Source organism: Aquamicrobium lusatiense, assembly GCF_014201615.1.
Lineage (GTDB): Bacteria > Pseudomonadota > Alphaproteobacteria > Rhizobiales > Rhizobiaceae > Mesorhizobium > Mesorhizobium lusatiense.
Genome location: NZ_JACHEU010000007.1, coordinates 1 through 57671, shown reverse-complemented (window position 1 = coordinate 57671; position 57671 = coordinate 1). Strand labels below are relative to the sequence as shown.

Genomic DNA, 57671 nt, shown 5'->3' with positions numbered 1-57671 from the left:
TCATTCATACCACCAATTTCCCGGGGCTCGACATCGTGCCTGCAAATCTCGAATTGCAGGAATTCGAGTACGATACGCCGCTGGCGATGGCCGACCGCAGTTCCAATGCCGGTAAGGCCTTTTTCACGCGCATCGCGCGATCTCTGGAAGAGGTGGAGAACCGCTACGATGTTGTGGTCGTCGACTGTCCGCCACATCTCGGCTATCTGACGATTGCCGCTTTGACAGCCGCCACGTCGGTGCTGATTACCATTCATCCGCAGATGCTGGATGTGATGTCGATGGGCCAGTTCCTGTTGATGCTGGGCAACATCCTGGAGCCGATCCGCAGCGCTGGCGCAGAGGTCAATCTGGAATGGTATCGCTATCTGATCACGCGCTATGAGCCGATGGACCAGCCGCAGGCGCAGATGGTGGCTTTCCTGCAAACGCTGTTTGGCGAATTCATCCTCAGAAACCAGATGCTCAAGTCCACGGCCATATCCGATGCCGGCATCACCAAGCAGACTTTGTACGAGGTGGAAAAGAACACCATGACCCGTTCGACCTATGAGCGGGCGATGGAATCTCTGGATGGTGTGAACTCGGAAATAGCCGGACTTATTCACGAAGCGTGGGGGAGGTGATCTTGTCAGCCGACAAAAACACGTCTTCGCCGTTGTGTTTCAACGAATTAGGCAACAACAGGAGAGGTTGAATGGCCCGTAAGAACCTGCTGTCAGGCCTTATGGAGACAAATGAGGAAGGGCAGGGCGCTTCGAATGCGCCAGCCTATCCCATGCGTGGCGCGTCCAAGTCGATGATCCGCTCGGTCAGCGAGCTGGCGCGGCAGGCCGATGCCTATCTCGAAGGCGAGCAGGTGGTGGATCTCGACCCCGAGATGATCGATGGCTCGTTTGTTGCCGACCGTCTCTCCGAAGATCAGGAACATCATCAGGAACTTCTCGAAGCCATTAGAGAGAATGGCCAGAATTCGCCGATATTGGTGCGTCCTCATCCCGAGCGGGAAGGTCGTTACATGATCGTGTTCGGCCATCGTCGCGTCAGGGTGGCGAAAGAGCTCGGCCGCAAGGTCCGGGCCGTGGTGAAAGCGATTGATGACAAGGCGCATGTCATCGCCCAGGGGCAGGAGAATTCTGCCCGGGCGAATTTGAGCTTTATCGAGAAGGCCGCATTCGCAAAGCGCCTCGAGGATCTTGGTTACACCCGCGACATCATCTGTTCGGCTCTGGCCTCTAACGAAGCGGCTGTGTCGAAGATGATCACGACAGTAACCCGTGTCCCCGAAGATATCATCAAGGCAATCGGCCCGGCGCCGGCTATCGGCCGGGAGAGGTGGGTGGAGCTCTCCCTTCTGGTACCTCGCCGGCTGGAAATGGCAGGCTCCGTCGCCGCAACACCCGAGTTCAGCCAACTCGACAGCAACGCCCGCTTTGAAGCTTTGCACGCCGCTTTGGCTGCCGGGAGCAAGCCTGCTCGCAAGGCTGTCACGAAGTCTGCGGACACAGCCTGGCTACCCCAGGACAAGAAGGTCAGCGTACGGCTGAAAAAGGCAGGTAAGACGGCAACTCTTGCAATTGGAGCAGCCGACGGACCCAGATTTGCCGAGTGGATTTCGAGTAATCTGAGCAGCCTTTATGAGGCATTCAGAAAGTCGGAGAAAACCGAACAGGAGCATTGAAGCCGCAAAAGAAAAAGGCCCCCGAACGACTGTCGTCGCGGAAGCCCTTCTCGTATCTGGACAATCCGAGAATCGCATTTCCGTGAATCTGTGTCAAGCGTTGAAACTGTCGTTTTGACGGGCGGGTTTCTTTTGCCTGATTGAAGGTGGAAGGACATGGATACGCATATTGCAGCGACGCCTTTTGGGCGGCGGCCGATGTCGCTTGCCATGCTGGCAGTGCAGCAGGAAGCAGCTGCTATCCCGGAAGGGGCGACAGCGGGCAAGTGGCAGGTCTACAGGGATTTGTGTGAAGGAAAGACGATCATAGGCGTGGGCGACCGGGCGCTGGCCATCCTCGCGGCATTGCTGTCGTTTTATCCGCATGAGGAGCTATCCGAGGAACATGGCCTTGTCGTGTTTCCGTCGAACCGCCAGCTCGCCCTGCGGGCGCATGGCATGTCGGAAGTGACCTTGCGGCGCCATCTGGCGGCCCTGGTGGATGGCGGATTGATTGTTCGCCGCGACAGTCCCAATGGCAAGCGCTATGCGCGCAGAAGCAGGGAAGGGGAGCCTGGCGAGGCATTCGGCTTCTCGCTTGCGCCTTTGCTGGTGCGGGCGGGTGAGTTTGGGGCGGCGGCCGAGCAGGTACGGGCCGAGGCCCAGGCGCTGAAGCTGATGCGTGAGCGCATCACGCTGCACCGCCGCGATATCAGCAAGCTGATCGAGGCCGCTATGGGGGAGCAGGCTGTGGGCGACTGGACGAGCCTTTGGCAGCGTTTCCGCGCTGTTGTTGAGGCCATTCCCCGCCGCGCTTCACTTGCGGATATGGAACTTGTCGTCAGCGACCTTGAACAGGTTCGCGCGGATATCGATAAGTTGCTGGAAATGCATATGAATACTGAATTTATGAACGGCAATGACCAACAAAATGAACGGCAACAATCTAATTCAAATACAAACGCTTATTCTGAATTTGAACCTGCTTCAAAAAAAGACAGGGTCGAGACCGAGCCAGCTTCCCAACCCTTCGATCTGCCAAAAGCCTATCCGCTTGGTTTGGTTTTGCGTGCCTGCCCAGATATCCGCGACTATGCTGTTGATGGCATCGATAGCTGGCGTGATTTCATGGCAACCGCAGCACAGGTACGCGGCTACCTGGGCATATCGCCATCCGCCTATGCCGATGCGCTGGAGGTGATGGGGCAGGAAAGCACTGCCATCGTCATAGCCTGCATTCTTCAGCGATCGCAGCATATCCATTCAGCCGGAGGTTATCTGCGGGCCCTCACCGAAAAGGCAGGCAGCGGCAACTTCTCCGTCGGCCCGATGCTGATGGCAGCGCTGAAAACTGGTGGGGCTGAGGTGGCGATGACAGCATGACGGAAGCTGTTCTGGCACAGAGGGGGACCGTAGCAAGCTGCTGAAGAGCTTCTTAACACAAGAGAAGGGGCTGGGGTGCGACTGAACTTTCTTTATGCGGTTCAGAAAAGAGGGGAGGGGTTTTGTGGTCTGTTTCGATGGGATTGTAAACAGAAGCTTGTTTCGCACGAGAACCATTCATACGGCTCAGGATTGTTCATGGTGGAGGATGTTGTCGGTACGGTCTTATATCGGAAGAGGATTGAGGCCTGAGTGGATAGGCACAATCACCAGGCCTCGGACAGGCGTTTCCCGAAATGCTGGCTCAGGCTTCCCCTGTCATTCGTGACCGCTGCATCAGCTCCGTCGACCGCAAACGGCTTAGGTTGCGGTCGACGAAGGAACATGACCTCTCCAGGACGCTCTGCAACCGTTGAAGGCGCCGAGGCGAAAAGGGCATCTTCCCGCGGATGATAAAAGATCTGGCCATGCCTAAGATTCCAGATCGCAAGACGATTATGACTGATGAGACCTATCTCAAGGCATACCGCACGGCTTCCAGCCTGCGGGTAAAAGGAGGCGCAGTACGCCTGATCGGCCGCACGAAAGGTGGTATGAGCACCAAGGCTTCATGCCGCAACGGATCAGAATAATCGCCCCGTTCATCTTGGTCATAACGGCGGGGCAGGACAGCGAATACACTGGTGCTGCCGCCGTGCCTGATGAGCTTCCCATGGCCAAATGGCTGCTGACCAACCAATGGCTTGCCGACTGTTTTTGGAATTGCTTTGCGGGCAATGGGATCACTAGCTGCATCCCGGATAGACGTTCACAGAACAAGACTGTTAAACACGATACGCACCGCTCCGAACGCTGCAAGCACATCGGGGGACCGCGTTCGGGCGTCTCAAGCACTGGCAGGACGTCGCTACACGCTACGACAGGTGTCAGACTGCATTCTTCTCCGCAATCGTGCTCGCCGGAACCGTCATCTTCTGAATCTGCTCGATGAGCCCGGACGCTGGATTTCATGGCGTTCAAACAACGCATTTTTCCAGAACAGGCAGGGAAATTCACGCGGAGCTTTGCTTAAACAAGACGCGCTGAAAGTAGCTGGTTCACCGATATTCCTTAACGTCCGCCCTTGGTGCCCAAAAAATCTGTATGACGCCGATAACACTGGCTGTGATGTCGCGCTGAGGCTGGCAAGCCCGCATTGTCGTGCTTCTGCCCGCCGGGAACGCCGTTTGAGCATCCTGCAGCACAACGAACGATAAGGCAACATTATCGGACATTTTATAGTTACGACTGGACGTGCGGTTTAGTGCTTTAAAGAATATATATCCGCTCGTATGGGTTCCCCGTTCCCCACAGCCGGGACGAGTGGCCTCCCGCATGCAAACGCCCATGCCGAAGCCTTTACGATGTCGCGCCCGTCGCACAGGTTGCGCGGGTGCACGACGGAGACGCACCGGGCACTGCATCAGAGGCGGGCGCGTGAAGCAGGGGCCGTAAGCACGAAGGTGGAACAGCCATTAACCCCGCGTCCTGCGACCAAACCGGAACCCGGGAAGAGCCGGAGAACTACACCTACGCCGTAACTCTTCAAAAGCCCTCCCAATCCTCATCTCGTGAAGGATGAGAAATGCAGCCAGCCACAGGAGCAGGTGGAGGCGATCATGAAATCTGGCGTGCAGTTTCAAAACAGGTTGAGCTGCTGCGTCTGCCTGCTTTTTCGTCCGCTTGCACTCTCGCTGACTATCAGGTCCCCGGCGATCTGTCCGAGGAAAGGCGAAGGCGGCAGCGCGCGCACCGCGCCGTGCCAGAACCGCTCTTTGGCACGGGTGAGGAACAGCCTGTCCTTTGCGCGGGTCATGGCGACGTAGAACAGACGCCGCTCCTCGGCCTGCGTCGCCTCCTCCTGAGGTGTTTCGGCTCCCCATGAAAACGGCACGATCCCATCTTCCATGCCCACCACGAACACGACAGGAAATTCCAAACCCTTGGCCGCGTGCATCGTCATGAGGGTGACGCGGGCCGCGCGCGCATCGCGGAAATCGGCCTCGGTGGAAAGCGCCGTCGCTTCGCCAAGCCGTAGTAACGGATCGCCGGTCACCTGATCCGAGTTGGCAAGCGCGATAAGCCAGCCTCTCGCCTCCGCGAGCGCCGCGGCATCAGCCTTCCGCGCCCTGCGGGCGTCTTCCGCCGCCTGCCCAATGCGCGCAGCAAGCTCCTGCCCCTCCACCCCGTCCAGTCCGTCGAGGATCGCGGTCACGCCGGGATGGCCGGCGATGGGAGCGGGCGAGCTTTTCATGAACGGAATGCCGGCGCGGTCGAAGGCGGTCCGCAGTGCCCCCGCCTGCGCATCGGTGCGGTAGAGCACCGCGCAATCGGCAAAGCCGAGGGGCCTGCCGGTGGGCATTCCGCCACCCTTGCGATTGGCGGCGAGCAGGTCATGACCGCCGAGCAGGCTTTCGATTGCTCCGGCGACGAACTCCGCTTCTGCGGCTTCGTTCGCTGCCGCATGGGCCACGATCGGCTCGCCCATGGGGCGTGTCGGGCCTGACGAGGGTGCCTCGATGAAGCCGGACGCCGCCTTCACGATGATGCCGGTCGAGCGGTAGTTGCGTGAAAGCCTAAGGGTTTTGGCCGCGGGAAAGTCCCGGCCGAAGCGCGCGAAGCAGGCGGCATCCGCCCCTCGGAAGCCGTAGATCGCCTGATCGGGATCGCCGATGACGCAGAGATTGCCGCTGTCCCCGTTCATCAGCCGCAGCAGGCGATATTGCTGCTCGTCCACATCCTGAAACTCGTCGGCGACGATGTGCGGGAAACGGGCCTGCCATGCGGCGGCGATCGCCGCATCCTCCTCCAGAAGATCGGCCGACAAGAGGATAAGATCGTCGAAATCGACCCATCCTTGCGCCCGGCCGATCCGGTCGAGGACAGCGCGGGCCTCTGCTTCCTCATTCGTGCCTTTCGCGCCGCTGCGCTTGAGCACGGAGACCGCCTTGATGAGGCGGGCGGCGCGCGTATCGCTGACGCCGAGCGTTTCTGCCAGCGCCGCCTTGCGCTCCGCCTCGCTGGCGATGCGAAAGTCTGCCCCGAGACCGGCGCGGCCGGCATGCGCGTGCAGGATCGCGAGGCCCAGCGAATGGAAGCTGTGCACCGCCACGGCCTCCGCCTGCTCGCCGAGAAGCCCCGCAAGGCGGGTGCGCAATTCCTCCGTCGCCTTGCGTGTAAAGGTGACGGCGATGCACGAACCAGCCGGCACGCCGCATTCCAGCACCAGATGGGCGATGCGGTGGGTGAGCATGCGCGTCTTGCCGGAGCCGGGGCCGGCGATCACCATCAGCGATCCGTCTACGGCCTCTGCTGCGCGCGCCTGGTCAGGGTCCAGCCCGGCCAGAATGCCGCTGCGACCCGATGGTTGCATCGCCGGCGTGGCTTCTGGAAATAGCGGAGCATCGTCCGGTGCCGTATCCTTCGCTTTGGGTTTCACCCGGCGTGCGCGGCTGAACAGCGGCCCATTGAACAGAAACTGGTTTCCAGCGAGGCGATCCAACTCGCCGTCGTGAAACAGGCGGATGACGCCATATTCTCCGTCATAGCCGGCCTGCCGGATGACCTCGCCGGAGCGCAGCCGCGTCACGGCCTCACCGAGCAGCGGATCGAGCCTGGCGATATCCTCGACCGGCATTTCCTGCAGCAGGGCAAGCTCTGGCCCGAGCGCGGCAATCGTGCGGTCATAAGTGTAGGTGGTAGCCTTCGAGGCGACGCCGCTGCCGACGATCTCCGAGAGGATCTCGGGCAGCGGCACAAGGCTCGATACCGCACCTGCGGTAGGTGGCGGCGCAGCCTCGGCTTCGCTGCGGTCGGCGAGCGCTTCGACGCGATGCGCCACGCCGACCGTGACTGGCCGCCCGCAGACCGGGCAACGGCCGCCGAGCTCGATCGTCTCTTTCGGGTCGAGCCGCACGCCGCAGGCGTGGTGCCCGTCCATGTGATATTTGCCTTCCTCGGGGAAGAACTCGACCGTGCCGACATAGCCATCCCCGGTCTCCAGCGCGCGGCGAATGGCGAAATAGTCCGGCTCACAGGAAAAGCGGGTGGCCTCGCGACCGAGCTTGCCGGGCGAATGGGCGTCGGAATTGGAGGTGAGGCGGAAGCGGTCGAGCGAGGATATGCGCCAGTTCATGGCGGGGTCGGACGAGAGGCCCGTCTCCACCGCGAAGATGTGCCCGGCAAGATCGCCATAGCACTCATCAATGGAATCGAAGCCCGATTGCGAGCCGAGCGCGGCAAACCATGGCGTCCAGATATGGGCAGGGACGAGATAGGAATCCGGCCCGGACTCCAGCGCGATCTCCAGCAAATCGCGCGAATTGAGGCCGAGGATCGGGCGGCCATCCGAGGCGATGTTGCCGATGCGCGCAAGGCTTGCCGCCAGCCGGTCGGTGGCGTCGAGATCGGCCGTATAGAGCAGGTGATGGATCTTCCGGGTCTTGTCGCCTTTCTTGTAGATGGTCGAAATCTCGGTGCAGATCATGAAGGAGACCGGCCGCCGGCAGACGGGCGGAAGCGTTTCCCACAGCGCCGCCTCGATTTCTGGTCTCAGGCGGAAGAGCCCGTTGCCCTCGGCCACCAGCTTGTCCTTGATCTCTGCGAGCCAGGCCGGATGCACACAGTCTCCGGTGCCCACGACCCGTACGCCCTTGCGCGCCGCCCACCAGAACAGGCGCTCCAGATCGAGATCCCGGCTGGTGGCCCGGGAGTATTTCGAGTGGATGTGCAGATCGGCATGGAAAGTCATGGTGCAACGTCACTCAACTTGCGGACGGGATGCGACGGCTCCTCCAGCCCTGCATTGCTTAGATAGCAGGCGGAAACGGGACAGATCACAAGGAAAGTACGCAAATCACAGCATTCGGACCGATATGCCGCTTTAATCCAGCCGACGCGGAAGAAAGCCGCCGAAGGGCGCAGCCGTGTCTTTCGATGTCCAGGCCGGAATCTTATCGATTTATTCCTTCCATCCGCTCCGCTGTTCCCGGGTAGGTCCCTGCCGACGACCCACATTGCGCGCTCTCACACGCACCGGCCTCCGGGCAGAGGCGGCGGCCGTCTTGCAGTGCTGGCGGATCGGACAATCGGGGCAGCGGGCGCGGTCATGCCGGCATATGGTCTGCCCCAGACTTTTCATCAGAATGTGAAGCTCGGCCAGTTCGGCCGCGCCCCATCGAGGCGAAGCCGCCATTACCGCATCACAGGCGGTCCGCGTGTCGGCCGTATTCCGGACGAAGCCGTATCGGCTCAATACTCGCAAGACATGCGTGTCCACCACGAATGCCGGCATCTCCAACGTACTGAAGTTGAGCGTTGAGGCCGAGATCTTGCGGCCGACGCCTGGCAGGCGCTCCAGCCAGGCGAGCGCCTCGGCAACACTCAGGCAGCCTAGGAAATCCAGGTTAAAGTCCGGATGACGAACTCCTATGACGCGAAGCGCATCGCCGAGATGCCGCGCCTTGACATCGGGAAAGGTAACGTTGCCGATCAGGGCCTCGACATCGCCGGTCGACGCCGCTGCGAGAGCCGGCCATTCCGGGTAAGCTTCGACGAGCCGCTGATAGGCGGCCAGAGAAACTTCGTCCAGCGTGCGGTTGCTGATAGACGACTTCACAAGCTGGCCGATCGGAGTCCGTGCGGGGACCCGGTCAGGGCGACCGAAAAAGAATTTCAGTTGCTCCCGCACCCACGCCATGTCCGCCGCGGCGCCAAAATCGAATGCCATTTGCATCCTATCATTTTATGAACAAAAAGGGAACATTTCAAGGCCGCAGCACGCTATAGGAGCGATCTGTGGCAGATGGCGGGAGGGAAACGAAGAAGGCGAGAACTACACCTACGCTATAGCCCTCCTTAATACCGATTCCGATGGGTAGTGGGCTTGAGGTCTGCCGAAGGCGTGGCTCTGATTTACGTGGACGCTTAGCGACGCTCTGGCCGACAATGTCGGAGCGCTGTTCAGAAACTTGGGAATAATACGCCAGATCAATATATTAGCGGCATAGGTGTATTTCCATTGCCTGCCATTCCAGCGATACGCTGTGAATGTCACAACCTCCGCATAAATCCCGATCCCCCTCGTCCACGAACTCTAACCAAGCGGCTTCAAGCCCAAACCGCCGCCGCCCGAAGCACGATGTGTCCACCTGGACCGTCACTGACGACTGGCCCGAAAAGGTGCCGATCACCGAGGCGGAAATCGAGATATTCGAGCGCTATTTCGGTGATGTCCTCGATGAACTTTTCGGTTCGATCGATCCCATCGACCGGTCGAAGCCATGACCGTTGCAAGTAGCGGCGAAGCGCTGCGGGTCGCGCTTTATCTGCGCGTTTCCACGGCTCGGCAGGCCGAGCACGACGTCTCCATTCCCGATCAGCACAGGCAGGGCGAAGCCTGGTGCGCCACACATGGCTATGAGCTTGTCGAGACCTTCGTGGATGCCGGCGTTTCGGCCACCAGCGATCGCCGACCCGAGTTCCAGCGCCTGATCGAAGCGGCGCGCGAACGGCCAGCCCCATTCGACATCATCCTCGTTCATTCCTTCAGCCGCTTCTTCCGCGACCATTTCGAGCTGGAGTTCCATATCCGGAAGCTGGCCCGCAATGGTGTGAAGCTGATCTCGATCACCCAGGAGGTCGGTGACGACCCCATGCAAGTCATGATGCGACGGGTCATGACCCTGTTCGATGAGTACCAGTCGCGGGAGAACGGCAAGCACACGCTCCGCGCTATGAAAGAGAACGCCCGCCAGGGCTTCTGGAACGGCTCGTTGCCGCCGATCGGATACCGCATTGTCGAGGCCGAACGGCGCGGAGCCAAGGTCAAGAAGACATTGGCCATCGATCCCATGCATGCCGACACTGTACGCCTGATCTATCGTCTGGCGCTATCAGGCGACGGAATCACCGGGCCGATGGGCGTGAAGGCGATCGTCGAATATCTCAATGACCGCAGGATATGCACCCGCGATGGCGGTCGCTGGGGCATCGGCCAAACCCACAAGATATTGACGCGCACGACCTATGTTGGCCGGCACAGGTTCAACATGCATGGCAAGGGTAAGACGCCAAAATCGGATGACGAGATCATTACGGTGGCCGTTCCACCGCTGATCGACCAAGCCACGTTCGATGCCGTTCAAGCGCATCTGCGCGCTCGCAATCCGAAAACCCTCGCACCGCGACTCGTCAACAGCCCGAACATGCTGACCGGCCTGCTGCACTGCGCGCAATGTGGAGGCCCCATGGTTATGCGCAACGGCAAGGCGGGGCGCTATCGCTACTATGTCTGCCAGAAGAAGGCGCGGACAGATACGTCCAGATGCACTGGTATGGCGCTTCCGATGGATGCGCTCGACACGCTGATCGCCAAGCATATGACGGCACGGCTGCTGGTTCCGAAGCGCCTCAAGATCATCCTGACGCAAATCTTCGAACGCCAACGGGAGCGGATAGCACGTGATGGAGGTGACCGGCTCGACGAATTGACCCGGCGCGGTGAGGAGGTGCGGTTGCGCCTGAAACGCCTCCTCAAGGCGATTGAGATGGGCGCGCTCAGCCTGGATGAACCAGCGTTGCAGGAGCGCTTAGCATACCTTCAGGCCTTGCAAACTCGAACGGGGGAAGAGATCAGAAGCCTTCTGGCTGAGCTTAACTATGCCGGGACACTGGCTATTTCACCTTCGTTGGTGCGCAGGGTCATAAAGGCGGCAGAGGAACGCCTGCTAGAGCGAGGGCATGGCTTTCGACGCAGCTACGTATCCGTCTTCGCCAAACAGATCGTTGCTGAGGCGGGAAAAGTGCAGATCGTGTATGCACGATAGTGGGCTTTCAAACCTCATCTTTAACTTGCTCAAAGCTGCCGCACCAAACAAACGGTTTTAGCTGACTCCCGCGTCGAAGCGAGCGATTGCCGCTGTGCGTGAAGTGCGGTCTAAAAAGATATGTCCTTCACACTGGCCAGCTTCGGATTCGACCTGAGCAATCGCGAGATTGCCGTCCTTGTTTATTTAGGCCTTCTACTGGCTGCTTTGCTGCTGTGGAAAAAGGGGCGGCCTCTCGCCTTTGATGTCGTGCGGGCCTTCTTTATGCCGAAGCTCGCACTGATCTGGCTGCTCATGTCCCTCTACGTGGTGGCCTGTCTCTGGCTGCTCGCATGGCTGAATCTATGGGACTGGCCCAATCTCAAATCGACCCTACTTTGGTGGTTGACGGTCGGTTTCACCAGCATCTTTGAAGCCCAGCGACTTAAGGAAAAACCGCATGCGCTACGTAAGCTGCTGCGCGATGCGTTCACTCTATCTGCCGTCATTCTGTTCATCGCCGAGCTGGTGAGCTTTCCACTTTGGGTAGAACTGCTCATGCTTCCGGCACTTGTGCTTCTCGCTCTCCTTATAGCGGTCGGCGAACATCAAACTGACAAACCCGGCGTCCCCCGAGTGCTCAGCCTGCTGCGCGGGCTCCAGATTCTGGCGGGTCTCACTATCCTCGGCTTTAGCTATTGGCTGGTTGCCGCTAGCATTTCCGAATTCTGGTCATTGAACACATTGCGCGAGTTCGGGCTACCCTTACTGCTCTGGCTAATGTTCATTCCATTCATTTTCCTACTCGCCGTATATATGACCTACGAGGAAGCCTTCATCCATTTACATTTGAGACCAAGACAGGCACCCATCGTACGCTATACGCGATGGCGCGCGCTGTTTGCGTTTGGCTGGAATATCGACGGAGTAAAGCGCCTCGCACGAGATATTCGTGGGCGCGATATCGCCAACAAGCAGGGCGTTAAAGAGGCCATCCAGGAAATCAGACGACTCATCAAAGTCGAAAAGAATCCGCCCACCGTTATGCGCACTGAAGGCTGGTCGCCCTATGCAGCACGGCTATTCCTTGAAGAATATGGCCTGGTCACCGACGACTATCACCGCTCGCAGTACGAGTGGTTCGCAGACATTTCGTCAGTGAAGCTGAACGACAAAGTGCTGGCCGATCGAATTTCCTATTACCTCACCGGCAACGAGCGCGCCGTGACGCGGCTGCGACTTGCACTCGATGGCTCGAATCAGAACGACACGAGGGAAGCGCAGCGCGCCTTCGATGAACGCGCGCTGACCCTGCTCACGAAGGCGTTCGACGCTGAACGAGCGACGACGATCTACGCCCGCGCTCATGACTCCGAACCGGAGACCTGGATAGTCAACGGAATACGGGTATCGCTGGACCGGTCAGATTGGGGAGACGCTCAGCTCGGCGGCTATGTCCGGAATTTGACTATTCAGCATCCCAAGCATCAAGAAGACAATTGGGCGCGTGACCCGCGCTGTCGGTGAAACCCACTCACCCAATGACTGCTTCTTCCGGCTCTTGATTGGGCGAAGCTTTTCGCTGACGGCCGCGTGACTTTACGCGCTCTGTTGACAAGCGCGGTTGAAGGTCGAGGCCCCGCGCCGTCAACCGTAGGCTACCTCCCATTTTCTGCTCAATCCGGTTGGCTTCTTCATTCAACATGTCGATGAGCCCGGCTAGGTCTAACGCCGCGCCGGTTTCGGGGTGGAGCCATGTACGGGGAGACTTAATGGTTATTAGCAGACAACCAGCACGGCTATTTTCCGCTGCCATGTATTTGGCGACGAGTTGGTCTTTGATTGTGGCTTTCAGATCGGCAGCGGAGCGGTCTTTCTCGCAGATCTTCAATTCGATAATCGCCTCATGCTCTGAACCGGTAGAGCGAAGGCGGATGTCGGTTTCTTTCTCATCTGCCGTCACCGCTTCCTGATCGACCGTGTAAGCGGCATTGGCGCTGGTGCGAAGCTCGCGTGCGATCTGCTGACGCATGATTTTCTCATCGTCGATGAGTGCCCAGGCCGCACGCGGTGAGTCGTCACGCAGCAGGGCGTCGTCGATGTCGTCCAGCCGGTCAGTCATAAGCACGAACATCTCATCGCGCGTCAGCGGCGGAAGTTCGCCATATCGGTCGAGCGCCACGATATCGGCCTCGGCGAAGGCAGTTGCATCCGCTTCTTCGGCCGCCCGCTCGCGGGCCATTGCCAACGCCCGGTCTTTGAAATCGGCAAAGAGCGGATCATCGGCCAATCTGAGTTTGATAGCCCAACCCTCGGGTCCGGTGGTCGATAGAAGCGCGTTGATAATATTGCTTCTGCCACGTTCTGCATGATCGCGTGCGTTGGGAGAAAAGCTACCTTCCTCACGGACCATATCGTCGCACCGACGGATATATTGATAAGCAAGGCGTGCGAGCCTCAGCAGCAATTCTGGGGTGAAGCCGGCCGCCGAGAGGTAGGTTTCACCATCGCCGTGCCGATCGCCGAAGAGAGAACTGAACCAATCCGTCGCTGGGCCGAATTTTGCCGGAGGATGCGGCTGTATGGTCCTCTCAAGTGCATCGATGCCGTCGTCCGGACCGAGACGCATCAATGCCGGGAGCCAGATGCTGCTTACTGCATCTTTCGCACCTTCTGCCAGTTCAGATTTCGCGAGCGCGTGTATATGCGCGATGGTGCTGGCGTCGCCATGTTGCACGAGGATTTGAACTACTTGGCGAAGCCGGTTCGCGCGGGCAGTCTCGTCCTCATTGTGGCCAAGCCGCCATTTACCCGTATCCAACCAGGCACGCAGGCGCGGTACGAAAAGGCGCGCTACGGTGGGGGTTCCATACAGAATATCTTGCAGCATGCCGGAATGGACGATGGCTGGTTCATCGAGCTCCGCTGTCAATTCCGCTCCTAGCACGGCGTCAACCGCTGCCGGATGCACGGCGGCAAATCCTTCAAGCCAGACCGGAAAGCCGTTCAACTCAACGGAAACGTAGCGGAGCGCTAGTTTCGCTTCTTCTTCACTGAGTTTTTCTGCCCATTGGGGATCCTCGGCCTCGGCGGCGATCCCCGCCAAGCCAAGCTGCCATCGGGTCAGATAAGTGCCTTTTTCTTCCTCCGGACGCTCGCTTCGCAAGGTCGGGCGATCCTTACGCCAAAACGCCATGACCGCGAGGCGCAACCGGTCGGCCACCTCCTTGCCAAAATGCCGCTCGATAAAACGTCGGTTCCAGCCTGACGCCCGGCTTTCCTCGCCGCTGCGTTCCATTGCCCGCCAAAGGTTCCAGGCGGTATTCTCGGAACGATCGGTGGCAAACACCGCTTCAGAATCATTAACGATTTCGCGCCAGAACATCACCCAACTCGCGTGGGCTTTCGCGTCGCGGCGTTCATCATGCTTCTTCCGTTTGGCATCCTCGCGCTGCCAGCGCAGTTCTTCGGGGCTGGGTTTTTGCGGCTGGGCAAGCTGGTCGAGGCGTTCAAGCAGTTCCGGCAGATCGGCAACACGCGGTTCCAACGCCGCCAGATGATCGGTCCATTCAACATTGTCGTCCCGGATGCGGATCGCCGCTTCGAGCATCATCGCGCGAGCGTCAGCGTGGCGGCGGCGATCGGCAAGCGATGCAAGCACCCAATCTGCATCAATGGCACCCAGATGCATTGCCGCCCCGTGAAACGCCAAGCGCGCATAGCGTTTGAAGGGGTCCGTCACCTGATGATGCGCTTGCAGGAATGCGTCTTCGGCCTCGAACATGAGGCATCGGGCATCTGGCGGCAAGCCAGGGAGTGCAGCAGTCAATTGTTTGGCGGGCTCGGTGTGGTGGTATTCGCGTTCTGCCAGTCGTAACGCAATCGCGGTTGAACGCATTACTTCCGGCGTGGTGACGCCATTTTGAATCTGACGGAGGCAGGTCGCGGCCAGAGCCGGTAAGAGAAATTGTCGCTTGCTGGCGAGATGGGGCCAGTGCTTTTCGTTCCAGGCGATGCCTTCCACCGCCAGTTCGGTAAGCCCATGACGCAATGCGTTGAGCATATCCGGTGATAAATCGACATGCTCGATCAAGCGCGGGAGATTCCATGAAATGTCACCGACCGAGCGCTTCTTTTCCGTGATTTGTGCGAGCGCTTTGCAAAGGAGTCCTACGGACAGGTGGACCGGGAACAGCCGCAGCAGTGCGGCACCTGCGAGGCGGTTCGGCCAAAGCGCCGCGTCATCAGCCAAGCTCGTGCTGATCGCAGCAAGGCGAGGATCGTCTAGTTGGATGAGCGCATCCAACGCATCAATCCGTTCGCCATAGAGGGCAGAAGCATCGACCGCGACGCTATAGGCAATATCTGCGCAATCGGCCATCTTCCCATGACCGATCAGATTCAAAAGAATTTCGCGGATTTCGTGATTCTCGATGCCGCCCTCCCACAGGCGCTTGACCTCTGGCCCCAAGTCGGCCGCTGCAAAGCGGTGAAGTTGGATGCTCGGCACGCGCAATCCACGCCATCCGCCCGTGCTATGACGCTCGACGTAGGCGCGTAGGGCTCGCCGCCGTTGCAGTGATGAAAGCGACTCGGGGTCACCAAAATTCAGGAGGACATCCGGCTCGCGCCGCAGCACTTCTTCGAAAATGGCATCGTCGCGCAGCGCCATCCAAGCAGCGACCGGACGCAGTGACGGCTTGACCACTGCTTCACCCTGCGCCGTTGTTGTAAACAAGATGCGCTTGATCGACCTGACCGGCATACCCTTCATGCGTAGCGCGAGAAGGTGCTCAGCCGCCAAATGCTCGATCACCGAGCGGTGGTGGAAGCGCACTCGGCCGTAGGAAGCAAAGCCGAAAAGCGACCGTTCCAACAGGGTGGTGCGTTCGCCTTGCGTCCAATCCTGAAGAATATTTGAAGGATCAAGCGGCGCTTCGGTCGGATCGCTATCGCGGTCAGCCTCGGCGCTATGGCGCAAGGTGAGCTTGCGGCTAAGGGTGGCCGCAAGCGCCAAGCGTCGGGCACCTTCCGATGCCTTTTCGGGAGACAAAGCCGTATTTTCCCGACCGTTCTCACGCGGCTTTAACTTCACGGCGATGTTACTCAACACCTGATCGCGATGCGAACGAACTCGACGATGTTCCCACCAATCAGCGCATAGCTCGATCAGGTCCTGTGGTCGGCGTACAAATTCCTCGGCGTTACGCTGCCGGATGTCGGCGAGCAGCGCATCTGGATCATCCACGCCTTCCTTGCTCGCCATTTGCCTAATTTGGGCACTAGACAAGGGCAGCAATGCGACGTTACGCCAATCCCGCGCAGTTTGTTCATCGGATGATTTCTGCGGTCGACGTGCCATCGCGATATTAGCGAACTCTTCGCTGGTTGCCACTTCATCGGCCTCATCCGGCACCGGTAAAATTTGGCGGAAGAGTTGCTCGTCAACGGGAATGGGTCGGGAAGTGATAATCACCCGAACCCGGCCGAGTTGTCCGGCTACCGCCTTCGCCAGGCGTTTCAGCGCCTGCTCGAACGAGCCAAGGTTGAGTTTCAGCTCATCGACGGAATCGAGAAAGAAGGTCGCAACATCGGATTGTGCAGTGCGCCATGAATCGAACCGAGTTTCTTCCTCATGTGACAGTAAATCGCGCAGATTACTGCGTGCGAGGTCAGCCAACTCTACATAAAAAGCGGGCTCACCCGCTGTCCATAGAGACTGCTGCTGCGCGCGGCACTCATAGGTTTTGCCTGCGCCTGCTTCAGAAATAATAAGAACGCGCCTCGACTTCAGCAGGTCATCCCAACTCAAGCCCTTATGCCAGCCTAAATCCATCAGGAAGGCGGTTTGCTCGGCCTCCGTGGTCTTGTCCTCAGGGATGTCCTGAAAGCTGCGCTCAATGTCGTTGGTATCAGGTGCTCTTGCCATGCAGTTCTTCTCTTCCTCAGCGAGAACATAATGACAACGCGGACCTCAGGCTATCCCATTTAGCCTCATCCGAGAGCAAGGATAGAAGAGCGGTGGCTTTACCCCTCGCGCCGAGGGTAAAGACCGAACGAACAGACTGCAATTTGCATCTGGATCCTGGGTCGACTGAAAGGGCTGGCCGAGAACCACGAAGCCATAGTCGGCAACATATGCCACATCTGGTCGGTATCGGTCGTGGCATACCCCAGGCAATGAAGAGCATCTACGCAGTCACGCGCAGAACCATTACAGGTATCATGCTAGGCTAGCAACGGACGACCGAGCCGCCTTTCGCGCCATAGCATATGATCGGCGGTCGTAGTGAAGGATATGCTGACTGGGAGGGCGTGCGAGAACCCCTGCTGTAGGGCAATCGCCCCCTAAGACGCTATCCCTTTGATAATTAAAGAGATAGTCGGCCAATTTGTGCGGTAATCGGCGGTGTTTGGCGGACCGAGTGGGATTCGAACATATATGTCGAAGTAATCCGTTGGCGGTTGGCTACACCATAAGAAATGTCTGCTTTCGGTTAAGTAGCAAGTGTTGGTCGAACGTCCGAAACGAGGGTGCGAAGCAGTCGGCCTCAGCGTAGATTATCGACCAGGAAATCCACGAAGACGCGAACGCGGGCCGGAATGTTGCCACCGCCAACAAAGACTGCGTGGATATGCTCGATATCACCGGGGTTGTACGCCTCAAGCAGCGGGACCAATCGGCCGTTTTCGATTTCGCCGACGACGCTGAAGCTGCCAACGCGGGTGATCCCGACCCCCTGCGCAGCGAGTTCACCCAGCGTCTCGCCATTGTTCGCTTCGATCGTGCCCTCCACCTTCAGCGAGAAATCCTGCCCGTCGCGGCGGAATGGCCAGATCGGCTCGACACGGCGGAAATTGAAATTGAGGCAGTTGTGATGATGCAGATCCTCAGGCACGTGCGGGGTGCCGGAACGCGCCAGATAGTCCGGCGATGCGACGATGACACGGCCTGTCTCGCCTAACTTGCGTGCCATGAGTCCGCTGTCGGCGAGCGGCCCGAAGCGGATCGCCACATCCGCTTCGCCACCTGCGACGTCGACCAGCGCGTCGGTCAAGGCGATGTCGACCAAAATATGCGGATAGAGCCGTACGAACTCGCCAAGCAACGGCACCACGCATAGACGGCCATGCGATTGCGCCGCGCTGACCCGCAGCCGCCCGCGCGGCGCGCCCTGATCCGCGATCTGCTGCTCGGCATCGTTCAGGTCGGCCAGAATGCGTCGCGCAGCCTGGAGATAGGAGCGTCCCTCCGCCGTCAGGGTCAGTGCGCGTGTCGAGCGCAGCAGCAACCGCACGCCGAGTCGTGTCTCGATCCGGTCGATCGTGCGGCTGACCGCGGAGGGGGTCAGGTCGAGTGCCCGGCCGGCCGCCGAGAAACTGCCAAGGTCGACCACTGCCGTGAATACTTCAAGGGCACGCGCACGATCGGCCCCGTCCATCGCTTTTGCGTGCATGGCAAAAATCCTTCGTTCCGCGACACGCTATTATCGTGCGGTCCCGGCGTCCATCTATGCGTTTGCATCGCAAACGGAAAGGTGGATCATGGAGTATAGGCAATTGGGAGCGTCCGGCCTGCGCGTGCCTGCGCTGAGTTTCGGCACCGGCACCTTCGGCGGCAAGGGGCCACTGTTCAGCGCATGGGGACAAAGCGACGCCGCCGAGGCGCGGCGACTGATCGACATCTGCCTGGACGCAGGCGTCACGCTTTTCGACACCGCAGACGTCTATTCGAATGGCGCGTCCGAGGAGGTGCTCGGCGAGGCTGTCAGGGGCCGGCGTGATGCGGTGCTCATTTCGACCAAGACCGGCCTGCCGATGGGCGAAGGCCCGCTCGACAGGGGTGTATCGCGCGCGCGGCTGATCCGTGCGGTCGAAGAATCCCTGCGACGGCTGGGCACCGATTACATCGACCTGCTCCAGCTTCACGCTTTCGACGCCTTTACCCCGGTGGAAGAACTGATGGGCACGCTCGATGGGCTGATCACTGCGGGCAAGCTGCGCTATGCCGGCGTTTCCAACTATCCCGGCTGGCAGATCATGAAGGCACAGGCGCACGCAGACCGGCAGGGCTTGCCGCGCCTTGTCGCGCACCAGGTCTACTATTCTCTGATCGGGCGCGCCTATGAGGCGGAACTGATGCCGCTCGCCGCCGATCAGGGAGTGGGCGCCCTGGTGTGGAGCCCGCTTGGCTGGGGCCGGCTGACCGGCAGGATCGGGCGCGATCGCCCGATCCCGCAAGGCAGCCGCCTTCACGAGACCGCCCAGTTCGCGCCACCTGTTGCGGAGGAACATCTCTACCGGGTGATCGATGCGCTGGAAGACATCGCTCGGGAGACGGGCAGGACCGTGCCGCAGATCGCGATCAACTGGCTGCTCCAGCGCCCGACCGTCTCGTCAGTCATTATTGGTGCGCGCAACGAGGAGCAGCTTCGCCAGAATCTTGGAGCGATTGACTGGAGGCTCACTGCTGAGCAGATGGCCGTGCTCGATGACGCAAGCGACCTGCTGCCGCCTTATCCCCACACCCCGTATCGGCAGCAGGAGGGCTTCGCCCGCCTCAATCCCCCGATGGTCTGACCCAGACCTGAGCCAATAAGGAATTCCAGCCATGAGACTCAATCCCGGGCTGATAGCCCTGTCGATCGGCGCTTTCGGCATCGGCGTGACGGAATTCGCTCCGATGGGACTGCTGCCGGTTATCGCGACCGACCTCGGTGTTTCGATTCCGACCGCGGGGTTGCTGATCAGCGCCTATGCCCTGGGAGTGATGATCGGCGCGCCGCTGATGACGCTCACGACGGGCCGCGTTCCACGACGCATGCTGCTGATCCTGCTTGCCGGCATCTTCACGCTTGGCAATCTGCTGGCCGCGGTCTCGACCGGCTACGGCATGCTTCTGGCCGCGCGGCTCCTTACCTCCCTCAACCACGGCGCCTTCTTCGGTGTCGGTTCGATCGTTGCGGCCAGTCTGGTGCCGCCCGAGCGCAAGGCCGGTGCGGTGGCGGCAATGTTCATGGGGCTGACCATCGCCAATGTTGTCGGCGTGCCGCTCGCGACCTGGGCGGGCGAGCATCTCGGCTGGCGAATGGCCTTCTGGGGCATTGCCGGGCTCGGCGTTGCCACCATGACCGCGCTTCGCCTGACATTGCCAGCTCTGCCCGCGCCGGAGGGGGGCAACGCTCTCGCCGAACTGCGTGTACTGAGGCGCGGACAGGTGCTGGGCGCGCTCGCGCTCACCGTCATCGGTTCGAGCGCGATGTTCACCGTCTTCACCTATATCGCTCCGATCCTGCGCGAAACCACGCACGCCTCGCTTGGCTTCGTAACCGCGATGCTCATGACCTATGGCGTGGGACTGACAGTGGGCAACTGGCTGGGCGGTCGCTTTGCGGACCGATCGGTCGATCGGACGCTGATCGTGACACTGGGCAGTCTGACGGCGATCCTCATCGCTTTGGCCTTGTTGATGCCCTTTATGGCGCCGATGCCGATTGTCATCTTCCTGTGGGGTGTGGCGAGCTTCGCACTGGTGCCGCCGCTTCAGGTCCGGGTAATGACCGCGGCCGCAGACGCGCCCAATCTGGCCTCGTCGGTCAATATCGGCGCGTTCAACCTGGGCAATGCGATTGGTGCTGCGCTGGGTGGCGGTGTAATCGCGTTCGGCCTTGGTTATCCCGCCGTGGCCCTGGCGGGCGCGGCGACCTCGGCCATCGGGCTGGGTGCCGTTCTGATCGCGGTCCGCAGGACATCCGTATCAGACGAACAGCAACTATGCGGCACCTGAGACGTGACCACGTATGTCTGGAGAGAAGGCGCGTTAAGTGATTATGCCAAGGGTTGCCGATGCGTGGCAGGCAAATACCCTGACGCCACCATGGATCAATTTGGCTGAGCTGCCCGAAGCAGAAAGCCAACGGCTCGCCGGCATCGACTGGCGGGCCGCTCGACTAGGTTGGCGACTCAATTTGCGGACCACCATGTGATTGCGGCTGTGATGAAGGCTGCAGACAGGAAGATGTCGGCGCGTTTGTCGTAGCGGGTTGCGATGCGGCGGAAGTCCTTCAGACGGCAGAACATTTGCTCGATAAGGTTTCGGCCGCTATAGGCGTCGCGATCATAACCGTTTGGGTTCTTGCGTGTGGGATTAGGCGGGATGACGGGCTCTGTTCTTCGCTCGGCGAGCCAGTCGCGCAGGCTCGCTGCATCATAGGCGCAGTCGGCCAGCAGCTTGTGGCTGGGGCAGCGCCTTGGCGCCGGCGAGGTCATGAGCATTCCCGGGCGTCAGGGCAGAGGCGACGGGCCGGCCGCAATCGTCGCTCAACGCATGGATTTTGGTCATTCGCCCGCCGCGCGAGGTGCCAATGGCGTGATGACAGGCCCCCCTGTTGCGCCCGCCGCCGAACGATGTGCCTTGATGTGGGTGGAATCCCTCGAGCCGGTGAACACTCCCATCGACCCGGTCAGGGCGTAGAAAATCCGCTCCCACACGCCCTGCAGGCTCCATCGGTTCCAACGATTATAGATCGTGGTGTAAGGGCCATAGACCGTAGGGCAGTCCTTCCAGCGCCCGCCCGAACGCAGCATATGCATGATGCCGGAGATCACCCCACGGTCGCCGGCGAGCCGCGCGGCCTAATGGCCCTACCTCCCAACCGGCGGTCCTCCGCATCCGACGTTCGACCAAGAGGCTCCGGATGCAGAGATACGATCAGCTTGTTCCGGTACCAATACTGCTGATGTGTCGCATCCAGTGCTTTATGATCGGTCGCACAACCAGCCAGTCGGCTTTCGGGGGGCAGAGCCAGACATTGAAGAGAATCACTTATCACAATGTCAGCGTTGGGGAGCGCAAAATGCCATGTCTAACCGGTTCATCGAGCAGCAGAAGCCGTTCGGCCATCAGAGGCTGGAACTGCTCACTGGTATATTGGTGGCTGCCTTGCTCGCTGTGGTGCAGCAGGTTGTCCGGTTTTCCTATGCGCCTCGTCCTCGCATTTGACGAAAGTCCCGCGCTGTATTCGGGTCATGCCTTCATTGCCAGAACGCTGCGGGCATAAGAATTGGCTATAAGAAGTTGCAAAATGAGGTGAACGATCTCAATGTTTTCGAGATTCTCAGGTTCATCTCCCGATGCGCTTCGACCACCTCAACCTATCACTGCTAGGCTTTGGCGAAGCGGCCACCGCCTTTGCGTCCGGCTGGAACCGGGACGCTCTCGGACGGATTTCGGCATTCGACGTGAAGGTCTTGCTGGACGATGGACAGGCCGTCATTGAGGATCGTTGCCGCCGGCTGAAGGTTGCATTTGCCGGGGATCTGGAGACGGCTCTTCGAGATGCACAAATCGTAATTAGCCTTGTAACCGCGGATCAGAGCGAGGAAGCGGCGAAGGCTGCCGCATCCTGTCTGGCAAAAGGGGTGTTGTTCATCGACGGAAATTCGTGCTCGCCAAAAACCAAAGGGCGCAGCGCAGAAGCCGTTTCGTCGAGCGCCGCCGACTATGTCGACATGGCGATCATGGCGCCCGTCCATCCCCACCGGGAGAAGACGCCCGTGTTGCTTTCCGGTCCGCAGGCATATCGCGCGGAGCGCTTGTTGACCGCACTCGGCATGAATGTCCGTGTCGTCGGTGACCGCGTCGGGCAGGCCTCAGCGATCAAGCTTACCCGCTCGGTCATGGTGAAGGGGATGGAGGCGCTGTTTGCGGAATGCTTCCTGGCGGCGCGGCGCGGCGGCGTCGAGGAGGAGGTGATCCGGTCGCTTGAGACGAGCGATCCGGATATCGAGTGGCGAAAGCGCCTGTCCTACGTCCTGCAGCGCACGACGCAGCATGGTGTACGCCGTGCTGCTGAGATGTCGGAAGCAGCCGCCATGGTTGCCGATCTCGGCTTGCCATCCGTCATGAGCCGGGGATCTGTCGAATGGCAGGCATTGCTCGGCAACCTGCCTGTAGAAGCGCAGGATGCGGGGCCGGTGCTCGAGGCGATGGGATTGGCTCCGGAGGCATCCGGCTGACTGTGGCGAATCCCAATCTCCGCCACCTGCGCCTGTTTCTCGTCACCGTCGACAGCGGCTCGGTCACGCAGGCAGCCATGTCGCAGAATGTGACCCAGTCGGCGGCCACGCAGGCGCTGAAGCGGGTGGAGGAGGCGTTCGACGCCCGTCTTTTCGATCGTACGAGCAGGGGCGTCTTTCCGACCGATCTGGCGCGGATGCTGGCGCAACGGGTGCGTCGCGCGCTCGATATCATGGATCGCGCATGTGAGAGCGTTTCGCCCCGGTTGCGGCTGACCGCCACGGCCGCACAATTGCGCGGGCTGGTTGCGGCCTCCCAGGCCGAGAGCCTGTCTCTCGGCGCCCGAAAGCTGGGAGTCGCGCAGCCGACGGTGCACCGCGCCATTGTCCATCTGGAAAGCGAGGTTGGCCGCTCGCTGTTTCGCCGTACTCAATATGGCAGTACGCCGACCCGCATCGGGCAGTTGATCGCCCAGGCCGCCCAGCTGGCATTTGCCGAGTTGCGCCAGGCGGAGATGGAACTTGCGGAGGCTGGCAGCCGGGGGGAGATGAGGATCATGGTGGGGGCAATGCCGCTGTCGCGCACGTCCGTACTGCCCGAAGCGATTTCCCGGTTTCAGGAGGCCTGTCCGAAGGTCGATATCCGCGTCCATGAAGGGCCTTACGCCAGCCTGCTGGCAGGGCTGAGGCGCGGCGAACTCGACCTGCTGCTGGGCGCACTTCGTCCGCCGGCGCTGATGGAGGGCATGCGGCAGGAGCGGCTGTTCGAAGATGAACTTGCGGTCGTCTGCGGTCCTGAACATCCGTTCGCAAAGGCAGGGACTGTCGAAATCGCCGCGCTTGCCGCTTCGCGCTGGGTCGTGGCATTGCCGGACACGCCGGCGCGCCGCCAGTTCGACGCATTCCTGTCCGCGCTGGGCCCGAGCGCTACCGGCGCGCTGGTCGAGACGGGCTCGCAGATGCTGATGCGCGAACTCCTGCTCGCCGGTCCCTATCTCGGCTGCATTTCACGGCTTCAGGTGCGCGGCGACATCGACAAGGGTGTGCTGGTGCGTCTGGCTTTCGATGTTCATGACAGCCGGCGAGAGATCGGCATCACCACCCGCGACGACTGGCATCCGACGCGGTCACAGGCCGTATTTCTCGACACGGTGCGCGCAGTTTCGCAAAAATTTGGCCGGTAAGGCGCATCAGAAGGCCAGCCCGTCGAAGAGTTTGCGCGCGGTGCGCAGCACGCCCGCGCTTTCGACCCCGCCGCTTTTGTCCAGACGCGCGATGACCGTGAACTCACCGCCTGGGTGGCGAACCGAAAGCGCCTTTTCGTCCCCCGCCGGAACAAACGCATGGCGTGCTGCCGGTCCCTCTGGCAACAGGCAAGCCGTAGCGACGGTGACGGCGGCCAGGACGCCGATCGCTTCGTGGCAGACATGGGGGATGAAACTGCGGGTCGAGATGGCCGCGCCGTCGCCGGCCACGCTGACCAGCACCATCTTCGGGATCGGTTTTTCCGACACGTCGCCGAGGTTCATCAACGGTCCCGCCTCGAGGCGAACGGCTTCGAGACGGGCTTTCAGCGCGGTATCGGCATTCAGTTCCGCCGGTGTTTCGGCCCCGGTAATGCCGAAGTCGGCAGCGTCGAGGATGACGCAGGGCATGCCATTGTCTATCAGGGTCGCATCGATGCCGCCGATACGATCGACGGATCGTCCGGTCGGCAGAAGGGCTCCGCAACTGGAGCCGGCGGTATCCTTGAACACAATCGGAACTGGCGCCGCCGTGCCCGGCACGCCGTCGATGCGGGCGGCGCCGTCATAGCTGACCTTGCCGCCGGGCGTTGGGACGCTGGCGACCGCGATCTGGCCAGTGTTTTCCATGTAGATGCGAACCTCGGTCATGTCGCCCGCCGGATGCACCAGTCCCCGTTCTATCGCAAACGGGCCGACGCCGGCGAGAATGTTGCCGCAATTCTGCGAGTCCGTGACCAGCGCCCGGTCGACAAAGACCTGAAGGAAGAGGTAGTCGACATCGACGCCGTCACGCTGCGAGGCTTTGACGATCGCGACCTTGGAGGTCAGCGGGTTTGCGCCGCCCATGCCGTCGATCTGACGCGGATCGGGCGATCCCATGACCCTCAGAAGCAGGGCGTCTCGCGCAGCGGTGTCTGCGGGAAGGTCGGAGGCGAGGAAATAGCCGCCCTTCGATGTGCCACCGCGCATCCACATGGCACGGGTGCCGTCAGACATAGCGCAGGCCCTTTTCCTTCAATCTCGGCCGCATGTCGTAGATGTCGAGACCAAGCTCTCCCGCCGCCAGCCGGCGGCGCTTGGCCTCCTCCAGATCGACCCGCTTGCGGGCGGCCGCCAGCACACCGGCCGCCTCGTCGGGACGAACGACGCAAACGCCGTCGTCGTCGGCCACAATGATGTCGCCGGCCTCGATCGCAGCGCCTGCGCAGACGACGGGAACGTTGACAGAGCCGAGCGTCTCCTTAACCGTTCCCTGTGCGCTGATCGCCTTGGCCCAGACGGGGAAGCCCATGGCGGTGAGGTCGCGTATGTCGCGCACGCCCGCGTCGATGATGAGTCCGCGGCAGCCACGTGCCAGCGCCGATGTGGCGAGAAGATCGCCGAAATAGCCATTGTCGCAGGGGCTTGTCGGCGCCAGCACCAATATGTCTCCGAACTTCAACTGCTCGATCGCCACATGCACCATCCAGTTGTCGCCCGGCGGCGCGGAAATGGTGACGGCTGATCCGGCGATCTGCGCTCCCGACCAGATCGGCCTCAGATAGCTTTGCAGCATGCCGCGCCGGCCTTGCGCCTCGTGGACGGTCGCGACACCGCAGGCCGCGAGCCCGTCGATAACATCTGACGGGGCGCGTTCGATGCTCTGCCGGACGACGTTCATCACAGTTCATCCACGGTGCGCGGGAATACCGACTGGAAGCCTTCCGCATATTTCGCCGCGCGGCCACCGGATTGGCCGCCGGAATTGCGCTGGAAATGATTTGCACGGTTCTCGGCGGCGTTCCTGTAGAAGGACCAGAGATGCTCCTGGCCCTGCATGCACTGGATCGCCGCCCATTTGCGGTCCCACACCGGCGTGATGTCGAGGAACACGTCAGGTTTCCAGTTCATCTGCTCGGTCTGATGAGGCTCGAAAAGATAGACTTGCGGCGCGCCCAGCACTGCCTGACCCGGATTGTGTCCCCATGCCTGGGCAATGGCGCGGCATTCCAGTGTCCATTGCAGGGTCAGCATATGATCCGGATTGTAGGGATCCCAGGTGGAGTGGGTCAGCATGAACGACGGCATCACCTCGCGGATGACATCGACAAGCCTGAATTTTGCGTCCTGATCCATGACGAGCGGGTAGTCGCCAAGGTCGAAGAAGCGGATATCGTGCACATCGAGCGCCCTGGCTGCGGCCTCGGCCTCCTTGCGGCGCTCCGTTTTCACCCGGTCGAGGGTCATTCCTCCCTCCTTCCACAGCTTCGCGCTTTCACCGCGTTCGCCATAGGAAAGGCAGACGACGGTGACGTCGCAGCCCTTCTCGGCATGGAGCGCGATGGCGCCGCCGCACCGCCAGACGAAATCGGCGGAATGGGCGCTTACGACGAGGGCGGTCTTGTCGGGCATGGGCGTGAAACTCCGATGATCGTTAGGCCGCAGGGTTGCCTCTCCGACTTCTCCGGACAACATCGAAAGCAGGCCATTGTCATTAGAAATGGCTATATTGATGTTGCGGGCTCCGAACTCCTCGTCTTCACTATGCCCCATGATGTCTACACAACGAATGAGAACGCAGGTCGGTATCGTCGGCGCTGGTCCGGCCGGGCTGTTCCTGTCCCACCTGCTGAAGCAGCGGGGAATAGAGAGTGTCATTCTCGAGTCCCGAAGCCGTGCTCACGTCGAAGCGCGCGTGCGCGCCGGAGTTCTGGAAGCGGGCACGATCGACACCCTGAACGCGCTTGGTCTAGGCGAGCGGATGATGCGCGAGGGCATGGTCGATGACGGTCTGGACATGCGCTTCCGTGGCCGCAACATCCATCTCGACCTGCCGGGACTGACCGGACGCAGCGTGCGCATCTACGGACAGCTTGAAGTGGTCAAGGATCTGATTGCTGCGCGCCTTGCCGCCGGGGATCCAATCCTGTTCGAGGCCGAAGCGACGCATCTCGATGACCTGACCGTCACCCGTCCATCCATTCATTTCAGACATGACGGCAAGAACAAGATTCTGGACTGTGACGTCATCGCAGGCTGCGATGGCTTTCATGGCGTTTGCCGGGCATCGGCACCGGAAGGCGTGATCCAGACATATACCCGGAACTACGATTTCGCCTGGCTCGGCGTGCTCGCCAAGGCACCCCCGATCGCCGACATGACCTATACGAACCACGACCGGGGATTTGCGCTGTGCAGCCGCCGCTCGTCAAGCATTTCACGGCTGTATCTGCAGGTGCCGGCGGAGGACGATCACGCCAACTGGTCGGATGCGAGGTTCTGGGACGAACTTCACACCCGTATGTTCGACGAAAACCGCTCCGAGATACAGGAAGGGGAGATCTTCCAGCGCGATCTCGCGGTTCTGCGCTCCTATATCGCCAGCCCGATGCAATATGGGCGGCTCTATCTTGCCGGAGATGCAGTCCATATCGTGCCACCGGCCGGCGCCAAGGGACTGAACATGGCTGTCGCGGATGTACGGATCATGGCAAGGGCGATTGCTGCGTTCTATGAAACCGGCAGCTCCGACGCTTTGGATCGCTATACGCACGACTGTATCGACAGGGTATGGCGTACCATCCGTTTCTCGGTTTATCTTACCGACCTGCTGCATCGTTTTGACGAGCACAGCCCCTTCCAGCGCGGTATGCAGATGGCCGAGCTTGACTACATCGCGCAATCGGAAGCCGCCCAGCGCCTGATCGCCGAGCAGTATGTGATGCTGAGCGACGTCCGAGACTAAAGTGCCTGTTCATGTGCCATGTTGCGTATCGTATCGATAAGCAACTTCGATGGCATAGACAGGACGCTGTTCGACCTCTGAATGAGGCCGATGCCTCTTCTCCTGAAGGGGACGGCAACGGACAGGATGGTCATCCGTCCCGCGTCTATCTCGTGACGCAGAAGGTGCGGCGAGGTGGCTGTCAGCAGATCGCTCTGAAGGACGAGGTCGCGGGTAATGGTGATGTCCGCGGTTTCGACCGGCACGTCGGGGCGGCCAAGAGCCTGTTCCAGGAGGACGCGGGTGGATGTGCCGCGCGGAGGCAGTATCCATCGGGCCGCACGCAGGTCCTCGGCCCCGATCCCGGTGCGGTTTGCGAGCGGGTGATCTCGTCTTGCGACGACGGCGATCTGGTCGTCAACCAGCGTCTCCGCCAGCAATCCGATGATATGCTCGGCGGGCCGAAGCGCGCCCATGATGAAATCCAGGTCTCCGGCATGAAGCAGGGAGGCGAGATGCTCGAAGGTTCCTTCGACGGTTCGCACGGTAACGTTGGGAAAATCAGACACGATCCGGGCGATGGCGCGGGGCAGCAGGTGAATGCGGCCGAGCGACAGCGTGCCGATGACGACACTGCCCGTCATTCCCAGTTGCAGCGATGCAATCGTGTCTTCCGCCTTGCGCAGTTCGGCCAGCGCACGCCTTGCCTGAGCGGCGAGAACCAGCGCTGTGGCCGTGGGTGCCATTCCTGTCGCGATGCGTGTCATCAGTTCGACACCTATGCCCTGCTCAAGCTCGCGCAATGTCTGGCTGACGAAGGGTTGCGACACTTCCAGATGGTCCGCCACCATTCCCATGTGTCGCTGCTCAACAAGCTGCACAAAGATGAGCAGGCGCGTATGGCCGATCGCAAGTGAGAATACCGGCGCGTTCAGGTTGCAGCCCTGCGGGCCGAATGTCTCCAGAAAGATGCTGCGTGCATGGTCCATCTCGGCCATCGCCTTTTCCGCATGGCTCTGGAGAATGTAGGCCATGTCGGTTGGCAGCATGCCGTGAACATTCCGCTCGAAAAGTTGTGTGCCAAGCCCCGCCTCAAGTTCCAGGATGCTGCGCGTAACAGCGGATTGCGCCCGGCCGACAGCCAGCGCCGCAGAGCTGATGCTGCCGCGCTCCATGACCGCGAGAAAGGTACGAAGGAATTTCAGATTGATCATCGCCCGCGCTGTATCAAATAAGTTGCAGAGGCGGACATGATATAAGAAAATTAGATATTGCGCAAAATGGATTCAACTGTGCGTCGATTGGGAAATGGTGCCTCATGCAAGTCGGATAGAAACACGGCCGGGCTTCACTCCCGGCAGAGACTGGAGCAAGAGATGCAGGCACGCGCCGGATTCGACATGCCGCAATATGTGCTCGACAGGGTCATGACCAAGCGCGGTCGTGTCCGGGTATTCGACACCTTCATTGCTGCCGAAACGGCGCTGGTCGTCGTGGACATGCAGGAATTTTACGTGAAGGATGTGCCCTCGGCGGTGGCGATTATTCCGGTCATCAACCGGCTGGCGGCAGCAGTGCGTGAGAAGGGCGGCGTGGTGGCTTGGGTGAAGATGGTGGCCGGCAGGAACGGCGAGAGCCTTTGGCCGATCTACCACGACTATTTCTTCACGCCGGAAAATGCGGCCCGCCATCGCGACAATCTCACGGAGGGTGCGCCGGGGCAGGAGCTTCGGGCCGACCTCGATGTGGCCGAGGGCGACCTGATCGCCAACAAGTCGCGATTCAGCGCCTTCATCCCCGGCAAGTCCGACCTTCCCGGCATGCTCGAGGCACGTGGCATCCGCAATGTCATCATAACCGGCATGCTCACCAATTTCTGCTGCGAAACCTCGGCCCGCGACGCGATGATGCTGGATTACCGCGTGGCGATGATCTCCGACGCCAATGCGGCGCGCTTCCAGGAGGATCACGATGTCGGCTTCACCACGGTGTTCCAGAGTTTTGGCGACGTCGTCACCGCCGACCAGATGATCAATGAAATCCTGACTTCGGCAGGGGACGGGCAGGGGGAATGATGGCGTCACGCCTGGAAGACGAAAGGGCGATCGAGACGCTCATCCGGCGCTATGTGCATCTCGTCGATGCCGGCCGCTGGGAAGATGTCGCAAGCCTGTTCGTCGAGGGCGGAGAACTTGTACGGCCAAGCGCGCCGGACAGCCCGATTGCCGGGCGCGAGGCGATCCTGGCGGCGTTCAGGGCCCGGCCGGCGCGGCTGGCCCGACACCTCGTGTGCAATACCGTGATCGGGTTCGATGGCCCCGATGTCGCCAATGCGACCAGTTATTCCGTTCTCGTCAGCGCGGTGCCGCAACGGGGCATATCGCTTTCGGTCGGAGCGTTCGACGACGTTCTGGTGCGGGAGGGCGGTATCTGGCTGTTCCGCTCCCGCCGCGGCAGCACCGCTATCGACGAAGCCATAGTACAGCACCTGTTGGCGCTGACGTAGAAACAGAAGGTATTTCCGCCAGCCGACGCCACGCGGAGACGAACTTTGAGCGAGGATTGAAGAAATGGCTCGAATAATCGGCAGTGTTGGCATGTCCCACGTCCCGACCATCGGCGTGGCCTACGACAAGCAGAAATGGGACAATCCGGCCTGGGCTCCCCTGTTCAGGGGCGCAAAGCCGGCCTTCGACTGGCTGGCGCAGAAGAAGCCGGATGTGCTGGTGATCCTCTACAACGATCACCTCAACGCCTTCTTCTACGACCTCTATCCGACCTTTTCGATCGGCGCTGCGCCGCAGCATGACGTTGCCGATGAGGGTGCAGGCCGGCGCCCGCTGCCGATGCTGCCGGGCCATACCGAGTTCGCCACTCATCTGGCCGAGCAACTCGTCGCCGACGAGTTCGACATGGCCGTCTTCCATGACCGGCCGCTCGACCACGGCGTGTTCTCCCCGCTGCCGCTTCTGTGGCCGCATGAAGGCGGCTGGCCGGGCAAGGTCGTGCCGATCATGGTCAACGTGGTGCGCTATCCGCTGCCGACGCCGATGCGCTGTTTCAAGCTCGGTCAGGCCCTGCGCCGTGCGATCCATTCCTATCCCGAAGATCTCACGGTCGCGATCATCGGCACCGGCGGCCTGTCGCATCAGATCCATGGCGAGCGCACCGGCTACAACGACACCGACTGGGACGACCGTTTCCTGGAGCTTATCGAAAAGGATCCGATGCAGCTCGCCAGCATGAAGCTGGTCGACTATGTGCGGCTGGGGGGCGCCGAAGGCGCGGAGGTCATCATGTGGCTCGCGATGCGCGGTGCGCTCAGCGACGACCTGAAGCTGGTCCACAAGAGCAACTACCTCGCCACCACGACCAACATGGCGACGATGGTGCTTGAGGAGAACAATGTCCATGTTCCCTCATCCGGCGAAATCCGCCACGGCAATCCGCAGACGGTCGGGATCGAGGACATCGAGGGCACCTATCCGTTCGATATCCCCACCGGGGTCGACAAGGTCCGCATCAACCGTTTCTTCTGGAACATGCGTCTTCCGGAAGCCCGCGCAGAGTTCTCGGCGGACGAGCAGGCGGCCTGTGAGGCTGCCGGTCTGACCGCCGAAGAAACCAGGATGGTTCGTGAGCGCGACTGGATCGGCCTCGTCCGCTACGGGACCAATTTCTTCGTGCTGGAGAAGTTCGCCCGCCTCGTCGGCGAAACCAATCTCGAAGTCTATGCCGAGATGCGCGGGGAGACGTTCGACGAGTTTATGGCGACGCGCAGGGTGCCAGACGCACGCTAGATACGGCCGGTCCGCCAGCGATACAAACAACGAAAACAGGGGAACAGTATCATGAACGGGAGCAGAACTTCCAGCATCCCTGGCGGCATCAACCGCCGGCGCATACTCGGCTTCGCGGCGGCGATCGCAATTGGCGCGGCGCTTCCCGCAGCGGCGGCCGATGACAAGGTGGTCGTCGGCGTGGTGCTGCCCTTGTCGGGTGCATTTGCCGATCAGGGATCACATTACGAAACCGGGATGCGGCTCTATCAGAAGGTCCATGGGACGAAAGTCGCGGGCAAGGAAGTCGAGCTTGTGGTGCGCGACGACCAGGGGCCGGGTTCAGGCGATCTCGCGCGGCGTCTCACGCAGGAACTCATCCTGCGCAACGGCGCAAACATCATTCTGGGTTACAGCTTCACTCCCAATGCCATGTCGGTGGCGACGCTTCTGACCGAGGCGAAAATTCCCGCAATCATCGTCAATGCGGCGACGTCCAGCATCACCACCAAGTCGGACTATTTCACCCGCGTCTCGATGACCTTGTCGCAGGTCACCTACACGCTCGGGAAATGGGCCGCCTCCAACGGCATCGGCAGTGCCTACACGATCGTTTCGGATTACGCACCGGGCATCGACGCTGAAACCTGGTTCACCAAGGGCTTCACCGAAGGCGGCGGCAAAGTGCTCGGCAGCGACCGGACCCCGGTTGCCGCAACCGAGTACGGCCCCTTCCTCCAGCGTGCCATCGAGGCCAAGCCGGGCGCGATCTTCGCGTTCAATCCCGGCGGCGATGTTTCCATCGCCTTCATGAAGCAGTCGGGAGAGCGCCTGAAGGGGACCGGCATCAAGCTGATGGTGACGGGCGATGTCGTTGACGACAACCTCTTGCCGGCGATGGGAAGCGCCGTGCAGGATGTCATCTCTGCCTGGCACTATCAGGAGGATGTCGACACGCCGGAGAACAAGGCGTTCCTTGAAGCCTTCCGGGCCGACCACGAAGGAGCGCCGAGCTATCGCGTCCTGCAGGGCTATGATGGCATGGACATGATCTACAAGGCACTTGAGGAGACCGGCGGCGATGTCAGCGCGGATGCTCTGATGTCCAGGTTCAAGGGCATGAAGCTGGCCAGCCCGCGCGGTCCCATACTGATCGAGCCGGATACCCGCGACATCACCCAGAACATCTACATTCGCAAGGGCGAGTTTGTGGACGGAAAGGGGTCCAACAACACCATTGCAGTCGTCGACATGGTCCGAGACCCTGCCAAATGAACCTGACCAGCCTCCTTACGGTTGTCGTCGACGGTGTCGCTTACGGAATGCTTCTCTTCCTGTTCTCGATCGGCCTGTCGATCACCCTGGGGCTGATGCGGTTCGTCAATCTCGCACATGGCGCCTTCGCCATGTGCGGGGGCTACATTCTTGTGGTCTTGACCGGGCGTCTGGGAATTCCGTTTCTGCTCGTGCTGCCGATCGCATTTCTGCTGACAGGGGCAATCGGCATCGCTCTCGAACGAACGCTGATCCGCCATGTTTATCGCAAGCCCGAGCTTCAGCATGTCCTTTTCTCGATCGGCCTCGCCTTCGCGGCCGGTGCGGTCGCCAACATCATCTTCGGGCCGCAGCAGCAGCCGATCGCATTGCCCGGATGGGCAACCCAGCGGGTCGAGTTTCTCGGTGTGGTCACCTCCGGCTACAGGCTTTTCATCATGGCGAGCGGTGTGGTCGCGCTTTTGGCGCTGCTGCTTCTGATCAACCGGACGCTGTTTGGCGCGAGAATCCGCGCAGCGGTCGACAATCGCGTGACGGCCGAAGGCATCGGCATCAACGTTTCCGGCCTGTTTGCCGCCGCCTTCGGCCTTGGCGCGGCCTTCGCCGGGCTGGGCGGCGCGCTGGCGGTCGGGTTTCTCGGCCTCGATCCCAGCTTTCCGCTGAAATATCTCGTGCTCGTCCTGATGGTGGTCGCCATCGGCGGTCCCGGTTCGGTCGGAGGCTCCTTCATCGCGGCAATCTTCCTCGGCCTGGCGGACTCGCTGTTCAAATATCTCCTGCCTGAAGTGGGCGGCTTCGTAATCTATACCATACTGGTGCTGGCGATGGTCTTCATGCCCTACGGTCTGGCGAGGAGGGGGGCATGACCCAGAAATACGACCTGCGCGTCGCGCTGCCGATCCTGATCGCGCTTGCGCTTGCAGCCTACTTCCTGTTTCCCGGCTATCTCGGGCTGTTCTCGACAATTTTCATCGTCGCGACATTCGCTCTCTCTTACGATCTTCTGCAGGGCTATGCAGGCATTGTCTCGCTTGGCCATGCGGTGTTCTTCGGAATAGGGGCCTATACCGTCGCGATCCTTGGCGGCGCGGGGATCACCGATCCGATCCTGACCCTCCTCGCCGGACTGATGATCAACGCGGCCGTTGCAGGTCTGCTCGCGCGTATCGTCGTGACCGGCAACGACTTCACCCGCCTTCTCGTTACGCTGGGCGTCGGCTTCCTTTTCTTCGAGGCAGCCAACCAGGCGCACTGGCTTACCGGCGGGGCGGACGGGCTCGCCAGCTTCACCGTAGGCGAGATATTTGGCGTTTTCCGCTTCGACATGTGGGGCCGCACAGCGTTCTTCTACACGCTGGCCATCCTCGTGATCGTCTATCTGGCGGTCTGGCGGATCACGACGTCGCCCTTCGGTCTGGCGCTCCGCGGCATTCGTGAGAACACGACCCGGATGCATGCGATCGGTTCGCCGGTGTCGCGCCATATGGCCGTAACCTACGTGCTTTCGGGCGGACTGGCCGGACTGGCCGGAGCCGCGCTTGCACAGACCAGCAACTTCGCTTCGCTCGACATGCTCGGCTTCGAGCGTTCGGCCGACGTGGTCGTGATGACCGCGCTGGGCGGCACGGGAAGCATACCCGGTGTTGTGCTGGGCGCGACGATCTTCACCTGGTTCAAGGACATGCTCTCGGCCATCAGCCCGCGCTATTGGCATCTGGGGATTGGACTGTTCCTGATGGCTTCGGTTTTCGTGCTGCCGGACGGACTGGCGGGGATACCGGCGCGCGTTCAACGCTGGCTTCGCAGGAGGTCGTCATGAGCTTCGCCATCGAAACGCGTGACCTCACGCTGCGCTTCGGGAGCTTCACAGCCGTCAACGCGGTTTCGCTTCAGGTTCGCAAGGGCGCGCGTCATGCGATCATAGGGCCGAACGGAGCCGGCAAGACCTCGCTTGTCCATGCGCTGACGGGAAGCATTCCGAGCACTTCGGGCCGCGTCTTCATTTCGGGCAGGGACATGACCGGAAGCTCGCAGCGGGCACGCGTGCGCTCCGGCCTGACGCGCACATTCCAGATCAACCAGCTGTTTCCGAAGCTGACGGTGCTGGACAATGTCTGCATGGCGATCCTTGAGCGCGAGCAGCGCTCGAAGGTCTTCTGGACATCCATGGCCGCAGAACGCTCGGTGCTGGAGGAAGGGCGCGAGTTGCTCGAACTCGCGCAACTGGGACCGCAGGCCGACAAGGTCGTGGCCTCGCTTCCTTACGGCATGCGCCGTCTGGTGGAGATCGCCATCGCGCTGGCGACGAGGCCGGACATCATCGTTCTCGACGAGCCGGCGGCTGGCGTGCCGACGACCCAGAGCGAAGCCATTTTCGAGCGGATCGCGGCGCTGCCGCGCGACCTTACCCTGCTTTTCGTCGAGCATAACATGAACCTCGTCTTCCGCTTTGCCGAGCGCATCACCGTTCTGGCGGAAGGGGCGATCATGACAGAGGGAACGCCTGCCGAGATCTCGAAAGATGAACGCGTGCGCGAAGTCTATCTGGGGCGTGGAGGGCATCATGCCGCTGCTTGAACTTGACAATTTCGTATCCGGATACGGCGATGCCGTGGTCATCGACGGCATGAACCTTGCCATCAATGAACATGAGGGCCTCTCGGTTCTGGGTCGCAATGGCGTCGGCAAGACGACGCTGATGCTGTCCATCATGGGCCATGCCCGCCATGTCGGCGGCAGCCTGCGCTGGAATGGCGATGACCTGGGCCATGTGCCGGCCTATCGGCGTGCAAGGCTTGGGCTTGGATGGGTTCCGCAGGAACGCGACATCTTCCCCTCGCTGACGGTGGAAGAAAATCTTCTGGTTGCGGGACGTTCGGGGCGTTTCGACCTGGAGGCCATCTATCGCCTTTTCCCGCGACTGAGGCAGCGCAGGTCGAACATGGGCGGCAAGCTTTCCGGCGGTGAGCAGCAGATGCTGGCCATCGGCCGCACGCTGATGACCAATCCGAAGCTCCTCCTCCTGGACGAGCCGTTCGAGGGGCTGGCTCCCGTCATCGTCGAGGAGCTGGAGGAGACGTTGCAGAGGTTGCGCCGGGAGGAGGGGTTCGCGACCATCATCGTCGAGCAGCGCGCCGAGGATGCGTTGCGCCTGAGCGACCGCGCCATCGTGCTCGACCGGGGCAGGGTGGTGCTTGAAGGCTCGTCGCAGGAACTTCTCGCCGATTTCGGGCGAGTACAGGAATGGATTGCGGTTTGACGGGGAGGTTGGCGTGAAGCAGGAACACACCATGGCCGGCACGATGGCCGAGATGACGGGCACCGCGATCCGGGATGCCGCCGGCAGGGGGGCGAAGGTCATCCTGCCGATCGGTGTCATGGAGTGCCACGGCCCTCACCTGCCGATTGGCACAGACGCATTCATCGCGCTGGCGCTTTCGCGGGCGACTGCGGACTATGCCGCCGGCAGGGGTCAGGAAGTGCTGATCGCGCCCACCTATTACTGGGGTATCAACATGGCACTGGCGGAATTTCCTGGCAGTTTCAGGATCCGCCCCGAAACCTCGGCGATGCTGCTGGAAGACGTGATCGACTCGCTGATCGCGAACGGATTCAGCGACGTGCTGCTGATCAGCCATCACGGCGAACTCTCCCACAACGAGATGATCCGCGACGTGCTGCTGAAGTTTCACGGAAAGGGACAACCCCGCGTGCGCTGGCTCTATACGCCGATCCGCTGGCGGATGTTTGCCCGGCTGGGCATGGATGGCACGGAGCCGATCTGGCTGCCGTGGGAGCCGACACCGGCATTGGAGGATTTTCGGGTGACGGGCGTGTTCGGCGTCCATGCCGACGAATATGAGACCGCCGCCATCGTGCGCTACTTCCCGGAGACTGTGGATTACGAGCGGCTGCGGGGGCTGCATCCAACCGCGCTGACGGCAGCGGATCTGCCGCGCTGGCGCAAGGGTGGCGACGACGCGCGCGCGCTCACGCCGGACGGCTATTTCGGCGATCCCAACCCGATCGATCCCGATCTGTGGCGGCATTTCGACGAGACGGCGAGGATCATGGCCGCCGCGATTTCCTGACAAACGGCTTTTTCTGATCTCGAACATCGACCGGAGCACGGAATGCTCACACTCTATCACGCCGATACATCGGTCTGCGCCGCCAAGGTTCGCCTGACCCTGGCCGAAAAGCAGCTTGAATGGGACGGGCGCCTGCTCAATCTGGAAACAGGAGACCAGTTCGACCCGGCCTACATGAAGCTGAACCAGAATGCGGTCGTTCCCACGCTCGTTCATGACGACGTGGTCGTGATCGAGTCTACGGTCATCAACGAATATCTCGATGAGGCCTTCCCGCAACGGGCGCTGCGTCCCTCCGATCCCGCCGGCCGTGCGCAGGTGCGGCTATGGACGCGACGCGAGGATGCCATACACTACGCGATAAATACCGTGACGACGGCGACCCTGTTCAGGGCATGGGAGCAGGCGAAGTCGGAAGAGGCACGGGAGGCGCGCGTGGCAGGCATTCCCGATCCTCTGCGCCGCAAGAAATGGCGCGAACTTGTCGATATCGGCATGGATTCCGACTACGTTCTCGAAGCGTTTACGGCCTTCGCCCGGCTTTTCCTCGACATGGAAGCGGTGCTGGAGAAGAGACGATGGCTGGCAAGCGACAACTATTCACTCGCCGATATCGGTTTCCTCTCCTACCTCAACCGGCTGAGGGTTCTGCAGATGGATCACATGTGGAAAGAAAGCTTTCCACATGTGACGGATTGGTTCGAACGATCAATGGATCGCCCTGCATTCGAGGCCGCGATCGGAAGCTGGATCCCGGCATACAAGATTCAGGCCTACAAGGAGGTCGGCGATCCTCTGGGCGACAGTGCGCGGCGACAGTTCGCTATCGCGCTTGAACGCCTGAAGTTGTGATCTGTCTTTGCAGGGCGTGCAACGGAATCTCTGAGTCGGAACCCGCAATCAGCCAACAGGAGTGGATTCAAACCGTTCGTTCGGCTCTTGCGGATCGGCGAGGTGTCCGGCTCGGTGTCGAGGGACGCGGAGAGGATCACCCTCAACAACAACGCTGGCCGACAGTTCCACCTCGCGTGTCATCCGGGCCGGGCGCTATGAGCGTGGCCGCGTGGAGATACAGCGTGTGCAAAGGGAACCGGGTAGCGAGATCGTCTCGCAGCTGGAGCGCAAGGTCGACACGGTGGAGCAGGTCCGCACGTTTCAGGTGCCGCCGGAATCGCTGTCGAGCTGGCAGCTTGTGCGGCGCGGACGCTGGCATATGCAGCGGCGCTCCCCGGACGAAATGTCGGCGTCCGGTGGCAAGGCACTCCACTCAGAGGCATGCTGCTCCGTGGAGAGGGCAGACGGATAGCGCGAGCTGTTGACTTCCAGCGAGGGCCGTCAGTCTCCCCTAAGCGATGCGAGGATTATGCTAAGGGCGGAGTTTTTGGCTGCTCTGGCGGGCGATGAGTTCGAAACCGAGGTCAAGCAGGGGATTTTCGACCTGCCTGCCTTCGATCCTGTCGATCAGCATGCGTATGGCCTTTTCTCCCATCTCCTGCCGGAAAGTTCGGACGCTGGTGATCGAGGGGTTGGCAACGGCCATCATCTCCAGATCGTTGAAGCCGCAAATACCCATTTCGGAGGGGACAGGAATTCGGCGGCGCTGGCACTCGAACAGGACGCCCAGAGCAAGGTCATCATTGTTGCAGAAAACGGCATCCGCCCCCAGATCCCTGTCAAGGAGCAGGCCAAGCAACTCGCAGCCAAGCGTTACCGTGGAGGAGCGCGGCGTTGTAACAATCAGCCGCTCGTCAAACAGGCCGGCCTCCTCCAGCGCCTCTGTGTAGCCCAGCAGGCGTCTTTGCGTGCGCGGATCCATGCGCGCGCCAAGAAAGGCAATGCGCCGATACCCGCTCCCGACCAGATGCGAGGTTGCCGCATAAGCACCTTTCACGTGGGAAAACCCCACCATCATGTCCACCGGGCTTTCCCCGGTTTCCATGATCTGCACGACAGGGCAATTCGCCTGTTTCAGCAAAGCGCGCGATGCGACTGACTGGTCCGTGCCCGTAACGATAAGGCCGGAAGGCTTCTGATTGAGGAAAACCCGAAGAAGGTTTTCTTCTTCCAGATTCGAATAGCGGGTGTTTGCGAACTGGACATCATAGGTGCTGTCCTGCGCAACCGCGTAGATGCCGCGCAGCACATCGGCAAAGACATTGTTGGTCAGCGATGGAATCAGGATGCCGATCACATTGGTGCGGGCAGAGGCCAGCGCCCGCGCAGCCGGATTGGCCACATAGCCCAGTTCTTCAATGATCTGGAGAATGCGCTGGCGCACGTCGGCGGAAACCATATCCGGCCGCCGCAATACACGCGACACCGTGGCCGTACTTACCCCCGCCGCGGTTGCCACATCCGAAAGTCTGACACGCCCGTCGATCATCCGTCACCTCGGCTGAGGTTGTGGCATCGATTTTCGATTTTGAAAAGGCGTGTTGACAATGCAAGCGCTTACATTCACAAATGAGACCGAGTTCGTCGAAGGAGATTTGCGTGGGCATGACGCTGCCAGGCATCACTGTTGCAGACAGCAAAGCCCGCTACATCCTTATCATGGGTGTCAGTGGTGCCGGAAAATCGACGATTGGAAAGGCATTGGCCGACAAGATTGGCGGCTGCTTCGTGGAGGCGGACGATTTCCATCCTGCGGAGAACATACGCCGGATGTCAGATCGCGAGCCTTTAACCGATGCACATCGCTGGCCATGGCTGCAAGCGGTTGCAGAATCTGCAATCATCGCCATGGAGCGAACCGGCGGACCCGTCGTCATCGCCTGCTCCGCGCTGAAGCGCAGCTACAGGGATGTACTGCGCCAGATGCTGTCACCTCTGTTTATCATTCATCTGTCGGGGCCGATGGAGTTGATCCGGGCCCGTCTGGCCGAGCGGCAGACGCATTTCATGCCGGTCGAGTTGCTGGACAGTCAGCTTGCCACGCTTGAGCCGCCGCAGGCCGATGAGGAGGGCGCGGCGCTGTCGATAGACGGCAGCCAGGCGCAGATCGTGGCAAGGGCCGTGCAACTTGTCGGACACGGGCCGGCTGAGGAGGCGTGATCTCATGAGTGATGATATCTGGCGCTGGGGCGCGCGCGAGACGGCTGCCGCAATACGGGAGAAGAAGGTCTCCTGCAGTGAGGTTATGGAAAGTTGTCTGGCGCGCATTGCGCAGGTCAATCCTGCCGTCAATGCGGTCGTTGACCTCATGGAAGAGCAGGCGCGGTCGGATGCGCGTCGGGCGGATGCCGCACTCATGCGGGGGGAAGAAGCCGGAGCCCTGCACGGTGTGCCTGTCACCATAAAGGTGAACATCGACGTCGCGGGCAGGGCGACGACCAATGGCGTGGCTGCCTTTGCAGACCGCATCGCCACGGAGGATTCGCCGCTGGTGCAGAAGTGGCGGGCGGCGGGCGCCATTGTCGTCGGCAGAACCAATACACCTGCGCTGTCCTTCGGCCTGTTCACCAACAACAAGCTCTATGGGCGCACACTCAATCCATGGGACAAGACCGTGTCGCCGGGTGGCTCCAGCGGTGGCGCGGCGGTTTCCGTCGCTACGGGCATGGTGCCTCTCGCGCATGGCAATGACAGCGGGGGGTCGATCCGCTATCCGGCCTATTGCTGCGGAATCTCGGGAATTCGTCCCACCTTCGGTCGCGTTGCGCATTTCAGCGGCACTTCGCCTGCCGATCTGCCGATCATGTCGCAGCTGGCGGTGGTAAACGGGCCTTTTGCCCGTTCGGCCGGCGATCTGCGTACGGCATTGTGGGCAATGTCGGGCCACGATCCGCGCGACCCGTGGTCGGTGCACGAGCCTGTAAGCCGCGCTGGCGCTTCTTCGCCATGCAAGGTTGCGGTGTTGACGGAGCTGCCCGGCGTCGAAAAGGACGCTGAGGTTGTCACGGCTGTCCGCCAGGCTGCATCCTGGCTGCAGAAGGCCGGCTATGAAGTGGAGGAAATTGCACTGCCCCGCTTCGCCGAAGCCTCGGCTCTGCGGGATCGTCTGCTCATCCACGAAATCCGCCGGCATATGCTGGATCAGATCGAAGCGCATGCGCCGCCTGAGGAAATAAACGAAGCACATGCCTTGCTTGCGGCCACGCCGCACATCGATTTCGAACAGTTCCGTGAAGGGTTGGCGCGACGCACCACGATCATTCGCGAATGGCTCCTGTTCATGGAAACCTATCCGATCGTGCTGACGCCCACAGCATGGCGTAAGCCGCAGCCTGCCGATTTCTACGACCGGCCGGTCGCGCTCACCGAAGAAATGGTTCTTGAGCTGTCGCCATTGCACGTGCCGCCGCTGCTTGGCCTGCCTTCCATGGCTGTGCCGACCGGTCTCGTGGACGGAGTGCCGATGGGCGTTCAGCTGATGGCCTCGCAATTCGAGGAAGAGCGCCTGCTGGCCGCTGCGGAAACGATTGAACGGCATGTCGTGCTGCCGACGCCGGTTGATCCACAGTTCGCGGCAGGAAGCAGCCTGTCCTGAGAAGGACGTGAAAGTTACGGGCCCTTCAGGTTCGTGTCGGGAAGTCGTGCGACAGCGTGTCGGCGACCTCGGTGAGGTGGGACCGGTCAGGAAACCGGATAACAAGGAGGAAATAGCAATGCGTAAGTCTATTATTGCGTTCGGCGCTGCACTTGCTTTGGGTGGAGCGGTGTCATCTGCTTCAGCAGAAGAGATTGTGATCGCGACCGTCAACAATGGCGACATGATCATCATGCAGAAATTGTCGAAGGAGTTCGAAGATCAGACCGGCATCAAACTGCGCTGGGTGGTTCTCGAAGAAAACACCTTGCGTGAAAGGCTTGCCGCCGACATCGCCACCAAGGCGGGGCAGTATGACGTCATTTCGGTGAATTCCTATCAGACCCAGCTTTGGGCGAAGATGGGATGGCTGACGAAGCTGGACGATTTCAGCGCCAGCTACGACTATGACGACTTCATCCCGGCCACGCGCCAGAGCCTTTCGGTCGACGGGGTTATGTATGGAGCTCCCTTCTACGGTGAGAGCCTCATCACTTTCTACCGCAAGGATCTTTTCGAGAAGGCGGGCATCACGATGCCCGAAAAGCCAACACTCGATGATCTCGCGGGTTTCGCTGAAAAGATCACGGACCGGGAGAACGGCATCAATGGTATCTGCCTGCGGGGCAAGCCGGGCTGGGGCGAAAACACGCCGCTCATCACAACCTTCGTTTCCGCACTGGGTGGTGAGTGGTTTGACATGGAATGGAAGCCACGCCTGACCAGCGAACCGTGGCGTCAGGCTATGGACTGGTATCTGGATGTGATGAAGAAAGCAGGACCGGTCGGCGCCGCGACGAACGGCTACAATGAAAATCGTGTCCTTTTCAGCAGCGGCAAGTGCGGCATGTGGATCGACGCGACCGTGACGGCCGGTTACCTCCTCGACCCGAAGGAATCGCAGGTTTCAGACACCACCGGCTTTGCGCCATTCCCGGTTACGGACAAGAATCCGCAGGCTGCCGGCTGGAGCGGGGCCTGGGCTCTCGCTATCCCGGCAAGCGTGACCGACAATGCTGCGGCTGCAAAGAAGTTCATCGAATGGGCCACCTCAAAGGAATATGCTCGTCTCGTTGGTGAGCGCGAGGGCTGGCTTCTTGCTCCTTCGGGTACGCGCAAGTCGACTTATGCCCTGCCGGAATACCAGAATGTCGCCGAGCCTTTTGCGGACAAGGTACTGGCCGCCATCTCGGCAGTGAACCCGACAAAGCCCACCGTCAATGAAGTGCCCTACACCGGCGCCGGCTTCATCGACATCGCCGAATTCCAGGCACTCGGCACCACCATCGGACAGAACATCGCCGCCGCTTTGAGTGGCAGCAAAACTGCGGACGAGGCTCTTCAGGAATCACAGGCCTACGCGGAACGCACGATGGAGCGGGCCGGCTACTACAAGAAGTAGTAAATTTGCGGGCGGCCGGGAATCCGGTGATTTCCGGCCGCAGCGCCCCGCCGCAGGCTAAGTTTTGCGGCAGGTCAAGAAGCACCACAGGAGTGGATGAGCAATGGCTGGTTACCAGATGAAAAGAACAGCCCGGATTGCATTGGCACCGTCGGTGCTGCTGCTGATCGTGGGCATGATCGTACCGCTGGCAACGACCCTGTGGCTGTCTTTCCGGTTCTACAATTTCATGAACCCCACGCTTGGCGGGTTCGCGGGATTGAGCAACTACGAGTTTTTTCTGACAGATCCCGCATTCCTGCAGGCGATCATCAACACGCTCCTGCTGGTAGGCGGGGTTCTGGCCATCACGGTCATTGGCGGTATTCTTCTGGGGCTGCTTTTCGACCAGCCCATGTGGGGAAGAGGCATTGCGCGTCTTCTGATGATCGCGCCGTTTTTTGTCATGCCTACGGTTTCAGCTCTGGTCTGGAAGAACATGTTGATGCATCCCGGCTATGGCATATTTGCCTGGATTGCCATGAAGCTCGGACTGCCGCCGGTGGAATGGCTGAGCAACTATCCGCTGCTCTCGATCATTCTCATCGTCGCTTGGCAGTGGCTGCCGTTCGCCACGCTGATTTTCCTGACGGCATTGCAGTCGCTCGATCATGAGCAGCAGGAAGCGGCACGCATGGACGGCGCGGGTCCGTTCGACCGTTTCATCTACATCATCCTGCCGCATCTGGGTCGGGCGATCACCGTCGTCATCCTGATCGAAACAATCTTCATTCTGGCCATTTTCGCCGAGATCTTCGTGACCACCAGCGGAGGACCGGGCTATGCGTCGACCAATCTTCCCTATCTGATCTATGTGCAGGCGCTCATGCAGTTTGATGTCGGCGCGGCCTCGGCCGGTGCGATCATCGCTGTCGTTCTTGCCAACATCGTCGCCATTTTTGCGATCCGTCTTGCCGGACGGAACCTGACAGCCTGAGGAATGATGCGATGAAACATCGTCGTGACGTCATGGTAAGGGCCGCCACGACCGGCCTTGGCTGGCTGGTGGCGCTGCTGCTGTTTTTTCCGATCCTGTGGACGGTGCTCACAAGCTTCAAGACAGAGGTGGAGGCAATCGCCTTCCCGCCCGCCTTCTGGCCCGAAGGATGGACCCTTGAAAACTACTTTCAGGTCCAGGAACGATCCGAATATTTCAGCCACTTCCTCAATTCGGTCATCATATCACTGGGCTCCACGATACTGGGCATGATGGTCGCCATTCCCGCAGCGTGGTCGATGGCGTTTCAGCCCGGGCGCGGAACCCGTCATGTTCTGATGTGGATGCTTTCGACCAAGATGATGCCGGCTGTAGGCGCTCTCGTTCCGATTTTTCTGATCTTCAAAAGCGTTGGCCTGCTGGACAATCTCGTCGGGATCACGCTGATCCTGCTGATCGGCAACCTGCCGATCATGGTCTGGATGCTCTACACATATTTCAGGGAAATACCTTCGGATATACTGGAAGCTGCCCGAATGGACGGAGCGACGACCCTGAAGGAGCTCGTTTATGTGCTTCTGCCGATGAGCCTGCCCGGCGTCGCCTCCACAATGCTTCTCAATATCATTCTGGCGTGGAATGAATCGTTCTGGACCCTCAGCCTGACGGCGGTCAAAGCAGCCCCCCTGACGGCCTTTATCGCGTCTTATTCCAGCCCGCAGGGTCTGTTCTGGGCAAAGCTTTCCGCCGCATCCACGCTGGCCATACTCCCGATTCTTGTGGTCGGCTGGATAAGCCAGAAACAGCTCGTCCGCGGCCTGACCTTCGGCGCCGTCAAGTAGGAGAAAATGTAATGGGTTCGATCAAGCTTGAGAGCCTGAAGAAAGCGTTCGGCAGCCAGATCGTCATTCCCGATGCAAACCTTGAGATCGGGGACGGGGAGTTCGTTGTCTTCGTTGGCCCTTCCGGGTGCGGCAAGTCCACACTTCTGCGCCTGATAGCGGGGCTCGAAGAGCCGACCGGCGGGCGGATAGTGATCGACGGGCAGGATGTGACCAAAACCTCGCCGGCACAGCGCAAGCTCTCGATGGTTTTCCAGTCATATGCGCTCTATCCCCATATGACCGTCTATCAGAACATTGCCTTTCCGCTCAAAATGGCAGGAGAAAAAGCCGATCTTATCAGGAAGCGCGTGCAGGAGGTGGCAACGAGCCTCGATCTCCTGCCTTATCTGGAGCGTCGGCCCCGCGCCCTGTCGGGTGGACAGCGCCAGCGCGTGGCCATCGGACGCGCCATTATCCGGCAGCCGACCGGCTTTCTTTTCGACGAACCGCTCTCCAATCTGGATGCGGCTTTGCGGGTGAGCATGCGCATGGAGATTTCGGACCTGCACAAACGGCTGGGCAGCACGATGATCTATGTGACCCATGACCAGGTCGAGGCCATGACCATGGCCGATCGCATCGCGGTGATGAACGCTGGGCGGATTGAGCAGTTCGCCACCCCTCTCGAACTCTATCGGCGGCCGGCAAATCTTTTCGTGGCCGGTTTTATCGGCTCTCCCAAAATGAATTTCATCGAGGGACAAAAAGCCGACCTCTACGGCGCTCATACCATAGGAGTCAGACCGGAAGCCGTGGAATGGTCGACCACAAGCGGGAAATGGCAGGGCCGTATAGACAGGACCGAGCATCTGGGAGCGGAAACCGTTGCGTATCTTACCCTCGACAAGGGCGAGATCCTGACACTCAGGACATCGCTGAATGAAGAGCTTGTCGCGGGCCGGACAATTCACGTGTCTCCGCGGGAGAACAGCATTTATCGCTTTGATGCCAACAAAGCTGCAATCGGCTTCGGAAGCGGTCAGAACGTTTGAAGTTGCAGCTTTTCTCTTAACAGCGGCATCGAAACATGTGCTCAGTTGGTGCTTCTCATTGATTTCGCAAGGACTGCCGACTTTGTGGTGCCAGTCGGGGCGTTGTTGATTTCGGCGCGCGCGCCCCGCAGGGCGTCGCGTGTCGGGTTTGATGTCGTCACCCTGCCGTGACAAGCGTCAGACCGCGCGGTTGTGTTGCAAAATTTTTCGGCAATGGAGGGATGGCATGAGGTCGACGCCACTTCAGAAACCGATTTCATGTTCAAAGGCCGGCACCTTGATCGATCAGTGATCCTGCTGTGCGTGCGCTGGTATCTGGCCCACACGCTCATGCTGCTGGGCAGATGTCCTATGCCTTGCAACCGTCCATTCTGCACCTGACAAGATCAGTGCTGCACAGATGCCCCCATCGGGCATGGCATCTCGCCGACTTCATGGCGGCATACAAGTTTGCACGCAGACTGCAGAATCTAAAAGGCTTCACACCATACGAATACATCTGCAAGATCTGGTCCTCAGAGCCGGATCGATCAATCCTCAACCCGATCCACCAGATCCCGGGGCAGAACACCTAGCTGTTCCGTACTCGTGTGATTTCGAGGTCGGCTGCCCATTCAACCAGCAAAGCTTGCGTGGTTTCGATCAACATTCGTGTCGCGGGGGAGAGCTTTTTGCCGCGGCGTATATATACAGCGACCACCCGCGAGGCAGTCTTGTCCTCGAGCGGGACGAACCTGATCCCCCGCGGAGCGATCTGGCTTGCGAGCTGGGGGAGGACGGTTACGCCGACTCTGGCCGTGACAAGGGCGAAAGCTGACGACGCACTCGACACATGGAACCGGGCATTGTCGTGCATGCGGTTCAAGCCCTCGCAAGTGTGGCTATCATAGCTTTCGTTGCCGATAAAATCGTCGTCTGCGAGGTCTTCCCACCGGATAGGTCGTCCCAGATCGACGAAGCGATGGTCTTCTCGGCAAACAAGGGCGTAGCGGTCATGCATCAACGGCGTTGCTTCGACATCGGGGCGTGTGACGGTGATGCGGCCAAAGCCGACATCTACGAGTCCATCGGCCACCGTATCGGCCATCCTTGTTGAATGAACCTCCCGGACCATTGCCTCGAAATTGGTCCATCTGCTCTTCACGCGGAATATCGCCTCGGGAAGAACTGTCCCCGCAAAAGACGTTACCGAAGCCACAGTACAGCGGCTGACCTCGTGGCGCGCGAAAGCGCGAATGCTCGCACATGAATTATCGTAGTGCTTCAACACGTCACGCGCGGTCTCAACTGTAAACTCGCCTACCTTTGTGAGATGCGATTTGCGATCCTGCTCAAATAGCGCCGAGCCCACCGCGTCCTCAAGCTGCTTGAGGCCCATGGATACGGCAGATGGCGTTCGGCCGAGCCGTTCCGCAGCGGGTCGAATTCCCCCGCAATCGGCCACAAATATAAGAGTTCGCAAATTTGTGATGCTCAGCATGAGGCCCTCGGCATGTTCGATTCAACTGAACAAAAGTCCAGAAGTTTTAGTTTGACTGATCTTCGGTCGTTTGCAACCGTATAGTCACATTGCGTGGCCGAACCCTTAGGCCAGCTACGCGAGGAGGCTGGATGTCGAACTTGCTGAAATTCTATATCGACGGCCAATGGGTCGCGCCGATAGGTGCGGGCCGGATACAGGTCATCAATCCAGCTACAGAAGAATCAATAGCGGAAATCGCTGCTGGCGGCTCCGCCGATGTTGACCGCGCCGTGGCTGCAGCACGGCGTGCATTCGTTGCGTTTTCGGTCACTTCCAAGGATGAACGCCTGACGCTCCTGCGGCGAATACTGGAGGTCTATCAGGATCACCAGATGAGGATCGGCGATCTGATCTCCTCAGAGATGGGTGCCCCCATCGGGTTCGCGCGAAATGCGCAGGCCGGAACGGGGCAAGGACATCTCAAGAAGATGATAGAAGTTCTCGAAGCTTATACCTTCGAGATGCTCAATGGCACCACAATGGTTCGACGTGAACCGATAGGCGTCGCAGGGCTCATCACGCCATGGAACTGGCCGATCAATCAGATAGTCTGCAAGGTGCTGCCCGCGTTGGCTGCTGGCTGCACAATGGTGCTCAAGCCAAGCGAGCTGTCACCACTCAGCGGTATCGCTTTTACCGAAGTTCTGCATGAGGCGGGCGTTCCAGCCGGGGTGTTCAACCTTGTAAACGGTTCGGGCGAGGAAGTCGGCGAGGCCCTTAGCGCGCATCCCGACGTCGATATGATGTCCCTGACCGGATCGACGCGGGCCGGTGTCGCCGTATCGCGGGCTGCAGCAGGCACGATCAAACGTGTTACGTTGGAACTCGGCGGCAAGGCGCCCAACATTCTGCTGCCGGACGTCGATTTCGAAGATGCGGTACGACGCGGCACGCTGGCCTGCATGCGAAACTCCGGTCAGTCCTGCTCGGCACCGACGCGTATGCTCGTGCCGCAATCGCAGATGGCTCGCGCCGCGCAGATCGCAGCCGATGCAGCGAACGGACTACGCGTTGGCGATCCAAACGCGCCCGAAACCGATCTCGGTCCCGTGATCAGTAAAACGCAGTTCGAAAAAATTCAGGCCCTGATCCGCTCAGGCATTGAGCAGGGCGCGCGCCTGGTTGCCGGGGGTCCGGGCCGACCTGCGGATCTCAGTAAGGGATACTATGTCCGGCCAACTGTGTTCGCCGATGTTAAGACCGGAATGCGCATTGAACGCGAGGAAATCTTCGGCCCTGTGCTTTCTATTGTTGGTTACCGCGACGAGGATCACGCGATTGAGATAGCCAACGATACTGTTTACGGCCTGACTGGCTACGTTCAGTCTCGTGATCTCGACAGAGCGCGCGCTGTCGCGCGCCGCATCCGGGCAGGCAGCGTTCTCATCAACTATGCGCCGGTCGATTCAAACGGCCCGTTCGGTGGCTACAAGCAATCAGGTAACGGAAGGGAATATGGCATCTTCGGTCTCGAGGAATTTCTCGAGGTCAAGGGTATGGTCGGCTACGGAGACAGTTAATCCACCGCCTTCAAGGCGACTGCGCAGGCACAAATAATAATGGGGAACGATAGTGCCAATTACCAGAGAGACCAAGATGGGGCCAATCGTGGACCTGTCTGGAGTTCACAAGACATATATTACCGACAGCGGCGATGTTCACGCGCTCGACCCCGTTACTTTCAGCTTTGACAGGGGGCAGATTCTCAGCGTTGTCGGACCATCGGGCTGCGGCAAGAGCACCCTTTTACGCATCCTTGCGGGGATTGACACCCCCAGTGGCGGCAAGGCGGTCATCAATGGCAAGCTGGTAACCGGCCCCGTATCGGACATGGGTATCGTGTTCCAACGCGATCTCCTGCTCGATTGGCGTAACGTATTCAACAACGTGATGCTTCCGGCCGAGCTTGCAGGACGCCTCGACTCTGCAACGCGCGCGCGCGCTCTGGAGCTGCTGCGTGAACTGGGTGTGGGAGACTTCGCCAACCGATACCCTCACGAGCTTTCCGGCGGCATGCGTCAACGTGTGGCGATTGCACGTGCGCTGTTGCTCAAGCCTTCTTTGATGCTTCTGGATGAGCCGTTCAGCGCTCTCGACGCTATGACGCGGGACCAGATGAACGTGATCCTGCAGAGGCTTCAGGACCACGAGCAGGTGAGTACCATGCTGATCACGCACAGTATCGCGGAAGCGGTCTATCTGTCGGACCGTGTCGTGGTGATGTCGGCGCGGCCGGGACGTGTGCTCGACGTCATCGATATTGATTTCCCCAAACCCCGACCACTCAGCATCCGCGAGGAACCTGAGTTCGCGGCCATAGCCCGACGGATACGCGTACTATTCGAGAATGAGGGGGTTCTGGCATGACGAGCGACACCGCAACCCCCACTGTCCCAAAGGTTTCCGCCATTGCGAAGGCGCGGCATCGCCGCACCCGGATGCGCAATGCCTTGCTGCCGCTCGCAAGTGCTCTCGTTGGCATTGTGCTGTGGGAGGCAATCGTCCGGTGGCTGGCCATTCCCGGATACCTGCTCCCTGCCCCCACCGCCGTACTGTCGGCGATGGTCGAGCGATGGTCATACCTGATGACCAATCTTGGTTACACGGCGCTCGCAGCAATGTCGGGTTTCTTTATCGCCCTGGTGCTGGGTGTCACGCTCGGTATCGCCATCGCTGCGTCGCCAATCGTCGACCGCATCATCTACCCGTGGCTGATCATCTCTCATGCTGTCCCGAAGGTAGTCGTGGCTCCGCTGATGCTTGTCTGGATAGGCTTCGGCCTTAAGAGCGGTATCATCTTCGTTATCTTTTTCACGTTTTTCACCATCGTCGTAAACACGGTAATGGGGCTCAAATCGGCAGACCCTGACCTGCTGCATCTTGTCCGTGCGATGGGCGCGGGGCGACTGCGAATGATGCTGAAGATCAAGCTGCCAAACGCTCTGCCAAACATATTCACCGGCATCAAGCTGGCTGCGACGCTGGCGCCGGTGGGGGCGGTAATTGGCGAGTTCGTCGCTTCGAACCGGGGTCTCGGCTATGTCCTGATCCAGGCTGTCGGCAGCATGAGCACGGACCTGGCCTTTGCTGCAGTCATCATCGTTTCCAGCTTCGGCGTGGCCGTCTGGTACCTCGCCGAGCTTGTCGAAAAGAAGTGTATCCCCTGGCACGCCAGTCAGCGCGGTCAATAACGAGGAAGCCCGGCTCCGGGCTCACGCACCACAATTTCACAGGAAAGGAAACTTCATGCTTCGCATTTCCGCTTACGCCATCGCAACGTTGGCCCTCGTTCAATCAGCCTTCGCTCAGGACACGACGGTGCGTCTAGGTCTCGACTGGGGTTATCTGCCCTATCACGCTCCGCTCGTTATCGGGATGCAGGAGGGCTACTTCAGGGATGAGGGCATAGACCTCAGGTTCGAGCCGGGTCGAGGCTCTGCCACGACTGCGATCATGCTCGGCGAGTCCAATTACGATATCGCCCATGTCAACACGACTAACGCCGCCGTCGCCATTTCGAAGGGCGTTCCGATCAAGACCGTCGCGGTTTACCAGACCAAGACAGCCGCATCGTTTATCGGCCTCGCCGACAAGGTCAAACTGGACGGTGTGGATGCAGTCAAAGCCTATAGCATTGGAAGCACGCCCGGTGGTTCCGATCAGCTCAGCCTGCGCATCTTCAAAGCGGTGAACAAGATCGGAGACAACGATCTTAATGTTGTGTCCCTTGATGCCAACGCAAAGCAGGCGGCTCTTCTTTCGGGAAGCATCGATCTGATCAGCGGTGACGGCTTTGCTTACGCGGCCATCGTGCGGGGAGCCGGCAAGCAGCCAGCGCTTTTCTCTTTGGCTGATCACGGTGTGCCGCTTCTTGGCTTTGGCTATTCGGTCAACAAGGATTTTGCGGAAAAGAACCCTGAGGCAGTGAAGGGTTTCCTGCGCGCGGTCAAGAAATCCTGGCAGACGGCTGTCGCCGATGTGCCTGCGGCCTGTGAAAAGGCTCGGGCCGAACTCAACCTCACCCATTCGCAGTCCGCATGCGAGGATTATTTCAGTGGCCTGATCAGCCTGTCGGTCAGCCCCTCAGATGCGAGCTGGGGACAGCAGACCGATGAGATGTGGAGCAAATTGCTCGGCACCCTGAGCGAGGTTGGCGAGGTGGCTCCCGGATACACCGTGTCCGATTTCTACACCAACGAGTACCTGCCCCAGTAGCGCCCAGCGGCAGATCAAAGGACAGTTCTGTGAAGAACCCCGATGTCATCATTATAGGCGGTGGACACAACGGCCTCATTTGCTCGGGCTATCTGGCTCGGGCCGGGCTGGAAGTGCTGCTGCTTGAGGCAAGCGACCGCGTCGGCGGTCCCGCTGCGACCAGGGAGTTCTTCCCGGGATTTTCATCCTCGATTGCCAACTCACCTGGCTCGCTGGAGCCAAAGATACTCGCGGATTTCGAACTGGAGAAGCACGGTTTGCGGTTCGTGCGTCCAGATCCAACACTGGTGCATCCGCTCCCCGAAGGACGATTGTTCGTGGGCTGGCGCGAACGCGAGCGCGTCGATGCTCAGATCGACAGCTATGCTCCCGGTGAGAGCAAGCGTTATCACGCAGTCTTCGACTACCTCAATCGCTTTGCCGAGCGTCTTGGCATCTCGGTATTTCGAGAACCACCGACACTTCAGGAACTGACGCGCAATCTGCGCACGGTCGAAGACGAAGAGATGTTCTCGCGCATCTTCTTCGGAAGCGTGCGTGGTCTCTTCGAACATTTCGATCTGGCGCCGGAGACGCAGGCTATCATGGGGCCACTGTCGGTCGTCAGCGGGCTGGTCGGTCCATCAACGCCGGGTACGCCGTTCAATCTGATGATGCGACCACTGTCGCTTGCTTCGCTGAAAAGCGAAACAGCTGACGATCCCCGGCGGATGCCGCTCAGGGGCTCCACCGGGCTGGCGGTTGGCGCGATGGGCGCAATCGCAGATGCCATGGCGCGGTCTGTGGAAGCGTCAGGTGTAAAGATTCTGCGCGAAGCTCGCGTAACGTCGATCGAGGAGACGAAGCAAGGGCTGGTCGTCAGACTTGAAGATGGCCGTACCTTCAGTGCGCCGCTTGTGGTCTCGGCCGCCCATCCTCATCTCACGGTCAAGCTCGTCGTTTCCGACAATCCGGAGTGGAAGCCAATCAGGCAGGGGATGGCTCAGACCCCGCCGGCCGGCAGCGCCTTCAAGATTGTACTGGGCCTGGGTGACATGCCGCGCTTCGCTGCCGCGAAGAATGAGGAAGAGGCCCGCCAGCTTGCAACCGCGCAGTTGCGAATTGCGCCGACGCTGGGTTATTTGGAAGACTGCCATGCGGATCTGGCTAGGGGGAAGATGCCGTCGCGACCCCTTATCTGGTCGCTGTGCCATTCCATGACGTCGCCTGCGCTGGCTCCGGAAGGCAAGCACGTCCTGAGCATCAATCTTGGCGGACCGCCGCACAGGGGTGGCCGGGAACCGGTTGCGGTCGACAAGGACGCGGTGGTCAAGACCGTCGTGGGCCTGATGTCAGAGTGGATTCCAAATCTGCCCGGCATTGTCGAGCATTATGCCTGCATCGATGCATCAACCTTCGAGAATGAGTACGGCCTGTTCGGCGCGAACATCGCGCATGTCGACATGATGCCCATCAACCAGTTCTGGATGCGGCCCTATCCCGGACTACATCGCTATCGAACCCCGACGCCGGGGCTTTATCTGAGCGGTGTTGGCACATGGCCCGGCGCCTATTTCTCGGGGATTCCGGGACACAACACGGCTCAGGCAGTTCTGGCCGACCTTGCCGCGCGTCGCGTTTCGCAAACCGCCTGATTGGAGATATTCTGTATATGGCAAAGGAAAAGCTCGTCGAGTTCCTGATCAACATCTCGTTTATCGGCCCTGTTGGCTGGTCCGAGGAAGATGTTGCGGCGCTGGTGACCAGGGAGCGAGCTCACGCGGCGGAACTGGCCAGGGAAGGCTACCTCGTGCGGATGTGGCGCGTGCCGGGCCGCCGCGAGAATTGGGGTCTGTGGCGCGCGCGCGACGCGACGCATATGCACGAGATCATCTCGGGCCTTCCATTCTGGCCCTACATGCAACTCACAATTCACCCAATGGCTTCCCATCCGGTAGACCCGCTCCGCTTTGGAGCATGATCCGGTGCATCCCGATCACGCTATCCGGATCAATACCAGATGGATGAAGCGATCTGTCCGCCATTCCGGCCATGCTCTGGCGCAACTTCCTTTGAAAGACGAACATGTTGATTGATGCTCTGCAGTGCGGCGAATTTGACCGCAGCGTTTTCGAAACCCTTTCACGGGGCGGCTACACCTGCGTCACGCCGACTCTTGGATTCTGGGAAGGCACACTCGAATCCATGGACGCGCTGGCGCGGTGGCGTGACATGGAACGGGAGAATGCCGATCTCATCCGCATCATCCGCAGAGCCGACGACATCCGGGCCTGCGAGGCTGATGGAAAGGTAGGCATCCTGCTGGGCTATCAGAACACAAACCTGCTCGAAGATCGCATCCGTTTCATCGAACTGTTCGCCGACATGGGCACGCGTGTGATGCAGCTTACATATAACAACCAGAACGAACTGGGTGGCTCGTGCTATGAGGACAATGATAGCGGCCTCAGCCGCTTCGGACGCGAGGTGGTGCAGGAAATGGCGCGGGTTGGGGTTGTCGTTGATTGTTCCCACACCGGAGACCTGACAACTCTGCACGCGATCGAGCACAGCCCCAAGCCGATTGCTGTGACGCATGCCAATGCCTCGTCCATCTTTCCCCACAAACGCAATCGTAGCGATGCCGTGCTTAAGGCACTAGCTGAGACCGGGGGTGTGATAGGCTGCGCAGCCTATCGCAACATTACACCGGCTGACGCCTGCGCGACCGTGCGCGGCTTTGCGGAAATGGTTGCCCGAACTGTGGAGATCGCGGGCGTCGACCATGTCGGCATCGGCACCGATTACAGCTACAAGAACGACGATAATTTTCGTGAATGGATGCGCAAGGGCCGCTGGACCCGCACGGTTCAGTATGGCGCGGGTTCTGTCCGGACTCCCGGCGCAGTCGCCAAACCCGACTGGCTTCCAGGACCAGAAAACCTCAAGGATCTTGTGCCTGCATTGCGCGGCGTTGGCTTTTCCGCGGAGGAAACCGACAAGATCATGGGGGGCAACTGGTTGCGTCTCTATGAAACGGTGTTCGGCTGAATTCCGCCTCTTGCAACCAGATCAGCATTTCCAACAGCAACTGGTCAAAACAGTGACAGATATCTGCAAGATCAATCCGAGCGAACGTTCCAGCCCCATCGTGATTTACAACGGAATGGTATTTCTGGCCGGGCAGGTCGGTGCGGCGGGAGAGTCGGTGACACGACAGACAGAGGCGATCCTTGCCAGGATCGACATGCTGCTCGCGGAAGCCGGCACCGATAAGTCGCGGCTTCTCCAGGCAACGATATGGCTTGCCGACATCAGCACGTTCGAGGAGATGAACGCAGTGTGGAACACGTGGGTCGCCCCCGGTAAGCCGCCCGCCCGGGCAACCGGCGAAGTAAAGCTCGCATCAGAGGCCTACCGCGTCGAGATCATAGTTACCGCCGCTACAGCAGCCTAATGCTTAGGCGGTGTGGACTGATTTGAACCAAGATGGATCCGGTCGCAAGGGCCAGGATGGATGAGAAGTTGCTTGGTCTTCACGCAGCGTAGCGCGACGTGAATCCACACGCTGTTCCACTTGCCGAACCGCTCCGGCAGAGCCCGCCATGTGATGGTGTGGTTGGTAAAATGGTGCAGTGCTTTGAGGAAAATCCGATCGTTGCGACCCTTGTCGCCGCGCCGTGGCAAGGAGGCCTGAACACCTCCAGTGACATCCAGCCCTGACCACTAAACCAACCACTTCATGAGGTTTATAAGCCATAGCTCATGAAGGATCACTTTTCAGGGCAGACCATGTGGATGAAAGCCTGGATGTCAGCTCCGTCTCGATCTTGCCTTCGACAAAATGTTTAATTATATAAACAAATATGAGCCAGCTTTCGCGACCCATCACGACCGTTTCGGAAATCAATCCTGCGTGGCGGGATTACAATGGCCATGTCAATTACGCGGCCTACGCGATGGCAGCGGATCCGGCCATCGATGCGGTATACGCTGATGCTGGATTGGACTGGCATTATCGAAAAAGCTGCAATCGTTCGGATTATGTTATCGAAAGCCGCTTCTTTTATCTGCGCGAGATCCGTTCAGGCAAACACATTGAGGTTCACGCAAGGCTGGTCGACTTCGACAGGAAACGCACGCATATCTATTGCGAAATCCGCGATCCCGATAATGACTGGCTCTCGGCAGTGGCGCATATAATATCGCTGCATGTCGATTCGGCGCTTGCCCGGAGTGTGGAGTTTGAGGATTTTGCGCTTGAACGGTTCGCTGAGATGAAGGCGCAGCATGCGCTTCTTCCCCAGGTCGATATTTTCGACGGAACGGTCGTGCTCAAGCGCCGGATAGGTTAATCACGACAGTACACGGACATATGCCCTCCCTGGAGGGCATATGTAACATGCTTTCTCATCCGGTTATGTCGAGCGCAGAAGTGGCCTTGAGGAGGTTGACCAGCGCTTCGTCGCGTCGCGTCGCAACCTCTGCAACTGAGCGTTTCATGAAAAAGGCCTCGGCCTGTGCAATGACGGTTTCGCGCAATTCGTCGGTCATCTCGGGTTGGCCAAGTTCATTCCAGCTTGTCGCAATCTCTTCCTCGAATATCTCGAAATAGCGCCGCATTCCCGTACCGCCGCCAAGCGCATAGGTCAGAAATGGTCCCATGAAGGCCCAGCGCAGACCGGGGCCGTAGCGCATGGCATTGTCGACGTCTTCGACAGTTGCCGCACCCGTCTGTATCAGATGCATGGATTCCTTAAAGATGGCGTTCTGGAGCCGGTTGGCAATGTAGCCGGAAATCTCCTTTGCGAGCACCAGCGGCTGCTTCCCGATCGCGCGGTAGAATGTTTCTGCGCGCTCAACAGCCCAGCCGGCGGTCTTCGGCCCTGCCACGATCTCGACCAGAGGTATCAGATAGGGTGGGTTGAATGGATGCCCGACGAGGCAGCGTTCGGGGCGGGTGCAGGCTGATTGCAGGCGCGAGACGAGCAGGCTCGATGAGCTGGACGCGATTATGGCATCCGGCGGAGCGGCGGCATCCATGTCGGCGAAAAGCCTGATCTTCAGATCCTCGTTTTCCGGACCGCTCTCCTGAACGAAGTCGACGCCGTCGAGCGCTTCTCCCATGCTGGCAGCAAGAATGATTTCCGGAATGGTTTCGGATAAGGAGCCATCCAGCTCTCTCAGAACCGGCCAGGCTGCGGAGATTCGCTCGGGCAGGCGGGCGAGGCTTTCCGCTTGTGGATCGAAGGCGCGAACGTGAAGGCCGCGCGAGAGGAAATAGGCAGCCCATCCCGCGCCTATGGTGCCGGTTCCGACCACGGCAATAGTCTTGATGTGGGTCATTTCAGCTCTCTGTGAATGGTGTCATTCATGGATGCAGCAAAGTCTCATTGTCAAAGCGCCTTTTGGAGCTCTGGGATGATGGTGAAGAGGTCGCCGACGATGCCGTAGTCGGCGACCTGGAAGATGGGGGCTTCCTCGTCCTTGTTGATGGCGACGATGACCTTGCTATCCTTCATGCCGGCCAGATGCTGGATCGCACCGGAGATGCCGGCGGCAATGTAGAGCTCGGGCGCGACCACCTTGCCGGTCTGGCCCACCTGCCAGTCGTTGGGCGCATAGCCGGCATCGACGGCGGCGCGCGAGGCACCGACGGCGGCACCCAGCTTGTCGGCCAGCGGCAGGATCACTTCCTGGAATTTCTCGGCCGAGCCCAGCGCGCGGCCGCCCGAGATGATGATCTTCGCGGATGTCAGCTCCGGACGGTCGCTCTCCGACAGCTTGTTCTCCACGAAGGACGACACGCCCGGATCGGAGGCGGCCGAAACGCTCTCGACCGCGGCCGAACCGCCCTCGGGCGCGGCCTGGAAGGAAGCCGTGCGCACGGTCACGACCTTCTTCGCATCGCCCGACTGCACCGTCTGGATGGCGTTGCCGGCATAGATCGGACGCTTGAAAGTGTCGGCCGACACGACCTCGATGATCTCGGAGATCTGCGCCACGTCGAGCAGCGCCGCCACGCGCGGGGCGACGTTCTTGCCCGACGAGGTCGCCGGCGCGACGATGGCGTCGTAGTTGCCGGCCAGGGAAACGATCAGTGCCGCATACGGCTCGGCCAGACGCTCGGCCAGTTCGTCGGCCTCGGCCAGCAGCACCTTGCGCACGCCCTT

Annotated in this window: 51 protein-coding genes and 4 pseudogenes (1 of these 55 running past the window's edge); 40 read left to right on the top strand and 15 right to left on the bottom strand. The window is 60.2% G+C overall.

The features are described from left to right. From repA to HNR59_RS21070, 4 genes and pseudogenes are all read left to right on the top strand, one after another. Positions 1-626, top strand: partial view of a plasmid partitioning protein RepA gene (gene repA, locus HNR59_RS19910; RefSeq protein WP_183832961.1) — the 3' portion only. 583 nt of this gene lie to the left of the window's left edge; 626 of the gene's 1209 nt are visible here — the last part of the coding sequence; its start codon lies beyond the left edge, outside the window; the stop codon is at positions 624-626. A 71-nt stretch (positions 627-697) separates the two neighbouring features. Next, positions 698-1681: a plasmid partitioning protein RepB gene (repB, locus tag HNR59_RS19905; RefSeq protein WP_183832959.1), complete on the top strand. Its 984-nt coding sequence runs from the start codon at positions 698-700 to the stop codon at positions 1679-1681. A 156-nt stretch (positions 1682-1837) separates the two neighbouring features. Continuing rightward, on the top strand, positions 1838-3043 hold the full coding sequence (gene repC, locus HNR59_RS19900) for a plasmid replication protein RepC (protein WP_183832957.1): 1206 nt from the start codon (positions 1838-1840) through the stop codon (positions 3041-3043). A gap of 260 nt (positions 3044-3303) precedes the next feature. Then, positions 3304-4021 (top strand): annotated as a pseudogene (locus HNR59_RS21070) (transposase family protein); the annotation flags it as partial. A gap of 700 nt (positions 4022-4721) precedes the next feature. Here the strand turns inward: HNR59_RS21070 and HNR59_RS19890 are convergent. Beyond that, positions 4722-7832, bottom strand: coding sequence for a UvrD-helicase domain-containing protein (locus HNR59_RS19890; RefSeq protein ID WP_183832954.1), 3111 nt, complete (start codon positions 7830-7832; stop codon positions 4722-4724). Between the two features lie 210 nt (positions 7833-8042). Continuing rightward, the gene (locus HNR59_RS19885) at positions 8043-8810 is read right to left on the bottom strand and encodes an endonuclease III domain-containing protein (protein ID WP_246374875.1); all 768 of its coding nucleotides are present in this window, start codon (positions 8808-8810) and stop codon (positions 8043-8045) included. 413 nt (positions 8811-9223) lie between these two features. Here HNR59_RS19885 and HNR59_RS19880 point away from each other — a divergent pair, with 413 nt between their 5' ends. From HNR59_RS19880 to HNR59_RS19870, 3 genes are all read left to right on the top strand, one after another. Then, positions 9224-9367, top strand: a complete 144-nt coding sequence (locus tag HNR59_RS19880; RefSeq protein WP_183832951.1) for a hypothetical protein — start codon at positions 9224-9226, stop codon at positions 9365-9367. Continuing rightward, the gene (locus HNR59_RS19875) at positions 9364-10908 is read left to right on the top strand and encodes a recombinase family protein (protein ID WP_183832949.1); all 1545 of its coding nucleotides are present in this window, start codon (positions 9364-9366) and stop codon (positions 10906-10908) included. The genes HNR59_RS19880 and HNR59_RS19875 overlap by 4 nt, the downstream gene beginning before the upstream one ends. A gap of 120 nt (positions 10909-11028) precedes the next feature. Beyond that, entirely contained in the window at positions 11029-12414 is a 1386-nt protein-coding gene (locus tag HNR59_RS19870) for a hypothetical protein (RefSeq protein WP_183832947.1), read from the top strand. Between the two features lie 7 nt (positions 12415-12421). Here HNR59_RS19870 and HNR59_RS19865 read toward each other — a convergent pair whose 3' ends face one another. Together HNR59_RS19865 and HNR59_RS19860 are read right to left on the bottom strand one after the other, a co-directional pair. Next, positions 12422-16816, bottom strand: a complete 4395-nt coding sequence (locus HNR59_RS19865; protein WP_183832945.1) for an NACHT domain-containing protein — start codon at positions 16814-16816, stop codon at positions 12422-12424. A gap of 622 nt (positions 16817-17438) precedes the next feature. Next, positions 17439-18344 (bottom strand): LysR substrate-binding domain-containing protein, encoded by a 906-nt coding sequence (locus tag HNR59_RS19860; RefSeq protein WP_183832943.1) that lies wholly within the window; start codon positions 18342-18344, stop codon positions 17439-17441. An 88-nt stretch (positions 18345-18432) separates the two neighbouring features. Here HNR59_RS19860 and HNR59_RS19855 point away from each other — a divergent pair, with 88 nt between their 5' ends. Both HNR59_RS19855 and HNR59_RS19850 read left to right on the top strand, forming a co-directional pair. After that, positions 18433-19467: an aldo/keto reductase gene (locus HNR59_RS19855; RefSeq protein WP_183832941.1), complete on the top strand. Its 1035-nt coding sequence runs from the start codon at positions 18433-18435 to the stop codon at positions 19465-19467. A 31-nt stretch (positions 19468-19498) separates the two neighbouring features. After that, positions 19499-20674, top strand: coding sequence for an MFS transporter (locus tag HNR59_RS19850; protein WP_183832939.1), 1176 nt, complete (start codon positions 19499-19501; stop codon positions 20672-20674). 176 nt (positions 20675-20850) lie between these two features. On the opposite strand, the gene HNR59_RS19845 is transcribed toward HNR59_RS19850, so the two are convergent. The 3 genes and pseudogenes from HNR59_RS19845 to HNR59_RS21060 all read right to left on the bottom strand — a co-directional run. Further along, positions 20851-21156, bottom strand: a complete 306-nt coding sequence (locus HNR59_RS19845) for a transposase (RefSeq protein ID WP_183832937.1) — start codon at positions 21154-21156, stop codon at positions 20851-20853. 69 nt (positions 21157-21225) lie between these two features. After that, the gene (locus HNR59_RS21065; protein WP_425488684.1) at positions 21226-21495 is read right to left on the bottom strand and encodes a transposase; all 270 of its coding nucleotides are present in this window, start codon (positions 21493-21495) and stop codon (positions 21226-21228) included. Positions 21496-21756: 261 nt separating this feature from the next. Beyond that, a pseudogene (locus HNR59_RS21060) lies at positions 21757-21871 on the bottom strand (IS3 family transposase); the annotation flags it as partial. Positions 21872-22020: 149 nt separating this feature from the next. Between HNR59_RS21060 and HNR59_RS19830 the strand changes: the two are divergent. After that, positions 22021-22905: an NAD(P)-dependent oxidoreductase gene (locus tag HNR59_RS19830; RefSeq protein WP_183832932.1), complete on the top strand. Its 885-nt coding sequence runs from the start codon at positions 22021-22023 to the stop codon at positions 22903-22905. A gap of 2 nt (positions 22906-22907) precedes the next feature. Beyond that, positions 22908-24089, top strand: a complete 1182-nt coding sequence (locus tag HNR59_RS19825; protein WP_343060875.1) for a LysR family transcriptional regulator — start codon at positions 22908-22910, stop codon at positions 24087-24089. A gap of 6 nt (positions 24090-24095) precedes the next feature. Here HNR59_RS19825 and HNR59_RS19820 read toward each other — a convergent pair whose 3' ends face one another. Genes HNR59_RS19820 through HNR59_RS19810 form a run of 3 tightly spaced genes read right to left on the bottom strand, consistent with a single transcriptional unit; the run spans position 24096 to position 26543 of the window. Then, positions 24096-25148 (bottom strand): 4-oxalomesaconate tautomerase, encoded by a 1053-nt coding sequence (locus HNR59_RS19820; RefSeq protein ID WP_183832928.1) that lies wholly within the window; start codon positions 25146-25148, stop codon positions 24096-24098. Next, positions 25141-25812, bottom strand: a complete 672-nt coding sequence (locus tag HNR59_RS19815) for a 4-carboxy-4-hydroxy-2-oxoadipate aldolase/oxaloacetate decarboxylase (RefSeq protein ID WP_183832926.1) — start codon at positions 25810-25812, stop codon at positions 25141-25143. Before HNR59_RS19815 ends, HNR59_RS19820 begins: the two co-directional genes overlap by 8 nt. Then, the gene (locus HNR59_RS19810; protein ID WP_183832924.1) at positions 25812-26543 is read right to left on the bottom strand and encodes a PIG-L deacetylase family protein; all 732 of its coding nucleotides are present in this window, start codon (positions 26541-26543) and stop codon (positions 25812-25814) included. Before HNR59_RS19810 ends, HNR59_RS19815 begins: the two co-directional genes overlap by 1 nt. 157 nt (positions 26544-26700) lie before the next feature. Here HNR59_RS19810 and HNR59_RS19805 point away from each other — a divergent pair, with 157 nt between their 5' ends. Beyond that, positions 26701-27876: a 4-hydroxybenzoate 3-monooxygenase gene (locus HNR59_RS19805; RefSeq protein WP_183832922.1), complete on the top strand. Its 1176-nt coding sequence runs from the start codon at positions 26701-26703 to the stop codon at positions 27874-27876. Here HNR59_RS19805 and HNR59_RS19800 read toward each other — a convergent pair. Then, positions 27873-29069, bottom strand: coding sequence for a LysR family transcriptional regulator (locus tag HNR59_RS19800; RefSeq protein WP_183832920.1), 1197 nt, complete (start codon positions 29067-29069; stop codon positions 27873-27875). The two genes, HNR59_RS19805 and HNR59_RS19800, sit on opposite strands and share 4 nt — an antisense overlap. A 162-nt stretch (positions 29070-29231) precedes the next feature. Between HNR59_RS19800 and HNR59_RS19795 the strand changes: the two genes are divergently transcribed. The 11 genes from HNR59_RS19795 to HNR59_RS19745 all read left to right on the top strand — a co-directional run bounded on the left by HNR59_RS19795 (position 29232) and on the right by HNR59_RS19745 (position 38306). Continuing rightward, positions 29232-29930 (top strand): cysteine hydrolase family protein, encoded by a 699-nt coding sequence (locus HNR59_RS19795; RefSeq protein ID WP_183832918.1) that lies wholly within the window; start codon positions 29232-29234, stop codon positions 29928-29930. Beyond that, positions 29930-30361 carry a nuclear transport factor 2 family protein gene (locus HNR59_RS19790; protein ID WP_210307474.1) on the top strand — a complete coding sequence of 144 codons (432 nt, stop codon included), beginning with the start codon at positions 29930-29932 and terminating at the stop codon, positions 30359-30361. The genes HNR59_RS19795 and HNR59_RS19790 overlap by 1 nt, the downstream gene beginning before the upstream one ends. 64 nt (positions 30362-30425) lie before the next feature. After that, positions 30426-31655 carry a gallate dioxygenase gene (locus HNR59_RS19785; protein ID WP_183832914.1) on the top strand — a complete coding sequence of 410 codons (1230 nt, stop codon included), beginning with the start codon at positions 30426-30428 and terminating at the stop codon, positions 31653-31655. A gap of 51 nt (positions 31656-31706) precedes the next feature. After that, positions 31707-32909, top strand: a complete 1203-nt coding sequence (locus HNR59_RS19780) for an ABC transporter substrate-binding protein (protein WP_183832912.1) — start codon at positions 31707-31709, stop codon at positions 32907-32909. After that, positions 32906-33775 (top strand): branched-chain amino acid ABC transporter permease, encoded by an 870-nt coding sequence (locus HNR59_RS19775; protein ID WP_183832910.1) that lies wholly within the window; start codon positions 32906-32908, stop codon positions 33773-33775. Before HNR59_RS19780 ends, HNR59_RS19775 begins: the two co-directional genes overlap by 4 nt. Then, complete coding sequence (locus tag HNR59_RS19770) at positions 33772-34728, top strand: branched-chain amino acid ABC transporter permease (RefSeq protein WP_183832908.1); 957 nt, start codon at positions 33772-33774, stop codon at positions 34726-34728. Before HNR59_RS19775 ends, HNR59_RS19770 begins: the two co-directional genes overlap by 4 nt. Beyond that, positions 34725-35486 (top strand): ABC transporter ATP-binding protein, encoded by a 762-nt coding sequence (locus HNR59_RS19765; RefSeq protein ID WP_183832906.1) that lies wholly within the window; start codon positions 34725-34727, stop codon positions 35484-35486. The genes HNR59_RS19770 and HNR59_RS19765 overlap by 4 nt, the downstream gene beginning before the upstream one ends. Next, entirely contained in the window at positions 35473-36168 is a 696-nt protein-coding gene (locus tag HNR59_RS19760; protein WP_183832903.1) for an ABC transporter ATP-binding protein, read from the top strand. Before HNR59_RS19765 ends, HNR59_RS19760 begins: the two co-directional genes overlap by 14 nt. Positions 36169-36181: 13 nt before the next feature. After that, positions 36182-37000 carry a creatininase family protein gene (locus HNR59_RS19755; protein ID WP_183832901.1) on the top strand — a complete coding sequence of 273 codons (819 nt, stop codon included), beginning with the start codon at positions 36182-36184 and terminating at the stop codon, positions 36998-37000. Between the two features lie 42 nt (positions 37001-37042). Beyond that, positions 37043-37852, top strand: a complete 810-nt coding sequence (locus HNR59_RS19750; protein ID WP_183832899.1) for a glutathione S-transferase family protein — start codon at positions 37043-37045, stop codon at positions 37850-37852. Between the two features lie 226 nt (positions 37853-38078). Then, complete coding sequence (locus HNR59_RS19745) at positions 38079-38306, top strand: hypothetical protein (RefSeq protein WP_183832897.1); 228 nt, start codon at positions 38079-38081, stop codon at positions 38304-38306. Between the two features lie 60 nt (positions 38307-38366). Here the strand turns inward: HNR59_RS19745 and gntR are convergent, their stop codons facing one another. Further along, a complete protein-coding gene (gene gntR / locus HNR59_RS19740) occupies positions 38367-39383 on the bottom strand; it encodes an HTH-type transcriptional regulator GntR (protein WP_183832895.1) in 1017 nt (338 codons plus the stop codon). A gap of 116 nt (positions 39384-39499) precedes the next feature. Between gntR and HNR59_RS19735 the strand changes: the two genes are divergently transcribed. The 8 genes and pseudogenes from HNR59_RS19735 to HNR59_RS21055 form a co-directional block, all read left to right on the top strand. Further along, a complete protein-coding gene (locus tag HNR59_RS19735; RefSeq protein ID WP_183832981.1) occupies positions 39500-40054 on the top strand; it encodes a gluconokinase in 555 nt (184 codons plus the stop codon). Between the two features lie 4 nt (positions 40055-40058). Beyond that, positions 40059-41489: an amidase gene (locus tag HNR59_RS19730; RefSeq protein ID WP_183832893.1), complete on the top strand. Its 1431-nt coding sequence runs from the start codon at positions 40059-40061 to the stop codon at positions 41487-41489. 118 nt (positions 41490-41607) lie between these two features. Beyond that, entirely contained in the window at positions 41608-42930 is a 1323-nt protein-coding gene (locus HNR59_RS19725) for an ABC transporter substrate-binding protein (RefSeq protein ID WP_183832979.1), read from the top strand. Positions 42931-43033: 103 nt separating this feature from the next. Continuing rightward, complete coding sequence (locus tag HNR59_RS19720) at positions 43034-43906, top strand: carbohydrate ABC transporter permease (protein WP_183832891.1); 873 nt, start codon at positions 43034-43036, stop codon at positions 43904-43906. 32 nt (positions 43907-43938) lie between these two features. Further along, entirely contained in the window at positions 43939-44748 is an 810-nt protein-coding gene (locus tag HNR59_RS19715) for a carbohydrate ABC transporter permease (RefSeq protein ID WP_425488686.1), read from the top strand. A gap of 11 nt (positions 44749-44759) precedes the next feature. Further along, complete coding sequence (locus HNR59_RS19710) at positions 44760-45782, top strand: ABC transporter ATP-binding protein (protein ID WP_183832887.1); 1023 nt, start codon at positions 44760-44762, stop codon at positions 45780-45782. A 258-nt stretch (positions 45783-46040) separates the two neighbouring features. Further along, positions 46041-46118 (top strand): annotated as a pseudogene (locus HNR59_RS19705) (IS6 family transposase); the annotation flags it as partial. Further along, positions 46104-46357: pseudogene (locus tag HNR59_RS21055) on the top strand (hypothetical protein); the annotation flags it as partial. The pseudogenes HNR59_RS19705 and HNR59_RS21055, both read left to right, overlap by 15 nt. Here the strand turns inward: HNR59_RS21055 and HNR59_RS19700 are convergent. Further along, a complete protein-coding gene (locus HNR59_RS19700; RefSeq protein ID WP_183832885.1) occupies positions 46354-47262 on the bottom strand; it encodes a LysR family transcriptional regulator in 909 nt (302 codons plus the stop codon). The pseudogene HNR59_RS21055 and the gene HNR59_RS19700 overlap by 4 nt on opposite strands. A gap of 131 nt (positions 47263-47393) precedes the next feature. Here HNR59_RS19700 and HNR59_RS19695 point away from each other — a divergent pair, with 131 nt between their 5' ends. From HNR59_RS19695 to HNR59_RS19655, 9 genes are all read left to right on the top strand, one after another. Continuing rightward, positions 47394-48824: an aldehyde dehydrogenase family protein gene (locus tag HNR59_RS19695; RefSeq protein ID WP_183832883.1), complete on the top strand. Its 1431-nt coding sequence runs from the start codon at positions 47394-47396 to the stop codon at positions 48822-48824. A 76-nt stretch (positions 48825-48900) separates the two neighbouring features. Continuing rightward, complete coding sequence (locus HNR59_RS19690; protein WP_183832881.1) at positions 48901-49671, top strand: ABC transporter ATP-binding protein; 771 nt, start codon at positions 48901-48903, stop codon at positions 49669-49671. After that, complete coding sequence (locus tag HNR59_RS19685; RefSeq protein ID WP_183832879.1) at positions 49668-50495, top strand: ABC transporter permease; 828 nt, start codon at positions 49668-49670, stop codon at positions 50493-50495. Before HNR59_RS19690 ends, HNR59_RS19685 begins: the two co-directional genes overlap by 4 nt. Positions 50496-50550: 55 nt before the next feature. Continuing rightward, the gene (locus HNR59_RS19680; protein WP_183832877.1) at positions 50551-51519 is read left to right on the top strand and encodes an ABC transporter substrate-binding protein; all 969 of its coding nucleotides are present in this window, start codon (positions 50551-50553) and stop codon (positions 51517-51519) included. Positions 51520-51548: 29 nt separating this feature from the next. Then, a complete protein-coding gene (locus HNR59_RS19675) occupies positions 51549-53153 on the top strand; it encodes an FAD-dependent oxidoreductase (protein WP_183832875.1) in 1605 nt (534 codons plus the stop codon). Positions 53154-53170: 17 nt separating this feature from the next. After that, a complete protein-coding gene (locus tag HNR59_RS19670) occupies positions 53171-53479 on the top strand; it encodes a muconolactone Delta-isomerase (protein WP_183832873.1) in 309 nt (102 codons plus the stop codon). A gap of 104 nt (positions 53480-53583) precedes the next feature. After that, entirely contained in the window at positions 53584-54549 is a 966-nt protein-coding gene (locus HNR59_RS19665) for a dipeptidase (RefSeq protein WP_183832871.1), read from the top strand. 52 nt (positions 54550-54601) lie between these two features. After that, positions 54602-54955 (top strand): Rid family hydrolase, encoded by a 354-nt coding sequence (locus HNR59_RS19660; protein ID WP_183832977.1) that lies wholly within the window; start codon positions 54602-54604, stop codon positions 54953-54955. Between the two features lie 409 nt (positions 54956-55364). Next, positions 55365-55853, top strand: a complete 489-nt coding sequence (locus tag HNR59_RS19655; RefSeq protein ID WP_183832869.1) for a thioesterase family protein — start codon at positions 55365-55367, stop codon at positions 55851-55853. A gap of 55 nt (positions 55854-55908) precedes the next feature. Here HNR59_RS19655 and HNR59_RS19650 read toward each other — a convergent pair whose 3' ends face one another. Together HNR59_RS19650 and HNR59_RS19645 are read right to left on the bottom strand one after the other, a co-directional pair. Then, the gene (locus HNR59_RS19650) at positions 55909-56844 is read right to left on the bottom strand and encodes a 3-hydroxyacyl-CoA dehydrogenase NAD-binding domain-containing protein (protein ID WP_183832867.1); all 936 of its coding nucleotides are present in this window, start codon (positions 56842-56844) and stop codon (positions 55909-55911) included. A 50-nt stretch (positions 56845-56894) separates the two neighbouring features. Continuing rightward, positions 56895-57671, bottom strand: a 777-nt coding sequence (locus tag HNR59_RS19645) for an electron transfer flavoprotein subunit alpha/FixB family protein (RefSeq protein ID WP_183832865.1), incomplete at its 5' end; no start/stop codon positions are given.

Bases quoted from the DNA above. Each gene is read 5' to 3' on its own strand.
- HNR59_RS19760 (WP_183832903.1), top strand. From the start codon at position 35,473: ATGCCGCTGCTTGAACTTGACAATTTCGTATCCGGATACGGCGATGCC.
- HNR59_RS19845 (WP_183832937.1), bottom strand. From the start codon at position 21,156: ATGACCTCGCCGGCGCCAAGGCGCTGCCCCAGCCACAAGCTGCTGGCC.
- HNR59_RS19775 (WP_183832910.1), top strand. From the start codon at position 32,906: ATGAACCTGACCAGCCTCCTTACGGTTGTCGTCGACGGTGTCGCTTAC.
- HNR59_RS19870 (WP_183832947.1), top strand. From the start codon at position 11,029: ATGTCCTTCACACTGGCCAGCTTCGGATTCGACCTGAGCAATCGCGAG.
- HNR59_RS19890 (WP_183832954.1), bottom strand. From the start codon at position 7,832: ATGACTTTCCATGCCGATCTGCACATCCACTCGAAATACTCCCGGGCC.
- HNR59_RS19795 (WP_183832918.1), top strand. From the start codon at position 29,232: ATGCAGGCACGCGCCGGATTCGACATGCCGCAATATGTGCTCGACAGG.
- HNR59_RS19730 (WP_183832893.1), top strand. From the start codon at position 40,059: ATGAGTGATGATATCTGGCGCTGGGGCGCGCGCGAGACGGCTGCCGCA.
- HNR59_RS19725 (WP_183832979.1), top strand. From the start codon at position 41,608: ATGCGTAAGTCTATTATTGCGTTCGGCGCTGCACTTGCTTTGGGTGGA.
- HNR59_RS19855 (WP_183832941.1), top strand. From the start codon at position 18,433: ATGGAGTATAGGCAATTGGGAGCGTCCGGCCTGCGCGTGCCTGCGCTG.
- HNR59_RS19780 (WP_183832912.1), top strand. From the start codon at position 31,707: ATGAACGGGAGCAGAACTTCCAGCATCCCTGGCGGCATCAACCGCCGG.
- HNR59_RS19670 (WP_183832873.1), top strand. From the start codon at position 53,171: ATGGCAAAGGAAAAGCTCGTCGAGTTCCTGATCAACATCTCGTTTATC.
- HNR59_RS19785 (WP_183832914.1), top strand. From the start codon at position 30,426: ATGGCTCGAATAATCGGCAGTGTTGGCATGTCCCACGTCCCGACCATC.
- HNR59_RS19750 (WP_183832899.1), top strand. From the start codon at position 37,043: ATGCTCACACTCTATCACGCCGATACATCGGTCTGCGCCGCCAAGGTT.
- HNR59_RS19790 (WP_210307474.1), top strand. From the start codon at position 29,930: ATGGCGTCACGCCTGGAAGACGAAAGGGCGATCGAGACGCTCATCCGG.
- HNR59_RS19655 (WP_183832869.1), top strand. From the start codon at position 55,365: ATGAGCCAGCTTTCGCGACCCATCACGACCGTTTCGGAAATCAATCCT.
- HNR59_RS19860 (WP_183832943.1), bottom strand. From the start codon at position 18,344: ATGCACGCAAAAGCGATGGACGGGGCCGATCGTGCGCGTGCCCTTGAA.
- HNR59_RS19865 (WP_183832945.1), bottom strand. From the start codon at position 16,816: ATGGCAAGAGCACCTGATACCAACGACATTGAGCGCAGCTTTCAGGAC.
- HNR59_RS19830 (WP_183832932.1), top strand. From the start codon at position 22,021: ATGCGCTTCGACCACCTCAACCTATCACTGCTAGGCTTTGGCGAAGCG.
- HNR59_RS19700 (WP_183832885.1), bottom strand. From the start codon at position 47,262: ATGCTGAGCATCACAAATTTGCGAACTCTTATATTTGTGGCCGATTGC.
- HNR59_RS19680 (WP_183832877.1), top strand. From the start codon at position 50,551: ATGCTTCGCATTTCCGCTTACGCCATCGCAACGTTGGCCCTCGTTCAA.
- HNR59_RS19665 (WP_183832871.1), top strand. From the start codon at position 53,584: ATGTTGATTGATGCTCTGCAGTGCGGCGAATTTGACCGCAGCGTTTTC.
- HNR59_RS19685 (WP_183832879.1), top strand. From the start codon at position 49,668: ATGACGAGCGACACCGCAACCCCCACTGTCCCAAAGGTTTCCGCCATT.
- gntR (WP_183832895.1), bottom strand. From the start codon at position 39,383: ATGATCGACGGGCGTGTCAGACTTTCGGATGTGGCAACCGCGGCGGGG.
- HNR59_RS19885 (WP_246374875.1), bottom strand. From the start codon at position 8,810: ATGGCATTCGATTTTGGCGCCGCGGCGGACATGGCGTGGGTGCGGGAG.
- HNR59_RS19715 (WP_425488686.1), top strand. From the start codon at position 43,939: ATGGTAAGGGCCGCCACGACCGGCCTTGGCTGGCTGGTGGCGCTGCTG.
- HNR59_RS19820 (WP_183832928.1), bottom strand. From the start codon at position 25,148: ATGTCTGACGGCACCCGTGCCATGTGGATGCGCGGTGGCACATCGAAG.
- HNR59_RS19735 (WP_183832981.1), top strand. From the start codon at position 39,500: ATGACGCTGCCAGGCATCACTGTTGCAGACAGCAAAGCCCGCTACATC.
- HNR59_RS19800 (WP_183832920.1), bottom strand. From the start codon at position 29,069: ATGATCAATCTGAAATTCCTTCGTACCTTTCTCGCGGTCATGGAGCGC.
- HNR59_RS19690 (WP_183832881.1), top strand. From the start codon at position 48,901: ATGGGGCCAATCGTGGACCTGTCTGGAGTTCACAAGACATATATTACC.
- HNR59_RS19770 (WP_183832908.1), top strand. From the start codon at position 33,772: ATGACCCAGAAATACGACCTGCGCGTCGCGCTGCCGATCCTGATCGCG.
- HNR59_RS19875 (WP_183832949.1), top strand. From the start codon at position 9,364: ATGACCGTTGCAAGTAGCGGCGAAGCGCTGCGGGTCGCGCTTTATCTG.
- HNR59_RS19710 (WP_183832887.1), top strand. From the start codon at position 44,760: ATGGGTTCGATCAAGCTTGAGAGCCTGAAGAAAGCGTTCGGCAGCCAG.
- HNR59_RS19765 (WP_183832906.1), top strand. From the start codon at position 34,725: ATGAGCTTCGCCATCGAAACGCGTGACCTCACGCTGCGCTTCGGGAGC.
- repC (WP_183832957.1), top strand. From the start codon at position 1,838: ATGGATACGCATATTGCAGCGACGCCTTTTGGGCGGCGGCCGATGTCG.
- HNR59_RS19720 (WP_183832891.1), top strand. From the start codon at position 43,034: ATGGCTGGTTACCAGATGAAAAGAACAGCCCGGATTGCATTGGCACCG.
- HNR59_RS19695 (WP_183832883.1), top strand. From the start codon at position 47,394: ATGTCGAACTTGCTGAAATTCTATATCGACGGCCAATGGGTCGCGCCG.
- repB (WP_183832959.1), top strand. From the start codon at position 698: ATGGCCCGTAAGAACCTGCTGTCAGGCCTTATGGAGACAAATGAGGAA.
- HNR59_RS19810 (WP_183832924.1), bottom strand. From the start codon at position 26,543: ATGCCCGACAAGACCGCCCTCGTCGTAAGCGCCCATTCCGCCGATTTC.
- HNR59_RS19805 (WP_183832922.1), top strand. From the start codon at position 26,701: ATGAGAACGCAGGTCGGTATCGTCGGCGCTGGTCCGGCCGGGCTGTTC.
- HNR59_RS19650 (WP_183832867.1), bottom strand. From the start codon at position 56,844: ATGACCCACATCAAGACTATTGCCGTGGTCGGAACCGGCACCATAGGC.
- HNR59_RS19850 (WP_183832939.1), top strand. From the start codon at position 19,499: ATGAGACTCAATCCCGGGCTGATAGCCCTGTCGATCGGCGCTTTCGGC.
- HNR59_RS19815 (WP_183832926.1), bottom strand. From the start codon at position 25,812: ATGAACGTCGTCCGGCAGAGCATCGAACGCGCCCCGTCAGATGTTATC.